We start from the raw sequence: 55358 nt of genomic DNA, 5'->3' as shown, positions 1-55358 counted from the left end.
GTCGGTCTGGAGGGACAACTCAATCCGCGACTCAATCTTTGGGGTAATATTGGCGTTCAGGTGGGTGATGAGGGGTATAATGATGCCGCCGCGCTAATCGGGTTGAAATATAATTTCTAAACGTAGGTAAAAAGGTATTTCACCTTATTTTGGCCGATTAAAAATTAATCGGCCTTTCATTTTTCTGTTTACCGTTTTTTGTATTCAGTGCGCGTCCGTTCAGAGACCACCGCATCAATCCTTCTGTACAGTCATCTCTCCGCGCCAGATGCCCGCCTGCACTTCCTCACGATCTTCACGGGCGATAAAGCGATAGCAGCCTGCCGCCAGACCGGCACCAATAAACCAGCTGAAGTTCGCCACCTGATGCAGGGAAGGGATAAAGCTAATCACCAGACAAATCGCCACCGATGGCAGCAGTGCGCCAATCGCTTTAGGGTTAAAGCCACCGCGATACCAGTAACGGCCTGCTGGCGTATCGTTAAACAGATCGTCGACCGAGATACGTCCACGTTTAATCAGATAGAAATCGGTCAGCAGAATCCCGAACAGCGGCCCGATAAACGATCCCAGCACATCCAGCGTGTAGTGAATCAGCTCAGGAGACTGGAACAGATTCCACGGCGTTAACAGCACCGACCCCACCGCGGCGATCATCCCGCCAGTTCGGAAACTGATTTTCTGCGGTGAACAGTTGGAGAAGTCAAAAGCGGGTGAGACGAAGTTCGCCACGATATTGATGCCGATGGTGGCGGTAATCATGGTCAGCAATCCAATCGCGACCGCCAGATCGTTGCCGACCATGCTCACGGTTTCGATGGGATCGGTAATCATTTTGCCAAACAGCGACTGGGTGCCCGACACAATCACTACCGTCACCACGGAGAACAGCAGAAAGTTAAACGGCAGTCCCCAGCGGTTGCCGCGACGGATCTCTGACATGCTCTTGCCGTAGCGTGAAAAGTCACCGAAGTTCAGCAGCGGCCCGGAGAAGTAAGAGACCACCAGCGCCGTTGCCGTAATCATCTGCCACGTCTGCTCGCCTGCGGTCAGCGATTTGCTGGCGAGGGTAAAGGAAATCCCGTCAAAGCCGGTCTTGTATACAATCCAGCCCGCCAGCGCCACCATCACCACATAGACCGCCGGTCCGGCGACATCAATAAACCGTTTGATGGCGTTCATGCCATGCCAGAACACCATTGCCTGCAGTAACCACATAATGCCGAAGCAGCACCAGCCCAGCAGCGACAGACCAAGCCAGTGCGGCACGGTCATCGACGTCAGCGACGGCGCGAACTTCAGCAGCACCAGCATCAGCGCATTCGCCGCGAGATAGGTCTGGATGCCATACCAGGCGAACGCGATCAGGCCGCGTATCACCGCCGGGATATTGGCACCAAACACCCCAAATGCCTGACGGCAGATCACCGCATAAGGCACGCCCGCCATCTGGCTCGGTTTCGCCACCAGATTCGCACAGATCTGCACGATGCAGATCCCCGCCAGCAGGCAGAGCAGCACCTGCCAGCTGGCTAATCCCAGCGTGAAGAAGCTGGCGGCCACCACATAACCGCCCATGCTGTGCACATCTGACATCCAGAAAGAAAAAATGTTGTACCACGACCAGTTCTGATCGCGAGTCGGTGCCAGGTCGTCGTTACAGAGCCGTGGGCTGTAACGGGCGTTGGCTTCAGAGGCCGTGCTGGCCACCGTTGATTGATTTGGCATGAAACCTGCTCCTCTACCCGAGAGTGAAATGAATAATCTGGTAAGACGGTATTGCAGGATTCAGGCCAGATCTGTTTTCTTGTATACAATATTTACTTTTCACGTATACGATGTGTGGCGTACAGCAAGCGACCGGAGCAGGTAATGACGAGTAAAACAGGCCAGCGAGACGCCATCCCTCTGCAGGATAAAGATGAAGGGATTTACCAGGCGTTAATGAACGCCATTGTTGAGCATCAGCTGCCGCCGGGCAGTAAATTGCCGGAAGAGGCGCTTTCCGGGGTCTTCGGTGTGAGCCGCACCGGCATCCGCAAAGTGCTGCAACGCCTCGCAGCGGTGCAGATGGTCACCCTGACGCCCAAACGTGGTGCGCAGGTCTCCACACCCGGCGTTGAAGAGGCGCGGGATATCTTCTCAACCCGCAGTTTAATGGAGTGCGCTAATCTGCCAGCGGTACTGGCCCATCTGCAGCCCCCGCATCTGGTGGCGCTGGAGCAGCTCATCGCGCAGGAGAATCAGGCGCACGCCGCTCATGATGGCCCGGCAGCCATCCGGCTCTCAGCGGCGTTTCATATTCAGTTGCAGGCGATCTCCGGGAATCAGGTGCTCACCGGCATGGTGACCAGCCTGACGCAGCGTTCGTCGCTGGTGATCGCCGCCTATGGCGCACCCTGGCAGCGTGGCTGCCGCTGTGACGATCATACGAATCTGCTTCAGTTACTACGCGCGCGTGCGCTGCAGCCGCTGACGCAGGCACTGCAGCATCACTTTGAGCACATTGTCTCCAGCCTGCACTTCGAACGCAGCGGGGAAACGCTGCCCGATTTTTCCCGACTGTTTGCCACAGGCTCTGGAGCTGCCTTATGAGCCTGATTCAGGTTATCAACCCCAACACCAGCCTGGCGATGACCGAAACCATCGGTCAGGCCGCGCGCGCGGTCGCTGCGCCAGGTACAGACATTCTGGCTGTTTCGCCGTCGCAGGGCGTTCCCTCCATTGAAGGGCACTTTGATGAGGCGATCGCCGCCATCGGCGTACTTGAGCAGATAAAACTGGGCAAAGAGCAGGGCGTTAGCGGCCATGTCATCGCCTGTTTTGGCGATCCGGGTTTACTGGCGGCACGCGAGCTGGCCAGCGGACCGGTGATCGGCATTGCGGAAGCCGCGATGCATACCGCTACGCTGCTGGCGACGCGTTTCTCCATTGTCACCACGCTGCCGCGTACCCTGGTGATTGCGCGTCATCTGCTGCAGCAGTATGGCTTTACCCATCACTGTGCCGCGCTGCATGCCATCGATCTGCCGGTACTGGCGCTGGAGGATGGCAGCGGCCTGGCGCAGGAAAAAGTGCGGCAGCGCTGTATACAGGCGAAACGGGAAGATGGCAGCGGGGCGATTGTGCTGGGCTGTGGCGGGATGGCGACGCTGGCTGGAGAGCTGACCCGGGAGCTGGGTCTGCCGGTGATCGATGGTGTCAGCGCGGCGGTAAAAATGGTCGAGTCGCTGGTGGCGCTTGGCTTTGGCACCAGCAAACATGGTGATCTGGCCTGGCCTTTGCAGAAACCTCTCTCAGGTGCGTTTCAGCATCTAAACTAACGGAACGTTCCCGACTCAAGACAGGAAGCGAGTGATGACTGACGCTGCAGAGAAGAAAGAGTACAGCTTTAACAAAAACTATCCGCGCGATTTAATCGGTTATGGCGCTCATCCGCCGCACGCCGCCTGGCCCAACAACGCCCGTGTGGCGGTCCAGTTTGTTCTGAACTATGAAGAGGGCGCAGAAAACAGCGTGCTGCACGGCGATACCGGCTCAGAGCAGTTCCTCTCCGACATCATCGGGGCAGCCAGTTATCCCGATCGCCACATGTCAATGGAGTCGCTGTATGAGTACGGCTCACGCGCCGGTTTCTGGCGTATCCACAATGAATTCCAGAAACGCGGTCTGCCGTTAACGGTTTTCGGCGTGGCGATGGCGCTGGCGCGTCATCCGGAAGTCGTCGAGGCGATTAAACAGGCTGACTACGATGTGGTCAGTCACGGCTGGCGCTGGATCCACTATCAGGGCATGGATGCAAAAACCGAACGCCAGCATATGCAGCAGGCGGTCGATGTGCTGGTCGATCTGTTTGGTAAAGCGCCGACCGGCTGGTACACCGGCCGTGACAGCCCGAATACCCGTCGGCTGGTGGTGGAGCAGGGCGGTTTCAGCTATGACAGTGACTACTACGGCGACGATCTGCCTTTCTGGACCCAGGTCACCTGTCAGGATGGAACGGTTAAACCGCACCTGATTATCCCCTACACCCTGGAGTGCAATGACATGCGCTTTGCCTCGCCGCAGGGATTCAACACCGCCGAACAGTTCTTTACCTATCTGCGCGACAGCTTCGATGTGCTGTATGAAGAGGGCGAAACCGCACCGAAGATGATGTCGATCGGTATGCATTGCCGCCTGCTGGGTCGTCCTGGCAAATTCCGCGCGCTGCAGAATTTTCTCGATCACCTCCAGCAACATGAGGATGTCTGGATCTGTACCCGTCAGCAGATCGCTGACCACTGGATCAACACGCACCCGGCACCTTAAGCCGGTTCCGGCGCTCGCCCCGCGTTGATCGGGCGAAGCGCCGGACGATGTCAGCTCATCAGGCTGACCTGCGCCGCCACGATACACCAGCCGTGGGGCATGCGTACCCAGGTCTGCTGCTGGCGGCCAGTTTTATCGCTGCCGGTGCGGGTAAATTCGGTGCTGCAGACCGCATAATCCTCGCCAAAGGTGGTGATCACGGTGTTTCGCAGCGTCCGGTTCAGCCCGGCTGAAGGACGCGCGGCGCGAAAGGCCCGAATCTCATCAATGCCATACAGATTCTCACCCGCGCCGAGACGCACGGTTCGCGGGTCGTGCCAGAACAACGCATCCAGTTCGGCCACGTCATTGCTGACCAGCGCCTGCTCGTAGCGGTAAAACTGCGCCGTCACCTCGGTGACCACCTGCGGTAAATTAATCTCTCTGTTCATCAGGCTCCAGCCATATTGATTTGCGGTATCGTCATGCCGCGTTGTTCCAGTGCCCAGGCGGCACGTAACACCGCCTCTTCATTAAACGGACGGGCGATAAGCTGTAATCCAATCGGCAGACCGCTTCGGGTCGCCAGCGGCACGGTACAGACCGGCAATCCCAGGAAGGAGATCGGCTGCGTCAGCATACCCATGCTCGCCTTAGCCGGCAGCGATTCCCCCTGAATCGACAGGGTCTGCTGACCGATAGTGATCGCGCTGCAGGGTGTCGCCGGCGCTATCAGCACATCAAACCGATCAAACAGCGGCAACACCTGCTGCTGGAAATGGCGGCGGAAACGCTGCGCCTGCACGTACCAGGCACCTGGCATCATGGCACCGGCCAGCAGACGCTCGCGTGAGTTAGGCTCAAACTGCTCAGGCATCTGGCGCAGGGCGGGCAGATAGTGATTGCCGCCCTCTGCCGCAGTCATGATAAACGCCGCCGAGCGTGCCAGCTCAGCGTCCGGCATCAGCACCTCTTCCTGTGCATCAAGTGCAGCCGCGACCACCGCGACGGCAGCGCGGGCATCCTCATCGCACCAGCGGGCAAAAAAACCACCCAGTACGCCGCAGCGCAAGCCTTCGCTGCCCTGTGACAGCCCTGGTAGCGTCGCGGCCAGCGGGTGAGCGGCCTGAAACGCATCGGTAGGGTCTGCGCCCTGCAACAGATCATAGACCAGCGACAGGTCTTCAACCCGTCGCGCCAGAGGACCGATGTGATCGAGGCTGGCGACAAACGGATGGCTGCCGCTGCGTGATAACCGGCCAAAGGTCGGCTTAAGACCAAAAATACCGCACAGCGACGCGGGCACCCGAATCGAGCCGTTGGTGTCGGTGCCCAGCGAAAAGTGGACCAGACCGGCGGCCACGGCAGCCGCCGAACCGCCTGACGAGCCGCCAGCCACGCGGCTGAGATCGCGCGGATTGTGCGTCGCGCCGTAGTGGCTGTTTTCGGTGGTAAAACCGTAGGCGTAGGCATCCATGTTCAGCATGCCCGACAGCAGCGCACCAGAGCGACGCAGTTTATCGACGGCAAACGCATCTGCACGTGCCGCCGGCCGGTCGCTGAACAGGCTGGCACCGGCCAGGGTAGTGTGCCCCGCCACATCAAACAGGTTTTTTACCGCATACGGGATGCCCGCCAGCGGTGGCAGGGTTTCGCCGCGCTGCCGCTGCGCATCAATCGCACTGGCTTCTTTTAACATGCGCGGCCCGGTCATTTCCGTCCAGGCATTCAACGCCGGATTGTGCTGCTCAACCGCCTGCAGCGTGCGCTTTGCCACTTCCAGCGCACTGATTTCACCCTGCTGAATCGCCCGCTGCAGGGTCTGAATCGAAACGTCACCTAATCTCATGCCTGGTATACTCCTGCCACTTCAAGCCGGTCATCCAGCGGAAACGCCATTAGCGGCGCGGCCATCTCCGCGATACGCGACAGCTGGATCAGCAGTTCAGCGCGGCGGGCGTCATCCAGTTCCAGTTGCAGTATCTGCTCCATATGGCCGATGTAGCTGGCCCAGTCGTGTTGATTCATGATTCGCTCCTGTTAAAAACCGGCGGCGCTGCCGTTACTGCGTGGATCGCTTGCGCCCTCAAACATGCCGTTGCTGTGGCGCACAATGGCGCCCGCATGGCCCACGGATTCGCTGAAGTCCGGCAGCAGCTCCACCTCATGTCCCCACAGACGCAGCATCAATACCGTTTCGTCGTCAAAACGACCTTCCAGTTTCAGCGAGTCTGATGATTGCCCCCAGGTCCGGCCCAGCAGCCAGCGCGGCGCACTGACCGCCTGTTGTAACGGCAAGCCCTGAATCACATGACGGGTAAAAATCGCCGCCTGAGTCTGCGGCTGACCATCCCCACCCATCGCGCCATACACCAGCGTCCGGCCATCTTTCAGCCGTGCGGCGGCAGGATTCAGGGTATGAAACGGCTGCTTACCGGGTGCCAGGGCCAGCAGATGGTCAGGATCGAGGCTGAAAGCGGCGCCACGGTTCTGCCAGGTAATACCCGTGCCGGGCAGCACCACACCGCTGCCAAATTCGTGATAAATGCTCTGAATAAAGGAGACGGCCAGACCGCTGCTGTCCATCACGCCCATCCACACCGTATCGCCCGGCCCGCGTCCGTTACCCCATGCCGCGGCCTCACCATCGGTGATCTGGCTGGCGAGCGTGGCAAGGTGATCGCTGTCCAGCAGCGCCTGCAAATCTTCCGTGACGTGACGCGGATCGGTGATGTGTTTGTCGCGCAGCGCAAACGCTTTTTTGGTGGCTTCCACGATACGGTGCACCGTCTGCGCATCGTCAGCCTCCGCCATCTCCAGCCGATCGGTGATGCCCAGGATCGCCAGCGACACCATGCCCTGCGTTGGCGGGGTGATATTCCAGATATCACCTTCGCTGTGGGAGAGATGCAGCGGCGTCGTGCGGCGGGCGCGATGCTGCTGCAGATCGGCCAGCGTCACCGGCATGCCCAGCGTAGCCATCTCATCGGCCATATGGTGAGCCAGCGGGCCGCGATAAAAGCTGTCGAGCCCCTCTTCAGTAAGCTGGCTCAGGGTGTTCGCCAGGGCGGGCTGGGTAAAACGGCTGCCTGGCTGCGGCACGTTGCCGTCAGGCATAAAGGTGGCGCTGAAGCCGGGCTGATGCTGCAATTCACTGCGGAACGTCGCGGTGGCGGCGCTCTGTGAGGCGGTCACCGGAATACCGTCGGCGGCGTAGCGAATCGCATCGCGCAGCAGACGTGCCAGCGGCAGCGGCGGGGTGCCCATCTCAGCCGAGAGATTCAGTGCCTCCTGCCAGCCGCTGACCGTACCGGCCACGGTCAGTGCCGCTTTCGGCCCGCGATGCGGAATCTTAGGGTGATCGGCGTAGAAATCGTGATGGGCCAGCGAACCGGCTGCGCCGCTGGCGTCGATAGCGACAGGATCGCCGCCAGGCGGCAGAATCAGCCAGAAGCCATCGCCGCCCAGTCCATTCATATGCGGGTAGACCACGGCGATGGTCGCGGCAGCGGCTACCATCGCTTCAATGGCATTACCGCCATCACGCAGTACCGCGAGTGCGCTTTCACTCGCCAGATGGTGTGGCGTCACCGCCATCCCCTGCGGGGCCATATTGCTTTGAATCATCTTTTTCTCGTTCTTCGGGTAACAGAACCCATATCAAAGCAAGAGCTGTTCCAGTTTTCACCCTGAGCTGACAATGCGCCGGTTAACCTGGCGTAAATTGTGCTAGCTTCTGCTGCAACAAAAGTTACAGGACGGGTTATGAAACAGCTTGATGAACGGCTCAGAAGTCACTATCCCCAGCTCTCTCCGCAGGAGCAGCGCATTGCCGACTTCGTGTTTGACCACTTCGATGACCTGATCAGCTACAACAGTGCTGAGCTGGCGCGGCTCAGTGGCGTGTCGAAAGCCACGGTCAGCCGGCTGTTTAAGCGTCTGGGCTATGAAAAGTACAAGGATATGCGTGATGAGTTACGCATCCTGCGCCAGAGCGGCATGCCACTGACCGATAATCGTGATGCGGTGCAGGGCAATACGCTGCTGGCGCGACACTACAAGCAGGAGATGGCTAACCTGACGCAGTGGGTGAACAGTCTGGATGCCCGGCACTTTAATGAGGTTATCCAGCAGCTGGCGCAGGCAAAACGCGTCTTTATCATCGGCATGCGCAACGCCTATCCGGTGGCACTGCATCTGCGACAGCAACTGGTGCAGGCGCGTTCGCAGGTACATATCCTGCCGCAGCCGGGCCAGACGCTGGCTGAGGAGCTGGTGGATATTACGCCGGAGGATATGGTGGTCGTGATGGCCTTCCGTCGTCGTCCCCGCATCATTCGCCCGCTGATGCAGCAGTTGCAGGCTGCCGGTATCCCGCTGCTGGCGCTATGTGAGCCGCAGGCGCAGACGGTGATTGCGCTGGCGCGCTGGCAGCTCTGTACGCCGCTGGACAGCGTTTCTGCCTTTGACAGTTATGGCTCAGCCATGAGCCTGGTTAACCTGATTGCCAATGCACTGCTGCATGAAATGCTGGCGCAGGGACGCCAGCGCATTCATCAGATCGCCGACCTTTACCAGCAGTTTGAAGAGCTGGAGCACCGCTAACAGGCACCGTTTTGGTGCTTTGCCCCATTTCAGAACAGACCTTCCCCTGGCGTAGTCGTCCCGATTACGCCAGATGTCAGCTGAACCCTCTGCCGCTTAACCCTTTTTCTATTGCCACCCGGATTGGCACATTAGTTGCAGATTACATGTCAAAGAATCTTTTGTTTCACGTTAATCTCACCGGGGTGCATAATGAAAAAAGTTTTAATGGCGGTTGCGACAGCGGCATTACTGATGGCACAAGCGGGAAGCGCGCTGGCCGATCAACTGCAGGACATCCAGAAACGCGGCGTCATTCGCATCGCCGTGCCGCAGGATTTCCCGCCGTTTGGCTCGGTCGGCACCGATCTGCAGCCGCAGGGATATGACATCGACACGGCAAAATACCTGGCAAAGCAAATGAAACTTAAGTTGCAGCTGGTGCCGGTCAGCAGTGCCAACCGCGTGCCTTATCTGCAAACTGACAAGGTCGACCTGGTGATCTCCAGCATGGGTAAAAATGCCGAGCGGGAAAAAGTGATCGACTTCACCCGCGCCTATGCACCGTTCTTCCTGGGCGTATTCGGGCCGAAAGGCGATGAAATCAAAGCGGCGTCTTCCCTGAGCGGCAAATCGATTGGCGTGACGCGCGGTGCGGTAGAGGACATGGTGCTCAGTGACGTTGCGCCGAAAGACGCACAGGTGAAACGTTACGAAGATAACAATACTACCTTGTCTGCGTATCTCTCCGGTCAGGTGCAGTATGTGGCGACCGGCAACCTGGTGGTCGCTGCCATTGCCCGCCAGAATCCGGCCAAAGCGCCGGTGGCGCAGTTTATGCTGAAAGATTCTCCCTGCTATATCGGCCTGAAGAAAGATCAGCCGGCACTGAAAGCGAAAGTGAATGCGCTGATTGAGCAGGGCATCAAAGATGGCACCCTGAATAAACTGTCAGAAGAGTGGCTGAAAGCGCCGCTGCCCGCCAGCATCGGCGCCTGAGGAAAGATTCATGACCGGGCAACTTAACTTTCCCGCCCTGTGGCCCTACTGGCCGGAGCTGCTCTCCGGTCTGTGGGTCACCATCCAGCTGACGGTGCTCGCGACCACCGGTGGCGTGGCGCTCGGCATTGCGGGCGCGGCGCTGCGCAGTGGCAGACCCAGCTGGATGAGCCGCCTGTGGGGCATCTATGTCGAGCTGATCCGCAATACGCCGTTTGTGGTGCAACTGTTCTTTATTGTGTTTGGTCTGCCTGCGCTGGGGCTGAAACTCACTGCTGGCGAGGCGGCGCTGCTGGCGATGCTGATCAACCTTGGTGCTTATAGCACCGAGATCATTCGTGCCGGGATTCAGGTGACACCCAAAGGGCAGTGGGAAGCGGGACGGGTGCTGGGGTTAACCCGCAGCCAGACATTTCTGCGGGTGGTCTTACCGCCCGCGCTGCAGCGCATTTACCCGGCGCTGGTGAGTCAGTGCATCATCGTGATGCTGGGGTCGTCGGTGGTGTCGCAGGTCTCCTATGAGGAGCTGACCTTCGCCGCCAACCTGATCCAGTCGCGCACCTTCTTAAGTTTTGAGGTCTATCTGGTGACCACGCTGATCTACCTGGCGTTGTCGATTGCGATGCGCCATCTGCTGCTGGCGATTGGCCGTAAATGGTTTGGAGTGCAGCCATCATGATGACGACCTTTACCGACTGGGACATCCTGCGCAATCTGCTGCTGGCGGCACGCTGGACTCTGTTGCTGTCGCTGGTGGCCTTTGTCGGCGGCACGCTGGTGACGCTGCCGCTGCTGTTTATGCGCCTGCTGCAACGCAAATGGTTAACGCGCCTGGTACGCGGTTACACCGCACTGTTTCAGGGCACGCCGCTGCTGATGCAGCTGTTCCTGGCGTTTTTCGGCGTCGGCCTGTTCGGCATTGATGTTGCGCCGTGGACGGCGGCCTCGCTGGCGCTGACCTTCTACACCAGCGCTTTTCTGGTCGATATCTGGTACGGCAGCATCCGTGCCCTGCCAAAAGGCCAGTGGGAAGCGTCGCGCTGCCTCGGCCTGACCTTTGGTCAGACGCTGTGGCGGGTGGTTGCGCCGCAGGCGATCCGCATCGGTATCGCGCCGACGGTGGGCTTTGCGGTCCAGGTGATCAAGGGCACCGCGCTGGCGTCAATTATCGGTTTTATTGAGCTGACTAAAGCGGGCACCATTCTGAACAACGTGACTTATCAGCCGTTTAAAGTCTTTGGGCTGGTGGCGCTGGGCTACTTCCTGATGTGTTATCCGCTGTCTCGCTACAGCCAGTATCTGGAGAAAAAATTCAATGCCGCTCATCACCATTAATCAGGTGCAAAAATATTACGGCGACAACCATGTGTTGAAAGGCGTGGATCTGGATATCGACATGGGCGAGGTGATCTCCATCATCGGTCGCAGCGGATCGGGCAAAAGCACGCTGTTGCGCTGCATGAACGGGCTGGAAGGCTATCAGGAGGGCAGCATCAAGCTCGGCGGTATGACGATTACCGATCGCGACTCGCAGGCGCGGGAAATCAGCCGCTCGGTCGGGATGGTGTTTCAGAGCTTCAACCTGTTCCCGCACATGACGGCACTGGAGAACGTGATGCTGGCACCGCGCCGGGTGCTGAAAAAAAGCGAGGCCGAGTGCCGGGCGCTGGCGGCGCAGATGCTGGAGAAGGTCGGGCTGGGCGAGCGTCTCAACTACTATCCTGCCAGCCTCTCCGGCGGTCAGCAGCAGCGCGTGGCGATCGCCCGTGCACTGGCGATGACGCCGAAAGTTTTACTCTGTGATGAGATCACCTCCGCGCTCGATCCCGAGCTGGTGGGCGAAGTGCTTAAAGTTCTGGAGCAGCTGGCGTCAGAAGGGATGACGCTGATCCTCGTCACGCATGAAATGAGCTTCGCCCGCGACGTGGGCGATCGTGTGGTCTTTATGCATCAGGGGCGCGTCTGGGAGCAGGGCAACAGTAAGACGCTGTTCGCTCAGCCGCAGTCACCGGAGCTGAAGCAGTTTATCTCTTCGGTTCGCCTCTGATTCTGAAAAAGGAAATTACGATGGATATCAATCACTACCCGCAACTCAATCCGCCACAGCGTCTGCTGATGGGACCGGGACCGATCAACGCCGATCCACGCGTGCTACGCGCCATGTCGAGTCAGCTGCTGGGTCAGTACGATCCCGCGATGACCCATTACATGAACGAAGTGATGGCGCTCTATCGCGGTGTATTCCGCACAGAGAACCGCTGGACGCTGCTGATTGACGGCACCTCCCGCGCCGGTATCGAATCGATTCTGCTGTCATCGATCCGGCCTGGCGACAAAGTGCTGGTGCCGGTGTTTGGCCGTTTCGGGCATCTGCTGTGCGAAATTGCCCGCCGCTGTCGTGCGGAAGTGCACACCATTGAAGTGCCGTGGGGCGAAGTCTTTACCCCCGACCAGATTGAAGATGCAATCAAAAAAGTGCGGCCGCGCCTGCTGCTGACCGTGCAGGGCGATACCTCAACCACCATGCTGCAGCCGCTTGAGCAGCTGGGTGCGATCTGCAAACAGTATGGCGTGCTGTTCTACACCGATGCCACTGCGTCGCTGGCGGGTAACGCGCTGGAAACGGATGCCTGGGGGCTCGATGCCGTATCTGCGGGGATGCAGAAATGCCTGGGCGGTCCATCGGGCACCTCGCCGATCACGCTGAGTGCAGAGATGGAAGCGGTGATCCGCAAACGCAAATGCGTAGAGCAGGGGATCCGTACCGAGGCGCATCAGGATGGCGAAGAGGAGATGATCTACTCTAACTATTTTGATCTCGGCATGATCATGGATTACTGGGGGCCGGAGCGGCTCAACCACCATACCGAAGCGACCAGCGCGCTGTTTGGCGCGCGCGAGTGCGCCCGTCTGATCCTGCAGGAGGGGCTGGACAACGGCATCGCCCGTCACAAACTGCATGGTGAAGCATTGCTGAAAGGCATTCAGGGGATGGGGCTGGAGACCTTCGGCGACCTCAAACACAAAATGAACAATGTGCTGGGCGTGATGATCCCGTCCGGCGTAAACGGCGATCAGGTGCGCAAACTGATGCTGGAAGATTTCGGCATTGAGATTGGCACCTCGTTTGGCCCGCTGCATGGCAAGGTGTGGCGCATCGGCACCATGGGTTATAACGCGCGCAAAGATTGCGTGATGCAGACGCTCTCCGCGCTGGAAACGGTACTGACCTATGTCGGCTATCGCACGCCGCAGGGTGCCGCCGCGCAGGCCGCCTGGGATCACTACGGGAGCCACGCATGATGATGAGCGCCAGCGAAGCCCAGGCCGCAGCACAGCGCGTTATGGCGCGCTGCGATACGCTGGCAGCGATCAGCGAAACGGCCGAGGGGCTGACCCGCGTTTACCTCTCACCCGAACATCTGCGCGCCAACGCCTGTGTCGGTGAGTGGATGCAGGCGGCGGGGATGCAGGTGTGGCAGGATGAGGTCGGCAATATCTGTGGGCGCTACGAGGCGGCAGAAGCGGGAGCACCCGCGTTACTGCTTGGCTCGCATCTCGACACGGTGCGCAACGCCGGTCGCTACGACGGCATGCTGGGCGTGCTCAGCGCCATTGAAACCGTACAGTGGCTTAACGAACATCAGCGCCGCCTGCCGCTGGCAATTGAGGTGATTGGTTTTGGCGACGAAGAGGGCACCCGTTTTGGCATTACGCTGCTCGGCAGTCGTGGCATTACCGGCAGCTGGCCGCAAAGCTGGGTGACGCATCCCGATGGCAACGGCATCACCGTGGCGCAGGCGATGGCCGATGTCGGACTCGACAGCGACAAGATCGCATCTGCGGCGCGGCGGGTTGAGGATATCGTTGGTTATCTTGAGCTGCACATCGAGCAGGGCCCCTGCCTGGAGCAGGAGGATCTGGCGCTGGGCGTAGTCACGGCGATCAACGGTGCACGCCGCCTCAACTGCCGTTTCACCGGAGAAGCGGGCCACGCGGGCACGGTGCCGATGACCCACCGCAAAGATGCGCTGGCTGCCGCTGCCGAGTGGATGGTGTTTATCGAGCAGACCACCCGTGAGCAGGACCCGCAACTGGTCGCCACCGTTGGTACGATTAACTGCGCGCCGGGGGCGGTCAATGTAATCCCTGGCGAGGTATCGCTGTCGCTTGACGTGCGCGGTCCGCTGGACAATCCGCTGGAGACACTGCTCTCCAGCCTGTTAACCCAGGCGGAGGCGATTGCGCTGCGGCGCGGTCTTCGATTCGAGTCGAACGAATATTATCGCATCGGTGCCACCGCCTGTGACTCCGCGCTGCAACAGGCGCTGAGTCATGCGGTGGAAACGGTGCAGGGTCGCAGCCTGTCACTGCCGAGTGGCGCGGGGCACGACGCCATCGCTATCGCTGAACGCTGGCCGGTCGGCATGTTATTTGTGCGTAACCATCGCGGTATCAGCCACCATCCGGCGGAGTCCGTGGCGGTAGCTGATGTGGCGCCCGCACTGCAGGCATATTTACAGGCGGTCTCGCTGATTGCTGAACGGAGCTGAATATGGAATTAGCCGCATTTAATCAGCTGCCTGCTGACGAGGCGCAGGCGGCCATCCGGCATTGTGTCGCCATCCCGCACTGGCAGCAGTCGCTGGTAGCGGCCCGGCCTTTTGACACCCTGGATGCGCTACGGGCAACCGCCGATGCACTGGCCCGCCAGTGGCAGCAGCCTGAGCTGGAGGCAGCACTGTCGGCGCATCCGCGCATTGGCGAACGCGCGAACGGCGCGGATAAAGAAGCGGCACTTTCACGCGGAGAACAGTCTGCGATGCAGCAGGCCGATAGCGCTTTGCAGCAGGCGATGCAGCAGGGGAATCAGGCTTATGAAACGCGTTTTGGCCGGGTGTTTCTGATTCGCGCTAAAGGGCGCAGTGGCGAGGAGATGCTGGCAGAGTTGCAGCGTCGGTTGCAGAATAACGATCTGACCGAGCAGCAGGAGGCGCTGGATCAGCTGCGTGAAATTACCCTGTTACGCCTGAAGGAGACGATTCAATGAGTACTGTTACCACCCATATTCTGGACACGGCGCTGGGCAAACCGGCCAGCGGTGTAGCGATTTCACTTGAGCAGAACAGCCCGGAAGGGTGGTTTCCGATTTCACAGGGTGAAACCGACAGCGACGGGCGTCTGAAAGATCTGACGCCCGAGCCGCTGACGCCGGGCCACTACCGTTTAACGGCAGAAATCGGCGACTATTTTGCCGCCGCTGGTCGGGATGCACTCTACGTCAGCGCGCAGATCGATTTTATGATTGCCGAAGCGGGCAGCCATTTTCATCTGCCGTTTCTGATTTCGCCCTGGTCGTGGTCAACCTATCGCGGCAGTTAATGGGCTGACTGCCCGCCCGTCATTCACAGCGAAAAGCGATCCGCATCCTGCCAGGCCGGGAAGCGCTCGCGATAAGCATTCAGGGCGTCCAGCGACAGCTCTGCGTCCAGCCTGGCGCGCTGGTGCGGCTCAGCCGCGCTGAGGATCTCACCCTGCGGTGAAATAATCTGGCTGTCGCCGCTGTATTCATGCTGATTACCGTCACTGCCGACGCGGTTACAGCCTGCCACATAAGCCTGATTTTCAATTGCCCGCGCCAGCAGCAGTGCCTGCCAGTGCAGGGCACGCGGTGCAGGCCAGTTGGCGACATAGAGCGCCAGATCGTAATCGTTGCGGTTGCGCGAGAAGACCGGGAAACGCAGGTCGTAACAGATTTGCGGCAGGATGCGCCAGCTGCGCCACTCAAACACCTGACGCTGTTCGCCAGGCAGATAGTGGTGATGCTCGTCCGCCATGCGGAACAGGTGGCGCTTGTCATACTGATGCAGCGTGCCGTCCGGCTCCACCAGCAGGAAGCGGTTTACCGCGCCGTGTTCGGTCTGAATCGCCGCACTGCCGCCGACCAGGGCATCGTTGCGACGGGCATGCTGATGCAGCCACTCCACCACCTGTGCCTGTGGCAGCGAGCTTTTCGCTGCTTCCATTGCAAAGCCGGTGGTAAACATCTCTGGCAGTAAAATCAGATCGCGCCCGGTGAGTCCATCCAGTTGCTCATCAAAATGGCGCAGGTTGGCCTCGCCATCCATCCAGCTCAGCGTCTCCTGCAGTAACGTGATTTTTAAAGCTGACATAAGCGCTCCGCGGCGGCATCTAATGTCGCCGGCTGTTTGGCAAAACAGAGGCGGATCAGTTTATGAGGAAAGGGATCGGCGCAGAACACCGACAGAGGAATCGCGGCAACGCCCACTTCGCGGGTCAGCCACTGGCAGAAACTGACATCATCCAGATCGGAGAGGGCGCTGTAATCGACCAGCAAAAAGTAGGTACCTTCGCAGGGAAGCACCTTAAAGCGGCTGCTGCTTAGCGCCGTTGCGAGCCGATCGCGGCGGTCGCGATAAAACGCCGGCAGCTCAAGATAGTGCTCCGGATGCTCACGCAGCATATCGGCAATCGCCAGCTGCGCCGGCGTATTCACGGAGAAGGTCAGATACTGATGCACCTTGCGCAGTTCCGCGCTGATCGCGGCAGGGGCAATGCAGTAGCCCACTTTCCAGCCGGTCATATGGAAGGTCTTACCAAACGATGACACCGCGATAGCACGCTGGCGCAGTTCGGGATGTGCCAGCACGCTGGCGTGGCCCGCCTCATCGAAGCAAATGTGCTCATAGACTTCGTCGCTCAGCACATAGACCGGCCGCGCAGCAATCGCCTGCCACAGCGCGGCGAAATCCTGCTGCTGCCAGACGGTGGCGGAAGGATTGTGCGGCGTATTCAGGATTACCAGCCGGGTTTTATCACTCAGCAGCTCAGCAAACGCCTGCCAGTCCACCCGGAAAGCGGGCGGCTGCAGCGTAACGCGTTTCATCACGCCGCCCGACAACTCTACCGCTGGCGCATAGCTGTCGTAGCTGGGATCAAAGCAGATCACTTCATCGCCCGGCCGCACCAGCGCGGTAATCGCCGCATAAAGCGCTTCGGTTGCGCCCGCCGTCACCGTAATCTCCGATTCGACATCAGGACGATAGTCATAAAGCCGCGCGGTTTTCTCTGCTATCGCCTCACGTAACGGCAGCGCACCGGTCATCGGCGCGTACTGGTTCGCGCCCTGGCTGACGTGATACGCCAGCCGCTGCTGCAGATAGTCCGGGCCGCTAAAATCGGGAAAGCCCTGAGAGAGATTGATGGCGTTATGCTGCTGCGCCAGCGCACTCATCTGGCTGAAAATGGTGGTGCCGAGCAAAGGGAGTTTACTCTCGGGGATCAGGTTGTGCTGCGTCATGATGTCAGGCCTTAAGCGCGAAGATTGATGCGGTGTCACCCGGTGTTTGTGCCACTATAAACAGGATGGTAGTATTTGGCAATCAAGACGCTTAGATGGCTAAATGCGTCATGCTCCACACCTCAGCTTCGTTTGCTGACCCCGGTCACTGACAAGTGTCAGCTCCCGGGAATGCGCGCACTTGCTGACTGTTTAAGACTTTCAACCTGTTGTAATTTTATAGCCATTACCGTTATCTGAGCCACCCGGAATCCTATTTCACCGTAAGGAACTTTTATGTCGCAGAGTCTTCCATTAGATCAGCTGGTCGCCGCCTGTCACTGGATTGGCGCGAAAGGCTGGGCTCCGGCCACCGGCGGGAATATGTCGGTGCGCCGCGATGAACATGTCTGCCTGCTGAGTGAATCGGGCAAAGATAAAGGCACGCTGACGCGGGATGACTTTATCGAGGTCGATATTGCCACCAGCCAGTCGCTTTCTGGCCGTAAGCCGTCGGCAGAAACCGGGCTGCACACGATGATCTATCGCCTCTTTCCAGAAGCGGGCGCGGTACTGCATACCCACACCGTGAATGCGACGGTGCTGTCGCGGGTGGAGCAGGGGGCGGCGCTGCTGCTGCACGGCTATGAGATGCAAAAATCGTTAAGTGGTCAGCACACCCATCTGGATACGCTGGCCATTCCTGTGTTCGACAACAGCCAGGACATTGCGGCGCTGGCGTCAGAAATTGAAGATTACGCCGCCCGCTTTCCGCTGCGTTACGGCTTTCTGCTGCGCGGTCACGGCTTAACCTGCTGGGGCCGGGATGTCAGCGAAGCACGCCGTCATCTGGAAGGTCTGGAATTTTTATTTGAATGTGAACGTCAACGTCGCCTGCTGGAGAGAGCATGATTCGCGCCATTGTTACGGATATCGAAGGCACCACCAGCGATATCCGTTTTGTACATAACATCCTGTTTCCCTACGCCCGCCAGCATCTGGCGAGCTTCCTGCGTGAAAATGCGCATCAGCCTGACGTCGCCGCAGCCCTGCAGTCGGTGCGTGAGGAAGCTGGTCAGCCACAGGCTGATCTGGCCGCGGTAACGGACATTCTGCTGGGTTTTATGGATCAGGATCGTAAATCAACCGGCCTGAAAGCGCTGCAGGGCATGATCTGGCGCGATGGCTATGTTAACGGCAGTTTTACCGGTCATCTCTATCCCGACGTCCTGCCCGCACTGAACCGCTGGAAAGCGCAGGGCATTGAACTGTATGTATATTCCTCCGGCTCGGTTGCGGCGCAGAAATTGTTATTTGGCTACAGCGACGAAGGTGATATTACTGACCTCTTCAGCGGCTATTTTGATACGCACGTGGGTGCCAAACGCGAAGTCGCAGCCTATCGCGCTATCGCCGCTGAAATTGGTCAGCCAGCGGAGCAGCTGCTGTTTCTCTCCGATATTCATCAGGAGCTGGATGCCGCCGCTGAGGCGGGCTGGCAGACGCTGCAATTACTGCGTGGCGATGCGGACGGCGAGAGCCGCCATCGTCAGGTGACAGATTTTTCCCAGATTAACCCGGAGTCGATTTAGGATGAGCGCACTGACTATTTTTACCGACCGCGAAGCCAGCCAGCCGGTGTGGCACAGCACCGACGAGGAAGAAATTCGTGAACGCCTGAGCGCCAAAGGTGTCCGTTTTGAGCGCTGGGAAGCCGATCGCGATCTGGGTGAAAATCCGGATCCCGAAACGGTAATCAAGGCCTATCAGCATGCGATCGATCGGCTGGTGGCGGAAAAAGGCTATCAGAGCTGGGACGTGATCAGCATGCGCGCCGATAATCCGCAGAAAACCGTGCTGCGCGAGAAGTTCCTCTCGGAACATACGCACGGTGAAGATGAGGTGCGTTTCTTTGTTGAGGGTGCCGGACTTTTCTGTCTGCACCTGGATGGCGAGATCCTGCAGATCCTCTGCGAAAAAAACGATCTGATCTCGGTACCTGCGGGAACACCACACTGGTTTGATATGGGATCGTCACCGCACTTCACGGCGATCCGCATTTTCGATAATCAGGAAGGCTGGGTAGCGAACTTTACCGGCGATAAGATTGCGGATGCTTATCCGCGTCTGGCGTAATACGTCAGCCGATGGGGTGAGGCGTTTGCTATGAGCGGCAAACGCCTTGCAGGCCGCTATTTTGGCTGGAAAATGCCATCCTGCACCTGGTCAGGCGTGACGACGCCGGTGTCCAGTACCCAGCCGCTGATCAGGGGGGCGGGCGTGACATCAAACGCCGGGTTATAGACCTTCGCCGCTTCCGGCGCCCACTGCACGCTGCCAAAACTGCCGGCAACGCCTGTTACTTCACTGGCGGCGCGCTGCTCAATAGGAATCGCTGCGCCGTCCGGACAGCTGCGATCCAGCGTGGTATGCGGGGCGGCCACGTAAAACGGAATCTGATGATAATGGGCCAGCACCGCCAGGCTGTAGGTGCCGATTTTATTGGCCACATCGCCGTTGGCGGCAATGCGGTCAGCGCCGACCCACACGGCGTCGACCTCTCCACGGGCCATCAGACTGGCGGCCATGGAATCGGTAATCAGGGTGTAAGGAATCGCCAGCTCGCCCAGCTCCCAGGCGGTTAACCGGCCGCCCTGTAACAGCGGACGGGTTTCATCAACCCAGACATTCTTAATCAGCCCCTGCTGATGGGCACGGGCAATCACGCCAAGGGCGGTGCCCACACCGGCGGTGGCCAGTCCGCCGGTATTACAGTGGGTCAGCAGCTGGCTGCCGGGTTTCACCCGCATACAACCCGCGTCAGCGATGGCGTCACACAGCTGCTTATCTTCCTGCACCAGCCGCCAGGCTTCCTCTGCCAGCACGGGGGCAAAGTCCGGCTGCGCCAGCGCCAGTTTCATCCGGTCCAGATTGTTCATCAGATTGACAGCGGTAGGGCGCGCAGCGCGCAGGGTCTCCAGCGCCTGCGCCAGTTCAGCGCGCGTCTGCCCCTGTTCTGCCAGCAACGCCAGCAGCAGCGAGGCGGAAAGGCCGATCAGCGGCGCACCGCGAACCCGCAGCGCATGAATATGTTCAATCAGCTGGGGCACGCTGTGCGCGGGCAGCCAGTTCTTTTGCTGCGGCAGTGCCTGCTGATCCAGAATCCAGAGCTGACTGTCACGAACCTGTAAGCTGGTGGTTTGAAGTGTCTGCATTGTGGGTGAAATCCATGTTGCGTTAATGACACCTATTGTGCCAACATGCTGAACGGATGTATAGACGTCTGAACGGCTTATTACACCCAGGTTATCCCCCTTCGATTGATGAGGAACAGGCAATGTCGCAATACCGTACCTTTACTGCTGCTGATGCTGTGGAATATGCCCGACAATTTGGCGGCGTGGACAATCCTGCCGCGCTGAGCAGCGCAGAAGAGATTGGTGATGGCAACCTCAACCTGGTATTTAAAATTTATGACGATCAGGGTAACAGTCGGGTAGTGGTCAAGCAGGCGCTGCCCTATGTGCGCTGTGTGGGTGAGTCCTGGCCGCTGACGCTGGATCGGGCGCGGCTGGAAGCGCAGACCCTGGTCGAACATTACAAATATTGTCCGCAGCACACGGTGAAGATCACCCATTACGATGCGGAGCTGGCGGTGATGGTAATGGAAGATCTCTCCAGCCATCGCATCTGGCGCGGCGAGCTGGTGAAGGGGGCTTATTACCCGGAAGCGGCTCAGCAGTTAGGCGACTATCTGGCACAAACCCTGTTTCATACCTCCGATTTCATCCTGCATCCGCACCAGAAAAAAGCGGAAGTGGCGCGTTTCATTAATCCGGAAATGTGTGAAATCACCGAAGATCTTTTCTTTAACGATCCCTATACCGACCATGAGCGCAATAGCTATCCCGAAGCGCTTGAACCGCTGGTCGCCAGCCTGCGTAATGACGATGCACTGCGCATTGCGGTGGGCGGTCTCAAGCATCGTTTCTTTGCCCATGCCGAAGCGCTGCTGCATGGTGATATTCACAGCGGATCGATTTTCGTTGCTGATGGCAGCCTGAAAGCGATTGATGCGGAGTTTGGCTATTTTGGCCCTATCGGTTTTGATGTCGGCACCGCCATCGGCAACCTGCTGATTAACTACTGCGGCCTGCCGGGTCTGCTGCCACCGCGTGAGGCCGCCGATGCACGCGAGCAGCGCCTCAGCGATGTGCATACGCTCTGGACCACCTTTGCCGCGGGCTTTCTGGCACTGGCGGCAGAGAAAACCCGCGATGAGGCACTGGCTTATCCAGGCTATGCCGAGGCGTTTCTGCGTAAAGTTTGGGCCGATACCATTGGTTACTGCGGCACCGAACTGATTCGCCGCACGGTGGGGATGTCACACGTGGCGGATATGAAGCTGATTGCCGATCCGGCAATGCGTACCGACTGCATCCGTAATGCAATTAATCTGGGACGCACGCTGATTCTGGCGGCCGGTCACGTAGAAGACGCGGATGCGCTGATTGCCCGCATCCGTCAGGCAGGATAAAAAAGGCCGACATGATGTCGGCTTTCAGGTAAAGCAAAGGCCAGCTGTGAGGGCGTGCCCGCGCCGGAAACAGGGTCAGCTCGGAAAGTCGCTAAAGCCATCCCTGGCTCGCTCGGCCCGCGTCGTCCTGACGCGGGATGCTTTCCTCTTCTGACCCTGTTCCCTGCGCCTTAAGCTAATCGATTGTGGTCAGATTCACCTGGATTTGTCATTGTCAGCTCTTTTGGCCGACGAGGCGTGACCTCTGAAAACAGTGCTGACCCCCATCGCTTTAAGTTCAGTACTCTGTGCCGACATCACATCGGCCCTGAACCTTATGCCGCCTCACTCGCCCGTGACGCAGGCTGAGGGGCTTTCTCTGGCACCGGCACTGCCAGCGCATCCGCCTCAAACTCATCGACGTTAATCGAACGCAGACGACTGGTCTCTGCACGCTGCAACACTTCAGCCTCTTTAGCATCAATCCAGCCCTGTTCCAGCGCGCGCTTCGCCAGCGCATCCAGCCGGGTAAAGGAGAGGTGCTGCTTCGTCTGTTTGCACAGTCTGTCATGGATCACTTCTGCCGCCATCACATCCTGCAACGCCTGTTCCAGCTGACCGGCAGGGTTGTGCTCGCTGGGCGTCAGGTACATGCCACGGCCCAGACGACTGCGGGTAGCTGACGGCTGTTGCAGCAGTTTTGCCAGCTGATGGTCCAGACGATCAGACGGAGCAGGGCAGTGATGACCGCCTGCAAAAATAGTCATCCGCAATGCGCCCGCGACCAGACGGTTCGGGAAGTTACGCAGCAGATCGTCCATCGCGACTTCCGCCTGATGTAACGCATCCTGCACGCCCCAGTGAACCAGCGGCAGATCGGCTTCGTTGCGGCCTTCATCGTCGTAGCGTTTCAGCGTCGCCGAGGCAAGATAGAGCTGGCTCAGCACATCGCCCAGACGCGCCGAGATACGCTCACGACGTTTCAGGCTGCCCCCCAGCACCGCCATCGACACATCAGAGAGCAACGCCAGGTTGGCACTGATGCGGTTCAGATGCTGATAGTAACGGCGGGTGCCATCGCGGGTCGGAGTGGCGCTGGTACGTCCGGCCGTTAAGCCCAGCCACAGGCTGCGCAGGGTGCTGCTGCCGACATAACCAATATGGCTGAACAGCGCCTGATCAAATGCGTTAACATCGTTGCTGGCTGCCGCCGCCATTTCCTGCAGTACATAAGGATGGCAGCGAATCGCACCCTGTCCGAAGATAATCATGCTGCGGGTCAGAATATTAGCGCCCTCTACTGTGATAGCGATGGGCGCACCCTGATAGGCGCGGGCCAGGAAGTTGCTGTTACCCAGCATAATGCCTTTGCCGCCGGCAATATCCATGGCGTCGATAATGGCGCGCTGACCGCGATGGGTGCAGTGATATTTCACAATCGCCGACAGCACGGCCGGTTTTTCACCCTGCATAATACCGGCCGTAATCAGTGTGGCCGCCGCATCCATCACATATGCGTTACCGGCAATGCGCGCCAGCGGCTCTTCAATTCCTTCCATCTTACCGATTGAGACGCGGAACTGACGACGGATATGGGCATAGGCGCCTGTCGCCAGCGCCACACTTTTCAGGCTGCCGGTTGAGTTCGATGGCAGCGTAATGCCGCGACCTACAGACAGACACTCCACCAGCATCCGCCAGCCCTGACCGGCCATTTGTGGGCCGCCGATAATATAGTCAATCGGCACAAAGATATTATTGCCGCGTGTCGGCCCGTTCTGGAACGGCACGTTAAGCGGGAAGTGGCGATGACCAATCTCCACGCCGGGCGTGTTGGTCGGGATCAGCGCACAGGTAATGCCAGGATTCTCGTTATCGCTGAGCAGATGATCCGGGTCGGAGAGTTTAAATGCCAGGCCCAGCACGGTGGCGATCGGTGCCAGCGTGATGTAGCGCTTGTTCCAGGTCAGCCGCATGCCCAGCACCTGCTGACCCTGCCATTCGCCCATGCAGACCACGCCGGTATCGGGGATGGCTCCGGCATCTGAGCCCGCTTCCGGGCTGGTCAGCGCAAAGCAGGGGATCTCATCGCCGCGTGCCAGCCGGGGTAAATAGTGATTTTTCTGCTCTTCAGTACCGTAGTGTTGCAGCAGTTCGCCCGGACCTAATGAGTTAGGCACGCCCACGGTAATCGCCAGAATCCCGGAGACACCCGACAGTTTTTGCAGCACGCAGGCCTGCGCATAGGCGGAGAAATCGAGTCCGCCATACTCTTTTTTAATAATCATCGCGAAGAAACGATGCTCTTTCAGATAGGCCCACATTTCCGGAGGCATATCCGCCAGCTCATGGGTGATCTGGAAATCGTTGGCCATGCGGCACGCTTCTTCAACCGGACCATTGAGAAAAGCCTGCTCATCGGCGGTCAGGCGCGGCTGCGGATAGTTGTGCAGCTTCTGCCAGTCTGGTTTGCCCTGAAACAGATCGCCTTCCCACCAGGTGGTGCCCGCATCGATCGCTTCTTTCTCGGTGCGCGACATCGGCGGCATCACCTGCTGGAAGCGCTGAAAAATCGGCTTTGAAAACAGGCTGCGGCGCAGTGACGGCAGGTTGAACGGCAGCAGGATGATCGCCAGCGGCAATAGTAACCATGGCGTCCAGAGGTGAGCAACAGCCATCGCGGCAGTCCACAGCAGCAGAATCGCACTGCTGAGCCGCAACGACAGGCGGTGATAGAACAGGGCGCCAATCAGCGCCACCGTGGCAAGTATCGAGACAACCATCATAATGAACCGCTCCAAGTAGTAAGAGGTCTGACCTGTTATGTAGAGAGGTTTAGAGCAGTTGGGTTGATTTATCAATTTGTTTACATCGCAATTACAACCTGCCTCACAAAAACCGATTTCTGTCCATTTCTGCATCACCTGCTGCAGCGATAATCGCCGCCACTGCCTGGCCAGCCGTGGCATGACGCTTTGCGCTGACCGGCCATTCCGTTAAACTTGCTGCGATTAACCTCTTCTAAAAAAGGACATCCCTATGTACCAGGACATTATCCGCTCTGAGCTTAATGAAGCTGCTGATACGCTGAATAAATTCCTCAGCGACGAGGCCAATATCCATGCGATCCAGCGTGCTGCGGTGCTGCTGGCTGACAGCTTTAAGGCGGGCGGCAAGGTGCTTTCCTGCGGTAACGGCGGTTCACATTGCGATGCGATGCATTTCGCTGAAGAGCTGACCGGTCGCTACCGCGAAAATCGTCCTGGCTATCCGGCGATTGCCATCTCTGATGTCAGCCATCTCTCCTGCGTCAGTAATGATTTTGGTTATGACTATGTCTTTTCACGCTATGTGGAAGCGGTAGGGCGTCCGGGCGATGTGCTGCTGGGCCTCTCAACTTCCGGTAACTCTGCCAATATCATTAAAGCGATTGACGCTGCCCGTGCGCAGGGGATGAAAGTCATCACCCTCACCGGTAAAGATGGCGGTAAGATGGCAGGCAGTGCCGACATTGAAATCCGGGTGCCACACTTTGGTTATGCCGATCGCATCCAGGAGATCCACATTAAAGTGATCCACATTCTGATGCTGCTGATCGAAAAAGAGATGGTGAAGTAACTGTGCTGGCCTCCCGCCTGACGGGAGGTCGCTTACTCTAAGGCGGTGGCTATGTGCGAATTGCTCGGGATGAGCGCCAATGTTCCCACGGATATCTGTTTCAGCTTTACCGGTCTGGTTCAGCGTGGCGGAGGAACCGGGCCTCACAAAGATGGCTGGGGCATTACCTTCTACGAAGATAAAGGCTGTCGTACGTTTAAAGACCCGCTGCCGAGCTTTAACTCGCCGATTGCGCGTCTGGTGCAGGAGTATCCGATCAAATCGCATTCGGTGGTGGCGCACATCCGCCAGGCGAATCGCGGTCAGGTATCGCTGGAAAATACCCACCCGTTTACCCGCGAGCTGTGGGGCCGCAACTGGACCTATGCGCACAACGGGCAGCTCAGGGGCTATCGGCAACTGGAGACCGGCACATTCCGGCCGGTGGGCGAAACGGACAGCGAGAAGGCGTTCTGCTGGATCCTGCATCAGCTGGCAACGCGCTATCCGCGCACGCCAGGCAACTGGCCTGCGGTATTCCGGTTTATCGGGGAGCTTGCCGGCACATTGCGGCAGAAGGGCGTGTTTAACATGCTGCTGTCAGATGGTCGTTATCTGATGGCCTTTTGCTCCACCAATCTTTACTGGATCACCCGCCGCGCACCGTTTGGGCGGGCGCAGTTACTGGATCAGGATGTGGAGGTTGATTTTCAGCAGCACACCACGCCGCATGACGTGGTGACGGTGATTGCGACGCAGCCACTGACGGCCAATGAAACCTGGCAGCGGATCGTGCCAGGTGAATGGGCGTTATTCTGCCTTGGAGAGCGCCAGGAATGAACGTGAAGCGGCTTCGGGACTGGCTAAAACCGGTGCCGGGCTGCTGTTCATCACATATTTACCGCTGGCGACATTGACCATCGGCGGCTGGTGATATTTAGCAAAGTAAGCGTATCCCGGCTGCAGCTGCTGCCAGAAACTGGCATAGGTGGAGTAGCGGTGACGCTGCATATTGCTGTCGGTCATGCGGAATGGATAGATGCTGATGCTGATATCCTGCTGGCCGTTACGCAGCGCGGCATTCACATAGGTAAAAATCTCATCCATATAGGCGTTAGTCATGGCATAGCAGCCAATCGACTTACAGTCGCCATGAATCATCAGGTAATTGCCGCTGTAGCCCTGATTACGATCGTACTGATTCGGAAAGCCGATGTTGATCGCGCGATAAAACCGGCTATCCGGCTTCAGCTGATTCAGCTTCACGTTGTAAAAACCTTCCGGGCTTTTGAAATCGCCTTCACGGCGTTTCGGGCCGAGGCCGCCAGAAAAGTTACAGATGCGGTAGGTGTCCAGCAGGCGGTATTCGTTACCGATTTTGCCGTAGAGTTCGAGCGTGCGTTCTTCCTTGAAGATCTGGATATAGACCGGGGTGCCGAGTAACTGCTTCTTTAATTCTTTGCTGACCGGTGCCGTTGAGACGGGTTCGGGTGTCATTGCCATGCTGAGGGCTGGCAGTAAAATCATCGCAAACAGGAGTGCGATTTTGCCCATGCTGTGTGTACCTTGAGGTGAAGAGAACATGACGCAAAATGTGCGTCTCTGTTTGCATTATCGGAACTGTCCGCTACCGCAGCGCAACATTAAACATTGTCTGTTTTTTTAGCAAGACGGCGTCAGCCAAATTCGCGATTTACTGAAAGATATTCGGCCAGAAATTTGTAAACTTTAATCGTCAACGCGACAAATATTGCAGTTACCCCTGCCAACTGTATACTTATCCAGTGCCGGAGGGGGTATGCGTAAAATCATTCATGTCGATATGGACTGCTTCTATGCCGCGGTGGAGATGCGTGATAATCCCCAGCTGCGCGACATCCCGATCGCCATTGGTGGCAGCCGCGAGCGTCGCGGCGTGATCAGCACCGCCAACTATCCGGCGCGCAAATTTGGCGTGCGCAGTGCGATGCCCACCGGCATGGCCCTCAAGTTATGTCCGCATCTGCGTCTGCTGCCAGGACGCTTCGACGCCTATAAAGAAGCCTCCGCGCAGATCCGCGACATCTTTACCCGCTATACACCGCTGATTGAACCGCTCTCCCTCGATGAAGCTTATCTGGATGTTACCGACAGCCCGCACTGTCACGGCTCTGCCACGCTGATGGCGCAGGCGATCCGCGCCACCATCTACCGTGAAACCGGGCTTACCGCCTCCGCGGGCATCGCCCCGATTAAATTTCTGGCGAAGATCGCCTCTGACCTGAATAAGCCGGACGGGCAGTTCGTGATTACCCCGCCGGAGATGTCCGGTTTTCTGCTAACCCTGCCGCTGGCGAAGATCCCTGGCGTTGGCAAAGTCTCGGCCAAAAAACTGGAAGAGATGGGGCTGGTAACCTGTGGCGACGTGCAGAAGGCAGACTTAGCGCTGCTGTTAAAGCGCTTTGGCAAGTTTGGCCGGGTGCTGTGGGAGCGCAGCAATGGCATTGATGACCGCAGCGTGATCGTTGAGCGCGAGCGTAAATCGCTGGGGGTTGAACGGACGCTGGCGGAAGATATCAGCGACTGGGATGCCTGCCTGGAAATTATCGATTTTCTCTACGCCGAACTGGATCGCCGGCTGACGCAGATCCGACCTGACAAGCAGGTGGCGCGTCAGGGCGTCAAACTGAAGTTCAGTGATTTTCAGCAGACGACCCAGGAGCATATCTGGCCAGTGCTGAACAAAGAGGACATGATTGCCATCGCCCGTAAAACCTGGGATGAACGTCGTGCCGGGCGCGGCGTGCGGCTGGTAGGATTACATGTGACTATGGTTGATCCCCAGCTGGAGCGTCAGCTACTGCTGGGTCTGTAACCGTCAGCCTCACCGACCGGCAAGGCTGACATTCGATTACTTCTTATATTTCGCCGCCAGAGTCGCAAACCACGGAGCGACAAAATCCTCATTGCTGCCCCAGCCCGGAATAATCTTGTTCAGCGACGCGACGTTCACGGCGCCAGGCTGGCTGTTAAGCTGCTGCTGAGAGATTGATGCCGCTTTAAACTGGTAAGTCGCGGGCGTCTCTTCACCGGCAATTTTCTTCGCCACCAGACGCATATTCACCGCGCCAATGGTTTTAGGATCGACCGCCACCGTCTGTACCCACGGGCTGTTTTTCTCGCGCATCAGCTGCAAATCCTGGTTCGAGACATCAATACTGTAGAGCTTGATCTCGGTACGGCCATTTTCCTGCAGCGCTTTGTAAGCGCCCTGGCTGAAGGCATCCCAGGCACCCCAGATGGCGTCGATTTTGCCTTTAGGGTATTTCGCCAGAATCGCGCCAATTTTATTGGCGGTGTCGCCCTGAACGTCAGTTGAAACCGCACCAATCGACTCAAGCTGATGAATGCCCGGATTCTCTTTCAGCAGTTTTTCATACACTACCTGACGGCGTTCCATCGGCGGGAAACCGGCAACCCATAGCTTGACGATGTTCGCTTTGCCATTGAAATCATGGATGAGCTGGCCCAGCGACAACTGCGCCAGTGAAGCGTCATCCTGCGCGGTGACGGTGACGCCCGGAATCGGGCTATCCACCGGCGTATCAAACACCGACAGCTTAATGCCTGCATCGGCAATGCGCTTCACCAGTCCGCTGGCGTAGGGCGCTTTACCGTGCGACAGCACGATGCCGTCATATTTCTGGCTGATCGCCTGATTCACGAAATCCTGGAAGCGCGCATCGTCGCCGTTGCTGAGGAAGGTGCTGACCTTAAAGCCCAGCTGACGACCCTGCTGAATGGCACCGGCAACAAACTGGGTGGTGTTGTCATCGGAGCCGAGATTGCGGATCACCGCAATACGGATCGGCCCGTCATGACTGGCGATAGCCGCAGGCACCGGCGTGACGGTATCCGCGAAGGCGGCGCTGGCGTTCAGCAGGCTCAGGGCCAGCAGCGAGAGTGTTATTTTTTGCATTGTTATCAACTCCGGTAAAAGCGCCTCAGCGGCGCTGGATATAGGTGATCGCCAGTGCTAAAGCCAGCACCAGCCCTTTAATAATGTCCATGGCGTAATAGGGAACAGAGAGCATCACCAGACCGTTCTGCAGCACGCCGAGGATCACCGCGCCGACCAGCGTGCCCAGCGCGTTCGGCTTGCCGGAACCCGCCAGTGAGAAGCCAATCCACGCCGCCGCGACGGCGTCCATCAGGTAGCCGCTTCCGGCGTTGACCTGAGATGAGCCGATACGCGAGGCGAGCAGAATGCCACCCAGGCCGGCCAGCAGTGAGGCAATTACATAAGCCAGCACCCGGTAGCGGGTAGTGCGGATGCCGGAGAGGCGGGCCGCTTCCGGATTGCCGCCCAGCGCATACATCCGGCGACCATGTTTGGTCAGCGACAACGCCAGCTGCGCGGCGACGGTGACGACCAGCATGATAATCACGATGGTCGGCACCTGGCCGAGCAGGCCAAACGCCGCCGGAATAGTGCCTTCCGCCATATCACCGCTCGGCAGCACCATATTCTCGGTGATCGATCCACCAAAGCTGTAGGTCATCGCCACACCCTGAATCACAAACAGTGTCGCCAGCGTTGCCAGCATGTCGGGGATGCGCAGGATCACAATCAGAAAGGCGTTAAACAGCCCGACCAGGGTGCAGAGGGCCAGGGTGAGCAGGATCGCGGTGGTAGTGCCGAAGCCGTACCAGACAAACAGCGAAATCACCAGCGCATTGGCCAGCGAGGCGGTCGATCCGACCGACAGATCAAAGCCGCCAACGGTCAGCGAGATCGAGACGCCGATCGCAATCACCGTGACAATGGCAATGGAGCGCAGAATATTGATGATGTTGTTGGGTTCAAGGAAGCTGTCGGAGGCGAGACCAAAGGCGGCGATCAGGATCACCACCGTGAGCAACATGCCCCATTTATAGAGAAAGTCGAACAACTGGTGACGCCACGGCGAGGCTGTCAGTTTCAGGCTGGTTTCTTTGCTGCTCACGCAGGGGTTCCTCCGGTGGAATAGAGCAAAAGCGTCTCTTCGGTGACGTCGCGTGCAGCCAGCTCGGCCACAATGCGTCCATCCCAGAGCACGCAAATCCGGTCGCATAAACCGACCAGTTCAGAAAACTCTCCTGACGCGTAAATAATGCCTTTCCCCTCGCGCGCCAGATTATCGATCAGGGTGAAGAGTTCGGTTTTGGCTTTGATATCGACACCTTTCGTCGGCTCATCGAAAATCAGCACGTCGGCGTTGTTGCGCAGCCATTTGCCTATCGCTACTTTCTGCTGATTGCCGCCGGAGAGACGGCGCAGCGTCTGTGCCGGACCGGTGGTGCGCACCTGCAACTGCTGGATAACCTGCTCCGCCCAGCGCCACGCCTGGCGATGACCAAACAGACTCCAGCGCGAAAAGCTATCGTCTGCGCTGACGCTGAGGTTCATTGCCACCGACTCATCAATAAAGATCCCCTCTTTGCGCCGCTCCTCCGGCACCAGCGCCATGCGGCGACTGACGGAGTCATGCGGCGAACGGGGCTGCCACGGCTGGCCATGCAGTTCACCGCCACTGACGCGGCTTTTGCTGGCACCAAACAGCGCTTTACAGAGTTCGGTTTTACCGGCGCCGGCCAGGCCTGCAATGCCCAGAATTTCCCCTTTATGCAATCGTAGCGAGATATCCTGCAGCAGTTGCTCATCATGAAGACCGTCAATCGCCAGCAGCAGCGGCTGAGTCTGCTGCGCGCGACGGGCCGGGAAGATATCGGTGAGCTGATGCCCCAGCATCTTCTCCACGATCTGCTCGCCGCTCAGTGCCGCCATTGGGCCGGTTTCAATCAGGCGGCCATCACGCAGTACCGTCAGCTGGTCGCAGATGGCTTTCAGTTCATGAATACGGTGAGAGATAAACACCACGCCGATGCCGCTGGCCTGCAGGCGACGCACCACAGCAAACAGCCGCTGACTTTCATGCTGATCAAGCGGGGCAGTGGGTTCATCCAGAATCAGGAAGCGGCAGTGGTGCGACAGCGCCCGCGCCAGCAGAATTTGCTGCTTTTCAGCCAGGGTGCAGCGCTCCACCAGCCGGTTGACGTCCAGCGCCACGTCGAGCTGAGCCAGCAGCGCTCGCGCCTGACGCCGAACCTCGCCCCAGCGATAGCGGTGGCCAGGCTCTGCCAGCCGATCCAGCAGAATGTTTTCCGCGACGCTGAGCTGCGGCACCAGCGCCACGTCCACTTCCTGCTGAACCAGATGGATACCCAGCCGTTTCGCATCACGCGGCGTACGGATGGAGACCGGCTCACCATCCAGCAGGATCTCGCCGCTGTAGTGGCTGTGCGCACCGGAAAGGATTGCCATCAGCGTTGACTTGCCCGCGCCGTTAGCGCCGGTCAGTGCATGTACTGAATGGCCGTCACTGCGGAAATCCACCGACGATAGCGCGGCAAACCCGCCAAAAGCGATGGAGATGTTACGCATCTCAAGGCAGTTTAACCCTGGCATGTCATTACTCTCCTGAAGAATCACTGGCCGCATTTTTTCCTGAACCTTCAGGCGCGGCAACAGCCGAAAGCGCATAAGCTAGCACGAAATCTTATTAGCCATCCAGACATCTGGACATAATGGCGGCTACAACCAGCGAAGCGCGGGAACGTGGCGGAATAGCGGGGTAAAGGGCGGAAAAGGCAGCGAATTATGCTGGTGAAAAAGTTAAGGCTATAAAACCAGGTCAGAGCCGGGTATGGGTGACTTAAGAGTCTGGTGCCAGCTAAGCGTCTATCCCGGAGCCTGCGATGGCAACGGGGATTTGAGAGATGACGAAAGGGAAATCACGGATATCGGGCGGCTGCATAAGCCTTTAACACGCCGGCGCTGGAAGTGTATTGGCTAAAAACAGTCGCCTCAACATAATGTGAGGTTGAAGCAGGAATGCTTATATCGCTTTTCGGCTATTTTTTACTGCCAGAAGCCGGGAAAGGGGGATGTGGTATTTTTCCTTAATATTGTTGCTTTCTGTCAGCCACCAGTTGATCTTTCCGTGATCGGTTAAAGGAAAGCTTTTTACTAAAACAGCGCTGAAGCCACGATGACCTTTATGAATAGCAATGATCTCAACCGGACGTGAGGTTAACCAAAAAAATAGCCTGCCATCAATACCCCTGCAACAGCAAGCACCAGGATCGCCTTTTTAATCATGCCTTCAATTATAGCCTCCGGTGATCTTAAGACTCTTTGCTGTATTGTTCATAACTATTTCAAAGTCAAAGTGATCGCTGGCTACTGGCCGATGTAACGGCTGTCCGATATCCTGTCAGGACATTGACTTACCTTTATTGCTTTATTATTTTACCGTCATCTTCCATGCGGTATTCTCCATCATCAACAGTATATGTAATGCCACTGTTTTTGCTGTAACTGATTATAAAAATCCTGTCTTTTTCGATGCAATTCATGGGTGGTTTCATGTCAGTAAAACAGAGTCGGTCATATTGATCATCTTCTTTGTAGCCTTCTCCGAACAACCAGATACTTACCGTATAATTACCGTAAGATGCCGGTTTAGGAATGTCATATTGTCGTTTCAGGGCGTCTTTGTTTTTTAACCACCAGTCAATTTTCCCACGATCTGTAATCGGAAAGTTTTTTACTAAAACAGAACTCCAGTTTGCGGTGTTATGAACGGCAACAATCTTTACAGGACGGAGCGAAAGCCAGAGTAAGTAGGCAAGTAACATAAAAATGAAAAGAAACAGTGCCAGAAGGGTTTTTTTTAGACTATTTTTCATTGGACTCTCCGCGGATTTCTACGGTTGCTTCCATATCGGTCATGAAGGGCTTAAAACCAAATTGATTGTATCTCTGAAGAACAAACCAGATGCGAAAAAAATGAAACTGGCTAAAATTTTTCTTTAATATATCAGCACTGTCGAGACCAAAGTGATCCTGTATTTTGTAATGTACCGTTGCCCGATAGTTGTTATTATCAATATGCAGTGATTTTATGGTTATATGCGCTGCCCAAATATCATGAACGGAAATCCCCATGCCGTTATAATTATCCTGTAATCTGTCAAATTTCGGGATTTTTCCAAATGTTAGTGCATTGTACAACTCATCTTTATTGTTTTTGGGGAAATGTTTTTTTACCCAGTCGATATTAGTTTTTACTGTTTTTTGTAGTATCAGGCGTGTACTATTTTCTTCAGAGTTGTCCCTGAGAATGTGTTCTCTCAAAGCCCTATCCAACGCCATATCACGGAAGGTCTTACCGCTATTATTCTGCATATGCGTGATCATCTTTTCGATCAGGTGACTATATGGCCCGCTCAGGGAAAATTTACGGGACAACGATCGAAATTCATCAAATAGCATTTCAGCACACTGCTGGCGGGAAATCGTTCGACCCTGGCCACGCCGATTACAGCAGAACATGGATTGAGGACGATCCAGTGAGGAACGCAGAGTCAGGGTCCAGGGATCAACCCGATCAGAAATGTAATCCAGCCGGTATTGGGATTTTAACTCTGCTTCAGTCAGATCGCCGCAGCGCATATCATCAGCACTGTAGTCGTTCATCGCCTTACGGGTGGTAAATATAGTGGAGGGAAACTGTAATGCGCCCATTATGATACACTCCTTGTATTATGGTCCGTTCAGCTTTTCACGAAAAATATACCATTCTGGTAATAGGGTGGGATGCGCCGCATATCACATTATCGTAATTATTTGTCGGGTTGCCCGTAATGATCTGTTCTCAAAGAGTGTGTCTGTAAACTGGATGCACAGGATAATACAGAAAGCATCAAAGATGTTAAAGATTTATGAATTAAAATGAGTTAATTTAAATGTTATTCAACTTTTTATTTTTGTTATAATTTATACTTTTGTTGGGCTGGAAAAATGCGAGATTTTATTACTGTCGCTGCAGCAGAAGCGCAGATTTAATCACTTTTAAGCTTTCTTATTTTACCTTCTTTAAAATTCCCATCCTCATGAGCGCTGGTAAATTCAGCAGGATGAAGGGATAACCATAGAAAGTAACCAGGCAGAATGCAACCAGCAGCGGGTAGCAGAGTATAAGGTTTCTTTCTGTTTTTTATAGTACCTTCCGATAGTTTTTATCGTGGTTTTTTTGTTATTCATAAATGGTTTAAACCAAAGTGATGATATCGCCGTGCGTATATCCCTGGTTATGTCGTCGTCCATCGGCAGCCGGGTTCCCGCTATTTTTCACAGAAACTTCCTTCCGGTCATTATTATACCTTTCTTGTATTATTGTCCGTTTGAATTTTCACAGAGAATATTACAGGGAAGTCGTCAGGAGAGTAAATGCCGTAAGTCATACGGCCTTAATGATTTAAAGATTTCGGGCGGGGTAACTTACGAAATGACTAAAAAGGCTGTGGCAGAAGAGGACAGTGGCGGGGCGGGCTGAACAGGTCAACATCACCGGTCAGGAAAAGTGCCGGTCACTTAGATGACCGGCATCAGGCCGGAGCCTGGTTTACTTTTTTTGTGACAGAATTACTTTTCTGGCACCACATTCAACAGGGTGGTCAGCAGTTTCCAGTAAAGGCCAACGCTTTCGATGTGAACCTGCTCATCCGGCGAGTGCGGCCCGGTGATGGTCGGCCCAATCGACACCATGTCCATCTCCGGATACGGCTTTTTGAACAGACCACACTCCAGACCGGCGTGGATCACCTGAATGTTCGGGGTCTTATCAAACAGCGCGATATAGGTCTGACGGGTCAGCGCCATAATGGCGGAGTCCGCATCAGGCTGCCAGCCTGGGTAGCCGCCTTTCGCTTTGGTCTGTGCGCCTGCCAGCTGGCCCAGTGAGGTCAGCATCTGCACCACATAATCGCGGCCGGTGTCGATCAGCGAACGGATCAGGCAGTTGATCTCTGCGTGATCGGCTTCCATGGTCACCACACCGATATTCAGTGAGGTTTCTACCACGCCTTTCGCCACGTCGGAGTTGCGGATCACGCCGTTTGGCATGCTGTTAAGCAGGTTCAGGAAGCGATCGCGGCTGTCAGCATTCAGGGCATCACCCTGATGCGCCAGCGGCTCAGTGACCAGTGCAATATTCGGCTCTTTGATGCCATGCTCATTTTTGATGGCGCTCAGGAAGTGCGCCGCCGCTGATTTCAGCGCATCCGCTTTGTGGCTTTCGACCGCGACGGTAGCGAAAGCTTCACGCGGGATCGCGTTGCGCAGCGTACCGCCGCTGAAGGCCAGCAGACGCAGATCCAGTTCAGCAGCGTGTGCCGCCAGGAAGCGCGCCAGCAGTTTGTTGGCGTTGCCGAGGCCCATATGAATATCGGCACCGGAGTGACCGCCACGCAATCCTTTCAACGTCAGCTTCAGGGTCTTGAAGTCAGCAGGCACCGCTTCACGGCTCAGCGGCAGGGTGGTGACAAAGTCGATACCGCCCGCGCAGCCCATGTAGATTTCACCTTCTTCTTCTGAGTCGGTGTTGATCAGGATTTCTGCCTGCAGCCAGTTGGGTTGCAGACCGAATGCGCCATCCATACCGGTCTCTTCGGTCATGGTCAGCAGCACTTCCAGCGGGCCATGCGTCAGGCTGCTGTCAGCCAGAACTGCCAGCGCAGAAGCCATACCGATGCCGTTGTCCGCGCCCAGCGTGGTGCCGCGCGCTTTCACCCATTCACCGTCAACCCAGGGCTGAATCGGATCTTTAGTAAAGTCATGGACGGTGTCGTTGTTTTTCTGCGGCACCATATCCAGATGCGCCTGCAGCGCGACCGGGGTACGGTTTTCCATGCCTGCGGTGGCGGGCTTACGAATCAGGATGTTGCCGACCTGATCGCGCTCACACCAGAAGCCTTGCTCTTTGGCCCAGCCGACGATGTAGCTCGCCAGCGCTTCTTCATGAAAAGAGGGATGGGGAATCGAGCAGATCTTAGCGAAAATATCCCACAGCGGCTGTGGAGAGAGTTGAGACAATTCAGACACGACAGGTCTCCTGTGTCAGTGTACCGGCGAGGCCGGACATCGCGAGTTTCCAGTGAAAAATCGCCGTCAGAGAATCTGACGAGCCAGGCCCGAGAATATCACTGTTTTCTACCGTGTGCGCTCTCAGACGCGCTAAAAAGCCGCAACCAGCGCGTGGGTGCTGGTTTTTAGTGCGTCAACTCCTTATAATCTCGCGCAACCTTTTCCCCGTTGCACATTTTTACGCCACCTCGGTTGGCTGGGATTTCTATTCTATGAGCGAAAAATACGTCGTTACCTGGGACATGCTTCAGATCCATGCCCGTAAACTGGCCCAGCGCCTGCTTCCTGTTGAACAGTGGAAAGGCATTATCGCGGTGAGCCGCGGCGGTCTGGTACCGGCTTCGCTGCTGGCACGTGAACTGGGTATCCGCTACGTCGATACCGTCTGCATCTCCAGCTATGACCACGATCATCAGCGCGAAATGAAAGTTCTGAAGCGCGCAGAAGGCGACGGTGAAGGCTTTATCGTGATCGATGACCTGGTGGATACCGGCGGCACTGCCCAGGCGATTCGCGAGATGTATCCGAAAGCGCGTTTCTGCACCATTTTCGCTAAACCAGCCGGTCGCTCACTGGTTGATGAATATATCGTCGATATTCCGCAGGATACCTGGATCGAGCAGCCGTGGGATATGGGTGTGGTCTACATCCCGCCGATTGTTAAAAACTGATTGATACACATCAGACAACGCCCGGTTATCCGGGCGTTGTGCTTTCTGAGCCTCGCACCCCGAATTGCCGTACAGTACACTTAGCCATCGCCGTTTCTGTTGCAGGAGAAGTGAGTATGTCGAGCAAAAATCTCAGTGAGGAGTTGTTCAAACCACGTTTTAAACATCCTGAAACCTCATCCCTGGTTCGCCGCCAGCATCATGCTACCCAGAATGTCCACTCTGCCCTGGACGGTGACAGCCAGCGTGGCTGGTATCGCATGCTGAATAAGCTGATGTGGACATGGCGGGGCCTGACGCCGCAGGAGATCAGCGAAGTGCTGTCGCGTATCGCGATCAGCAACGTTGAACATACCGATGAGACGCTGCTTGACACAGTCATCGGTTTTCGCGGCGGCAACTGGCATTTCGAATGGTGTAAACAGGCGGGTATCTGGCAGCAAAAAGCGCTGGAGGCCACCAACGACAGCGAGGCGGGCGACTACTGGTTGCACGCGGCGCATCTCTATAGCGTTGCGGCCTATCCCTATATAAAAGGGGATGAGCTGGCCGACCAGGCACAGACGCTGGCGAACCGCGCTTATGAAGAGGCGACTCAACGCCTGCCGGGCGAGCTGAAACCGCTGACGTTCGCCATTCCAGGTGGCAGCCCGGTTAACGGCTTTCTGCACATGCCGCCTGACGTTGAAGCACCTTATCCCACCGTGCTGTTCTGTGGCGCGCTCGACTCATTACAGAGCGATCACTATCGCCTGTTCCATGATTACCTTGCACCGCGTGGCATCGCCATGCTGACCATTGATGTGCCGTCGGTAGGCAACTCGGTGAAATGGACGCTGAATCAGGACACCAGCTTTCTGCATCAGCAGGTGCTGCGCGATCTGAAAAACGTGCCCTGGATCGACCATACCCGCGTGGCGGCGTTTGGTTATCGCTTTGGCGCTAACGTGGCCGTGCGGCTGGCCTATCTGGAATCGCAGCGACTGCGTGGTGTCGCCTGTCTTGGGCCGATTGTACATGCCCTGCTGACGCAGAAGGCATTGCAGGATGAGATTCCGGATATGTACATGGATATGCTGGCGAGCCGCCTGGGCATGGCAACGGCCTCTGACAGTGCGCTGCGTACCGAACTCAATCGATATTCGCTGAAAACCCAGGGATTACTGGGCCGCCGGACGCCGACACCGATGTTGTCGGGCTACTGGCAAAATGATCTTTTCAGCCCGGAAGAGGAGAGCAAGCTGATCGCTAACTCCTCGGCAGAGGGCAAAGCGTTGCTGATTCCGGTGAAACCGATGATGGCCAGTTTCGATAAGGCACTGAATGAAATTTGCGACTGGCTGGAGAAGCGTTTAAAAAGGTAACTGGCAAAATTTACAGTATTTGCTACAACTAGTAGCGGAATTCTTCCGGACTGCCGTTAAGCGAAACATGACATCACCTGGCCGTCCGGAAAATCAAGGCTGTATAGCGGTCAACATCTATGGAGATTCAGCATGACGTTACCAAGTGGTCATCCCCGCAGTCGCCTGCTTAAGCGCTTTACGGAGCTTGGGCCTTATATTCGCGATGGGAAATGTGGCGAAACCCGATTCTTCTTCGACTGCCTGGCTGCCTGCATTAATGTGAAACCGGCACCGGAACTGCGTGAGTTCTGGGGCTGGTGGATGGAGCTGGAAGCGCAGGCTGACCACTTTACCTATGTCTACCATATCGGTCTGTTCGATAAAGAGGGTGACTGGTCGGTGGCAACCATCAAAGGCAAAGAGAATACGGCGCGCGTGGAAGAGACCTTACGGAATTTCCATACCCGTCTTAAAGCGATGCTGAAAGAGTTCGAGCTGGATCTGATTCCGGCCAGCGATTTCGATGAGAAACCGGTGAAGCTGAGCGCCTGATTGGGTAGTGCAGTGAAATAAAGACGAAAAAAAGGGCGCGTTGAAAAACGCGCCCTTTTTTATGCTCACACATTCTGTAGCTTATGCTGTGCGGCATTAGCCTGAAATCAGAACTGGTAAGTCACACCCATCGCGACCACGTCATCGTTGTTAATCGACAGCGCGTTGTCATCATCCAGCTGGTTGATTTTGTAATCAACGAAGGCGGACATATTTTTGTTGAAGTAGTAGGTCGCGCCCACGTCGATATATTTCACCAAATCCGCATCGCCGATACCGTTTTCGATATCTTTGCCCTTGGTCTGTACATAGCCGATAGACGGACGCAGGCCGAAATCAAACTGATACTGCGCCACCAGTTCGATGTTCTGCGCTTTGTTGGCTGCGCCCGCGACGGCAGCACCGGTGTTACGGTTGGTGCCGCTGATAGGTGTCATGTTCCGGGTATCGGTATAGATCGCCGCCAGGTAGACGCTGTTGGCATCATACTTCACGCCTGCGCCCCAGGAATCCGCACGGTCACCGCCGCCATAGGCGCGTGCCTGCTGCTGGTTGGTACGGTCAGATGAGGTGATGGCACTCATCAGGCTCACACCGGAATCACCCAGGGCATAGCCCAGTGAAGCACCGTAGCCGTCGCCATTCTGACGGTTAATGTCGGTGCGGGTGTTAGCGCTGGTGGCGTCGTTTTTACCCTGATACTGCAACGCAAACTTCAGCCCATCGACCAGACCAAAGAAGTTATTGTTGCGGTAAGTCGCCACACCGGTGGCGCGCTGGGTCATAAAGTTATCGGAACGGGCTGTACCGTCACCGCCGAATTCCGGGAACACGTCGGTCCAGGCCTCAACGTCATACAGCACGCCGTAGTTACGACCATAATCGACCGAACCATACTGCGAGAATTTCAGACCGGCAAACCCAAGGCGAGTTTTGTTGCCATTATTGGCGTCGCTGCCTTCGGAGTTATTGACGTTATACTGATATTCCCACTGACCATAACCGGTCATCAGGTCGTTAATCTGTGTCTGACCCTTAAAGCCGATACGGGTATAGGACTTGTCTCCATCCTGGCTGGCATTATCGCTGATGTAGTGCTCAGCTTTAACTTTGCCGTATAAGTCCAGTTTGTTGCCATCTTTGTTATAGATTTCGGCAGCCTGCGCGGCAGATGCCAGCGTCAGCGTGGAGAGGATCATGGCCAGTGTGCTTTTCTTCATTTGCTATCAATCCCAATGTGAACGCCGTAAAAAAATGAAAGTTTTTGTAAAACACGGACTTTTTACCCGTCGGCGATGAAGTTTTTATGACACTTTTCATGATTTCTTGTTAACCCTGAACTTTTGGTCTACGTCCTTGTCCGCGTAAATTCGTGCTTTTCCCCCGCTGGCTGTTGGCTTCCTTATCGACTCCTGTTAAAACGTCCTTTCGTAAAAATTTTTCACTACGGCAGGAAATATGAGTGGCAGTCAGACCTTAGTGGTCAAATTGGGTACCAGCGTTCTCACCGGCGGCTCCCGCCGGCTGAATCGGGCGCACATGGTGGAACTGGTTCGTCAGTGTGCGCAGCAGCACGCGGCGGGCCACCGCATTGTGATTGTGACCTCTGGCGCAATGGCCGCCGGACGTGAACATCTGGGTTACCCCGAACTGCCACCCACCATCGCCTCAAAGCAGCTGCTGGCTGCGGTGGGGCAGAGCCGTCTGATTCAGCTGTGGGAACAGTTGTTCTCAATCTACGGTATCCATATTGGTCAGATGCTGCTGACCCGTGCCGACATGGAAGATCGCGAGCGCTTCCTGAATGCCCGGGACACGCTGCGTGCGCTGCTGGATAACCACATTGTGCCGGTGATCAATGAGAACGATGCCGTCGCCACCGCTGAAATCAAAGTAGGTGACAACGACAATCTCTCGGCGCTGGCGGCGATGCTCGGTGGTGCCGACAAGCTGCTGCTGCTGACCGACCAGCAGGGACTGTTCACCGCCGATCCGCGTAACAATCCTGAGGCTGAGCTGATCAGTGATGTCCATGTGATCGATGATGCGTTGCGTGCCCTGGCGGGCGACAGCGTATCGGGTCTCGGCACTGGCGGCATGTCGACCAAGCTTCAGGCGGCGGATGTCGCCTGCCGCGCCGGTATCGATGTCATCATCGCCTCGGGCAGTCGCAGCGGCGTGATCGGCGATGTGATTGACGGTAAGCCGGTCGGTACGCGCTTTCATGCGCAGCAATCACCGCTGGAAAATCGTAAACGCTGGATTTTCGGTGCGCCTCCGGCCGGTGAACTCACCGTCGATGATGGTGCGCTGGCGGCAATTATTGAACGCGGCAGTTCGCTGCTGCCGAAAGGGATCCGTGCTATCCAGGGGAATTTCTCGCGCGGTGAAGTGATCCGTATCCGCAGTTTGCAGGGTCGTGATATCGCCCATGGTGTTTCACGCTACAACAGCGACGCGATGCGGATGATTGCCGGTCATCACAGCCAGCAGATCAGCGAAATCCTGGGCTATGAATATGGCCCGGTGGCGGTTCACCGCGACGACATGATCGTCAGTTAAGGAGCGGACAATGCTTGAAGAGATGGGAAAAGCGGCCCGCGCCGCAGCTTACACCGTGGCCGATCTGTCGACTGCAGAGAAAAATCAGGTTCTGATGACCATTGCCGACCGTCTGGAGGCGGAAAGCGCAGACATTCTGGCGGCCAATGAGCTGGATTTAGCCGATGCGCGTCAGAACGGCATGAGTGCCGCGCTGTTAGACCGGCTGACACTCAATCCGCAACGGCTCGGCAGCATCGCCAGCGATGTGCGCCAGGTCTGCCAGCTGGCCGATCCGGTGGGGCAGTTAATCGATGGCGGTCAGCTCGACAGCGGCTTGCGCATTGAACGTCGTCGCGTACCGCTGGGCGTGGTGGCCGTGATCTATGAGGCGCGTCCCAATGTCACGGTGGACGTTGCCACTCTGTGCCTGAAAACCGGCAACGCCGCTATTTTGCGCGGTGGTAAAGAAACCTGGCGCACCAATGCGGCCACGGTACGGGTGATCCAGAACGCGCTGCAGCAGCACGGTTTACCGGCGGCTATCGTTCAGGCGATCGAAAACCCGGATCGCGAGCTGGTGAATCAGTTGCTAAAGCTGGATCGCTACGTCGATATGCTGATCCCGCGCGGCGGCGCCGGGCTGCACAAGCTCTGCCGGGAAAATTCTACTATTCCGGTGATCACCGGCGGCATCGGCGTCTGTCACATTTACATTGATGAGACGATGGAGACTGAACCGGCACTTGATCTGATCGTCAATGCCAAAAAACAACGTCCCAGCGCCTGTAACTCCCTGGAGACGCTGCTGGTGGATCAGGCGATTGCCGATCGTTTCCTGCCCGCCTTCAGCGCGCGTATGGCGCAGGAAGCAATCGCGCTGCATGCTGACAGCAACGTGCTGGCGCAGTTGCAGCAAGGCCCGGCACCGGTCACGCAGGTGAATCCGCAGCAGTACAACGATGAGTGGCTGTCGCTGGATCTTAACGTCAAATTGGTGGCGGATATGGATGAGGCAATCGATCACATTCGTACGCACGGCACCCAGCACTCTGATGCCATCCTGACCCGCAACACCCGCAACGCCGCGCGTTTTGTCCGTCAGGTCGACTCCTCAGCGGTCTATGTCAACGCCAGCACCCGCTTTACCGATGGCGGACAGTTTGGTCTTGGCGCTGAAGTGGCGGTCAGTACCCAGAAACTGCATGCTCGTGGGCCGATGGGATTAGAGGCGCTGACCACCTATAAATGGATAGCCTGGGGCGACGATACGCTCCGGCCATAACTGCCATAATTTTTAACAAAACGGGAGTCTTTCAGAGACTCCCGTTTTTTTTTGCTCGTTTTTTCGGGCCAGTGAAAGATAGAGTTTTCTGTGCATCAGCTTAATTTTCATTCCGGTCTCGTCACTGCTGGCCATTATGCTGTCTGATATTCACGCAAATTCTTACGGAACATTCCTGAAAGCCGGGGCTGTACGCGGCCTGAGGCAATATTTTTTGTTCAGAGGCGGGCTGAAGCGGATAATGATTATCAGCAATGCTTGATAAAGCGGTTAGGTAGTAAACGAGCGGTAATATAAAATGAACTGGTAGCAATAATGAAAATAACATCCAGTATCTCTTCTATGGCTGATTATTAACTAATGGTTAAAAAAGAAAGTACAAGACAAGCTTTCACCGCCAGGCTGATAGCGGCCTGTGAGAGTGCCGGCATTGCCGGACATGGACGAAACAAACAGGTTGCCAGGGCCCTGCAGCAGCAAGGCTGTAAGATTTCAACGCCGGGAGTGTGGAAGTGGTTTAACGCGCAGTCAGTGCCGGATGGGGGCAACTTACTGGCACTCAGCCAGCTGCTGGGTGTCAGGGTAGAGTGGCTGCAGTACGGTATGGAGCAACCTGCTGAGCCGGTGACGTTAAGTGCGCTCACCGGTCAGAAGAATGTGTTTCGGATTGATAGCCTCGACATTGGTCAGCGAAGTGCTGCGGGCCTGCCCGCGCGTGATGAGTTTGTCGAGACGATACAGGCGATCGAATATGGTCTGGATGAGGCGCGGGTGCTGTTCAACGGTCGCCCGGCGGAAAACATCCGGTTAATCGCTATCAACAGTGACTCTATGGCTGACACCTTTGCGCCGCGCGATCAGCTGTTTGTGGATATCAGCGTGCGGATGTTCGACGGCGACGGCATCTATATTTTTACCCTCGATGAGCAACTCTATCTCAAGCGCCTGCAGCTACAGCACAAGAAAATTGCTGTAATATCAGACAATAAACGCTATGAAACCTGGTATCTTAATCATGATGACGTCACCAGCCTGAAGGTGCTGGCAAAAGTGATCATGAGCCAGGCGCGGCACTATCAAATCCTCGGTTAAGGCCGTTTCTGGCGTTTTTTTCGGGAGGCCTGCAAAAAAATAATCGGCATAAATTCATAAATTTAACCAGCGGTAAATAAAAAATTAACCAACAGTGTTTGATAAAGCATAAGAACCTGTTAATAATTTGGATATGGATGAACGAAGCAGTTCTTTCAGGGATGAGCCGCTCTTAAACAATTGAGGCGCTGCACAAGCGCGAATCATACCACCCAAAAGTCAGTGAACTTTGGGATGGGGTGGATGCGCAAAATGCAGCGTCGTCAGATGCCGTTTATTTCCCCTCGCTTACTTTCCACCTGGCTGCTGATGCAGCCGGGCGGCGAGCGTGCGACCGTAATACACGACATTCGGGCCCGTTCGGTTCGCCGAAAGCTCGCGCCTGCCACCCCATCGCCAAAGACTCATTCACAGGAGGAGTTATGGCGATAATTCACTATGGCAAAAGCGTTTTTATGGGCAACGCACGTACTCGTCGCCATCGGCGGCGCCAACCTCTCAGCAGCCTGACACAGAGCATCGACCAGGCCCTGAACTTCCCAACTGAAACACCCACCCTGAGACGTGCAGAGCAAATCTGCCAGCGTCAGGTCGCCCCGCGCGTTGACCGCGCAATTACCGCACCCCGCGTCACCAGTCAGGAAACACCCAGTTTCGACAATTGCTGTCTTCCGCATGTTCACCTCTACGCCGTGAGCTGAAACGCGAAGAAAACGCCTTTTCCGCTCCGGCAAACACTTCGCAACCTCCAGATATCACTGGTCGCAACCTGGTGAATTACTGTTCAGTTTTGCTGCAGGTTCAGCAGGGCATTCTGCTGCCCTGCGCAGGGTAATGATCAGCAGGCGTTATGTATTTCGTTTCACAAGGCTGAGTTGCCTTAATCCGTCATTGAGGAGTCGTTATGAGCCAGATAATCGCAGTACTGAATTTTGAAGAGGGGTATGTCGACACGCCCTATCTCGACACGCTGGGCTTTCCCACGGTGGCCGGCGGCATCCGCATTGGACCCAAGGGGGCGTCACTGAGTAATTACGCTTTCCGCGTGCCACGGCGCGTCGGTGATGTCTGGAAGCAGTGCATCCTTGAAAACAAAATTCAGGAGATGCAGGGCAGAGAGTTGCTGCGTAATGCGCTGGCGAAGTGCAATGACGCCCGCACCGACGTGCTGCTGAGCATGGCTTATCAGCTGGGCGTCGAGGGCGTCCTGCAGTTCAAAAACATGCTCAGCGCCATCGTCGCTGAACAGTTTAATGAGGCGGCTGACGCGATGATGAACAGCCTCTGGGCCCGTCAGACGCCGGGCCGCGCCAGACGTCACGCGGAGATGATGCGCAGCGGGACCTATGCGGTTTACAGGGGGTTGCTATGAGATGGCTCATGTTTCTCACCGCCGTGCTGACGGCAATCATCATTCTGCTGCTGCTGCAGCGCTTTACCACCCTCCAGTTTGTTTCTCATGCCCGTCTGCTTTTCAAAACCTGGTCTGTCTGGCTCGCGTCGCTGGGTTCCATGCTCAGCGCCTGGGCGCAGTCATTTCCTTCTGCTGCTGTCGATGCCTGGAGCGCACTGCCCGAAGACGTTAAAGCGATTCTGCCGCACAACTATCTCGGGCTGGTGGGCGCCTTCATGGTGGCGATGGGGGTGATTGCACAATTTGTTCGTCAGAAAAACCTGCTCACTGCGAAGGAGCAGGCTGAAGGAGCGAAGCCATGACTCTGATAACCACCTTACTGGGCGGCAGCTGGCACTGGCTTGCCGCGCTGGTTGCCGTCATCGCGGCGCTGGGTGCCAGTTATTTCGGCGGCAAGAAAATCGGCAAAGTGCAGCAAAAAGCGCGATCTGACGTCGATAACGCGCAACAGGAGGCGTCCCGCATCACCGCGGTCGCGCAACAACAACAACACAACCGCGAGGAGGCTAACCGTGTGGCGACTGACAACCATAGCCTTGATGACGCTGCTGCTCGCGACAAGCTGCAGCAGTCGAAATACCACAAACCCTGAGCCGATGGCGATCACCGACTCTGCCTGCATACTTTTTTCCCCTCTTTATACCTACGGCGATGACGCGCAAAAAATGGACGTTCGTACGGTGCGCGCCATCAACACCCACAACGACATGTGGGACTCTCTTTGCGGCCATCCGGCTGCGGCTAAGTAGTGCGCTGATTTCAGCGCGATATCTCTATGATCCTGAGGAGGATTCTATGATCGAAGTTAACTCTTTTGCTGAGCTGCGTACCACTGTTCCACCAAAATCAGGTGAAGTCGCGAGCCTTAAACGCTATTACGATAAGGACTCCAGCTTCCGTGGTGGTGCTGACTTTGTTGGTTTCCTCAGCACCACACCGCTGAAGGATGATGGCGGTACAGTGGCGGTGGGCAACGGTTTCTACTGGAAGCGCACTATCAACGATCCTGCCGAAGTGAATATTCTGCACTTTGGCGCGAAAGGGGATGGCGTTACCGACGATACTGATGCCTTCAGGCGGATGCTGGCATGGACGCAGACTTACAACACCTATGCTAAAGCGATTCCAGTGCGTTTTCCCGGAGGCCGCTTCCTGATTTCTCCCATCGATCTCACCAATACGGAATTGCCATTTTTTGGTCTGATAGGGGATGACATTGAACAGGGATCGTCACCCCGTACCACCATTGTTTCTGACAAAAGCGCTAATCCGGTGTTTAAGGTCATGGCGCGCAAAATCGCCATCAAAGGCATTTGCTGGCACGGACAGGCTAACGCCGGGACTGTCGACACTACTCTTAAAGTCACCGTCACGCCTGAACAGTGCAGTAACGTTCAGCCGTTCTTCGAAAATACAATTGTCGGAGGCCAGATCGTCAATATCTTCTGCTTCAAGGCGCAAAGTACCGGGGGAACCGTCTTTAAGCTGCAGGATACGCTCGACAGTAAATTCGATCAGATCTACAGCTCCAGTACCTATTCACGCGTGTTTGATATCGGCTGGTCAAATACGCCGAAGGGGAACTGGGATCACTCAACCGCGATTGAACTGTGTAATGCCAACTTCCAGTCGGGCTATGGCGATGCCACGCTCTATATGCCGCGCGTCACACAGGGGGTCATGCGCAACGTCTGGATTGAACACACGACTAACCCGGGGGATCTCTCTGACGGCGGCTGGAACATTGAAACGCTCAACATTGAAGATTGCGCCACGCCGCTCAATCTCAACAATGCCCGCGTGGTCATGCGTCATATTAACCTGCAGGCGGGGGCGAAAATCACCAATGATGTGGCCGGAAACAAATGGTTATCGACCTTTGAATATGGCTATCGTCGGGATGAGAACTACGGCACGTTCATGACCGGTTCGCTGCGTGCTGGCTATTACAGTGGCTATAAAGTGGTGAACAACACCGATACCGATAACTGGTATCGGCTGGGGCAGCTCTATTTCCCGGCGCCTAACCAGCAATGGGTGATGGAGCTGATAGGGAAAGCGGATGCCACCACGCCGTCCGGCACCGCCGGTTCGCCGGTAAATGTGGTGGGCACCGGTAAGACCCTGATCAACCTGCAGCGACTGGAGACGGTCTGGGCCGATGCTTACCATATGGGACAGCCTTCCGTGCTGGACATTCGTTATGGCCGGGTAGGGACCACCTACGCCGTAATCTGGGTCAAGCTGAGAGCTAACAGCGGCGAGACCATGTTCAACCTGAAGACCACCGGTCCGACCCGCTTCGATACCGGTTCCTGTTCGCTGTTCCAGTCGGATATGTCGGTGGTTACGGACATCACCAAAATCAGCAACCTGAAACCCGCTGCACGTTTTGGTATGCACAACGGGCTGGCGGGCATCGGGGCCAACGAAAAAGGGGTGGTTACGCTGGCTACTGCTGCGGGTACGCCGACCAATAAGACCGCTCCGACCGGTTTTGTGCTGATCAATATCAACGGCGTGGACCGTAAGGTTCCTTACTACGATTGATGATCGGCATGTTTTGGGCGAGGCTCCGGCCTCGCCCTTTTTTGATCTGAGTTTATCTCCGCTTCTTTTTACGTCGCCAGAAAGGTCGCAGTTGCACTACGAAGCCAGACAGTCTCCCTGACACTGCCTTTCGCCTTCATTCTCATCGGCGGGCTGATTGCGATTAATTTGAATTACGGCTTGCGTCATCTTGAGAAGTGTGGCCTAATGAATCGTCGGTTTGATTAACAGACACTATCAAAGTAAGTAACCAAAGCAGTTCTCATCTCTAAGTTTGTCGCGAGACATCCCTTCTTTTTGAGTCTTCTCTTACGTTCTGATTAAAATCTGTTCTCAGGCCATTATGTATGCCGGAAGGCTCGATATATTAAGGATTTAAGCATGTCTAACAAAATTCGCGGTACCGTTAAATGGTTTAACGCAGAGAAAGGCTTCGGTTTCATTTCTCCTGCAGACGGCAGCAAAGATGTATTCGTACATTTCTCTGCAATCCAGGGCACCGATTTCCGTTCATTAGATGAAGGTCAGCAAGTTGAATTCACAGTAGAAAATGGCGCCAAAGGCCCAGCTGCTGCGAACGTTGTTGGTCTCTAAGGACTGAAAATTACTTTTAAATGTCCTCACTGTAGTGGCTCACAGTTTCGTACATCACATTTTGATGTTACAAGAGCCAACCCGCATGGAGCGAAATGCATTTTCTGCAAATCTGTCGTGGTTCAGGTGAACATGGCAAGGATTGCAATTCAGAGCCAGCTTCGCGCTCTCTGATTAAGGCTAGTGAGCTTTATAGCGTTGTTGCATTTACAGTAATAAAAGGCTGCCTCTGGCAGCCTTTTTTGTTTCTGCGTTTCCTCCTTCTCAACCCTCACGCTTTTTCCTCGTAACCTGCCTGTACCTGCACTTCCCCTGTTTAACTTTACCGCTGACCGCTTATCGCTTATCGCTTATCGCTTAAATGCCTGTAACCTATCCGCTCTTATCATCAGCATTCTAAAACTGGCCCGCCTAAGCAGGCCATTGAGAGGGATTAACGCAGTACGGGTTGCAGAGAGAGCTTGCCGGTATTAAAGACGCTCATCGCCTGTGCCATACGCTCTGCCTGATCCTGCAGCGCTTGTGAGGCGGCGGATGCTTCCTGTACCAGCGCGGCGTTCTGCTGCGTCACCGCTTCCATCTGGGTAATCGCCTGATTGATTTCATTGATGCCGCTGCTCTGCTCGCTGCTGGCAATGGTGATTTCGCTCATGATGTTTGCCACGCTCTGCACGCTGTTCACCACTTCACCGATAGTCGAACCGGCGTGCGTCACCAGCTTGCTGCCTTCATCAACTTTAGCGACGGAATCTTCAATCAGTACCTTAATCTCTTTGGCCGCTGAGGCTGAGCGCTGTGCCAGATTACGCACTTCACTCGCCACGACCGCAAAGCCACGACCCTGCTCACCCGCGCGAGCCGCTTCAACCGCTGCGTTCAGGGAGAGAATATTGGTCTGGAAGGCGATGGAGTCGATAACGCTGATGATATCGACAATTTTTCGTGAGGAGAGGGCGATCGCTTCCATCTTCTCAATGACCTGCTCCATCACGACACCACCTTCACGCGCCACGCTGGACGTGGTGGAAACCAGGTGATTGGCTTCTCGCGCGTTGTCGGCATTGTGTTTCACGGTCGATGTCATCTGCTCCATGGCAGAGGCGGTTTCTTCCAGTGAACTGGCCTGTTGTTCAGTGCGGGTCGAAAGATCAAGGTTCCCGCTGGAGATCTGATTAGAGGCTACCGCGATGGTGTCGGAGCCGGTACGTACTTCCGTCACAATCGACAGCAGGTTATCGTTCATCCGTTGCAGCGCCTGCATCAGGACGCCGGTTTCATCGCGTGAGGTCACCTGCATCTGTGAACTCAGATCGCCTGCGGCAACGCGTTCAGCCACATCAACCGCGGCAATCAGCGGACGCACAATAGAGCGGGTCAGGAAGTAGCCCAGCAAAATGGACGCCAGAATTGCCAGTGCCGAGAAAATCAGCGTAATGAAGATAGCCGACTGACCATTTTCCACAATACCCTGACCTTCACTGCGCAGTTGTGCGTCCTGAGAGTTGGCAAAATTCACGGCATCCTGAAGGAATTTATTCTGGGTGGCGGTCATCGATTTCAGGACATAGGTGCTGGCAGCCTCAAAATCGCCCGCTTTAATCAGGGTAATCAGCTCTGCTTTAACTTTCTCAAAAGCCTGGGAAGAGGCCAGCAGACCGGCGATCTTTTTCTTGCCGACCGGCGTGACCTGAATATCTTCGATCTTTTTCATCGCGAGGTTGGTGCGCTGCGTGGCTTCATCCAGCTGACCATAACGCTTCACATTCATTTCCGGACGTGACGTGTCGATCACCATGCCGCGCAGATATTTGATCTGATCGTTGACGCCATCGCGCACATCAAATGCAAGCCGTACTTTCACATAGCGATCATCAACGATCGAGGCGATCGCCGTGTTAATACTGTTAATTCTGGTTATGGATGTCACGCCAATCACTATCAGTAACGTCACAATAATACCGAAGGCTGCTGCGAGCCGCATTCCAACCTTCATATTCTTGATACTGAACATGTTCTCTTCCCCGTTTTATTATTAATCAATTTGTTAGCAACATTCAGATTCCCTGCTGTTGTGCGCAGTGCCTTGCTGATGTCTGTGGTCACCGCCGCAGGCAAAAAGGTGATCTCGCGCATACTGTTATCGGAGCACGATGTTGTAGCTTTAATAATTTTTAAGTAATAACGCAGAGTGAATAAATAATCAGTAAAAAGCATCAGGCAGGGTTAAGTAATGACCGCAGTAAATTCAGACAAAAAAAGGGCTGTCAGCAGTGATGCTGACAGCCCGATCCAGACAAGGATGAATGGATTCAGAAAACTAAGAAGTAGAGGCCTGTCCAGAACGCGACGCTTAATGTGACGGCGCTAATCCAGGCCAGCTGGCGTAAACGGCCACGCAGCACCTTTTGACGGGAAGGCGAAGCAGGTGCAGGCGTAACGGGTACAGTTTCAATGTGCATAATCAGTTCCTGGTCAGGTCAGCGATTCCGCTGGCTAAAAAGTAAAAGCGTGCCGGGCATTCTTCGCGGCCCGCATTCGCTTAGCGGGCAGTATCGAGAACGTTGAAAATCACGTCTGACAGCTCATTCAACTCAAACTTCGCTACATAGCCGTCGGCACCCACTTTGCGCACGTGATCTTCGTTGGCGCTGCCAGAGAGTGAGGAGTGAATCACGACCGGCAGCGCCTTGAGGATCGGGTCACGCTTGATGTTGCGGGTCAGCGTAAAACCATCCATCTCTGGCATTTCAAGATCGGTCAGCACCAGGGCGATTTTGTCGTGAATCGATTCGCCGGCAGCCTGCGCTTCCTGGCTCATCAATTTAATTTTTTCCCAGGCATCGAGACCGGTGTTAAACATCAGCGCCGGAATGCCCATACTCTTCAGGCCCTGCTCAAGCAACTGACGCGCGACTTTGGAATCTTCTGCCACAATCGCCACTGCACCAGGGCGGTAGTTGAAGGCACGCGGTCTGGCCGCTTCCGGTTCGACGCCGCGCACCGATGGGATGATGTCATACAGGATCTGCTCAACGTCCAGCACCATCGCCAGCTCGTTGCTCTGCTTGTCACTGTCCAGACAGGCGATGCTGGTAATGTTGCGGCCGCCGATACCGGCTTCGGCGGTATGCACCTGGCTCCAGTCGAGACGCACAATGTTTTCGACTGACTCCACGGCAAACGCCTGGGTGTTACGGGCATACTCGGTGACCAGCAGCAGGTTAAGACCGGTTTCCGGCACACACCCCGCCACGGCCGGCAGGTCGATGACCGGGATGAACTGACCACGAATACTTGCCATACCCAGCAGCGGCGAACGCATGCCCGCGGCTTTGGTGATAGTGGGCATCGGCACAATTTCACGCAGCTTGAAGACGTTAATGCCAAACAGTTCAGACTTGCCTTTCAGCTGATCGGAACCTAAGCGAAACAGCAGCAGCTCAAACTTGTTCGATAACGCGAGGTTCGCTCTCTCATCGATCTCTTTCTGAAAATTATCCATGGTTGCCTCTGCATTAACGCAGCTGGTGAAATTGGTTGTGAAGAGGTTATCGGCAGGAAATGGAAAAAGGTGAGAAGAGAAGGGTGAAATAAAACGGACGCCAATTAATGTGCCAGGATTAACTCTGAAGGTTCAACATGGACACCTTTCCAATTAAGGAGTGTGAAATGAAAAAAGTGATTCTGGCGTCGTTGCTGGTGATGATGAGTGCGGGTGTTTCGGCCGAAGAGGGCGGATACAAAGCAGGCGATACGCCGCCACCGCAACACAAGCAGGATGCCGGCTATAAAGGTTCAGAAGATACCGGTCAGACGCATATTGATCAGATCCGCGATTTCCGTCAGGGCGGATATGTGACGCTGGAAGGTTACATCCTGAAGAAAGAGCAGGGCGAGCGGTATCAGTTCCGCGATAACACCGGCACCTTACCGATTATCGCGCCGAAGAAGACCTTTGATGGTAAAACCTACACGGCGGAAGACAAAGTACGCGTCAGTGGGAAGGTACAGGGCAAAGGGGACAAAACCACGCTGCATGTGACACAAATCGAAGAGCCGTAACAAACCGGGCGAGGTAACCCCCTCGCCCGTTTTATTTAGTCCTTCAGCAGAATCGCCCGGCAGGTTTTGCCTTTGATTTTGCCCTGCTTGAGTTTCACCAGCGCATTTTTGGCCTGGTTCGCCTCAATCGCCACGTAGGCGTGGGTCGGGGTCAGGACAATTTTGCCGATCTGCTCGGCGCGATAACCCGCCTCACCCGTCAGTGCGCCCAGAATATCCCCCGGTCGTATCTTGGCTTTACGTCCACCATCAATGCACAAGGTCATCATAGCTGCAGGCAGCGGCTTGCTACTGCCCTTTTTCAGCGTGCTGGCAGAGACCCACGGCAGCTTCTGCTGCAGAAAATCTTCCAGCGCATGCGCGCGCCCCATCTCATCGGCAGCGACCAGGCTGACTGCGACACCCTGTTCACCCGCGCGCGCCGTACGACCAATGCGGTGCAGGTGAATCTCAGGATCCCATGCAAGCTGATAGTTAACCACCATCGCCAGCGATTTGATGTCGAGTCCGCGCGCAGCGACATCGGTGGCGACCAGCACGCGACCACTGCCGTTAGCGAAGCGGATCAGCACCCGTTCGCGATCGCGCTGCTCCAGATCGCCATGCAAGGGCAGTGCGCTGATATCACGCGCGTTAAGTGCCGCGGCGACATCATCACATTCACGTTTGGTGTTGCAGAAGACCACACAGGATGAGGGCTGACGATCGCTGAGCAGGGCTATCAGCAGACCCAGTTTTTCATTGTGGCTGGCTTCGAAAAACTGCTGATCGATTGAAGGCAGTTCGCTGACATCTTCAGTCACCACACTCAGGGCATCACGCTGAAAGCGGGTGCTGATGGCCGTAATGCCGTCTGGCCAGGTGGCAGAAAAGAGCAGCGTCTGGCGCGAGGCGGGCGTTGCTTCAATGATCGTTTCCATATCATTCAGGAAACCCATCTCCAGCATCCGATCGGCTTCATCCAGAACCAGCGTGCTGAGCTGGTCCAGCTTGAGGTTGTCGCGGTTAATGTGGTCGAGGATACGACCCGGCGTGCCGACCACAATATGGGGTGGATGCACCAGCGAATCACGCTGTGCGCTCATCGGTTGCCCGCCACACAGCGTGAGAACTTTGATATTGCGGGTGAAGCGCGCCAGCTGGCGCAGCACATTGCCCACCTGATCCGCCAGTTCACGGGTCGGACAGAGAATCAATGCCTGAGTCTGAAAGCGGGTACTGTCGATATGGTGCAGTAAACCAATACCAAAGGCAGCCGTTTTACCGCTGCCGGTTTTCGCCTGCGCGCGCACGTCGCGTCCCTGCAGAATGGCGGGCAGCGTGGCGGCCTGTACGGGCGTCATGCTGGTATAGCCCATCTCGCGCAGGTTTTCGAGCTGGCTGTCGGGAAGCGAATTGAGGGTAGAAAAAGCGGTCACGGGCGCGGCCTCTGAGGCTGAAAGTGTAGGGCATTATTGCGGGGCAAGTCTGGCAGAAAGCACGCCTGACAGCAACGGGAACCTCGATGGTTAGCAGTATGAAACAATATCTGTCAGAGGGCTTAGGAATAGACTGAAGTTGACGGGGAAAAGGTGGTTTATTTTTATAGATTAACCCCGACTCAATGTGATTGTTCCAGGATGACGATCTATTAAGGCCAGTGATTATTTTATAAGTGACCGTTTTTAAAAATTTATTTCATTGTTAATCAGATAAATCCTTAACTGCTACTCCAGTAATAGAATTAATCATTAAAAAATATCACCACTGGTGCCGATAAAAATCCTGAGCTAATTGCTTTATATTTAGCGCGCCATATTCCTGGTACAACGACCGGTAGAGGGTATTTGCATTGAGTAATCGCATCCAGGGACCACATGAAAATGTGCTTAAAATAGTAGGCCGCGCCGTACTGACACTGCATGTGCACGGAGAGAGCTTATCGGCTGATAAGATCGCTTCGATGATTGCGTGTTATGCGGAAGATGAGCCCTGTGATCAGGAAGATCGTCGCTTATACGCGCTGGCAATGGAACTTATGTCGAATAATAAATGGGCCAAAAGCGCGTAACCCGCACTCCGCTCAGGTAAATGCAGAGCCTCCCTTGTGGAGGCTCTGTTGTTTTTGGGGAGTGGGTTTGCGTTGTGGGGCAGATACTGGCTCCCATCGCTTTACGTGAGGTGGCCGTCTGTAACCGGGCCGGAGCCGGCTTTCCAGCAGTGGAACAGGTAGCAGTCCTGCTGGTTCAGGCTGAGGCCAGCGCAAACACCGGTTTACCGCGCAAGAAGGTCGCGACGACCGGCGAAATCCGCGCCACGGCTTCGGCGGAACAGCTCGCCGCGACCAGCATCATGCTCGCTTCATCGCCCGTTGCTGGCCACTGGCGTTCACCCTGGGCTGTCAGCGGCAGCCGATCGTCTGTGGCGATTGCCAGCGCCCGCGACAGCGAGAACTCATCCGATCCCCGATAGAGCTGCGCATAGAGGTTCGCTTTTTCCAGCATGCTGCCAGTGCCAAACGGTGACCAGTGATCGATAACGCTGTCGGTGCCTGTCATCACCTTTATGCCTGCCGCCTGTAGCTGCGGAATCGGCATGGTCAGCTTGCCGATCGGCAGCGTAGAGGCGACGCTGAACTGCTGCTCCGCCAGCTCTTCGATCATCTTATCCAGTGCACTGCCGGACAGGGTCGCCAGCGCAAAACCGTGGCTCAGCGTCACTTTGCCTTTCAGCGCCGGATTCCTGGCCACGGTGTCAATCATGTACTGAATCGCCGCCACGCCAGCAGGTGAGGTTTCATGCAGATGTATATCCACACCGCGCTGGTAGTCGAGCGCAATCTGGAACATCGCATCCAGTGACTTCTCCATGGAACCATCGACATTGGTGGGGTCCAGGCCGCCGACATACTCAACGCCGTGCTGCATCGCCTCGCGCATCAGCCCATCGACCTGCGAGTGCAGCAGGCCGTGCTGTGG

58 protein-coding genes (2 of these 58 running past the window's edge) are annotated in these 55358 nt (G+C 56.1%); 35 read left to right on the top strand and 23 right to left on the bottom strand.

Features of this window, described 5'->3' with window-relative positions:
* Window positions 1–120 carry the final stretch of an autotransporter outer membrane beta-barrel domain-containing protein gene (locus tag AC0T7J_RS20330; RefSeq protein ID WP_473796455.1) on the top strand. Its footprint begins 2871 nt before the window's first position, so only the last 120 of its 2991 coding nucleotides appear in the window; its start codon lies beyond the left edge, outside the window; it ends in the stop codon at window positions 118–120.
* Between the two features lie 114 nt (window positions 121–234).
* Here AC0T7J_RS20330 and AC0T7J_RS20325 read toward each other — a convergent pair whose 3' ends face one another.
* Window positions 235–1728, bottom strand: a complete 1494-nt coding sequence (locus tag AC0T7J_RS20325; RefSeq protein ID WP_473796453.1) for an NCS1 family nucleobase:cation symporter-1 — start codon at window positions 1726–1728, stop codon at window positions 235–237.
* Between the two features lie 144 nt (window positions 1729–1872).
* On the opposite strand from AC0T7J_RS20325, the gene AC0T7J_RS20320 reads away from it, so the two are divergent.
* The 3 genes from AC0T7J_RS20320 to puuE are packed head-to-tail and all read left to right on the top strand — an operon-like array spanning window position 1873 to window position 4311.
* Window positions 1873–2595 (top strand): GntR family transcriptional regulator, encoded by a 723-nt coding sequence (locus AC0T7J_RS20320; RefSeq protein ID WP_473796450.1) that lies wholly within the window; start codon window positions 1873–1875, stop codon window positions 2593–2595.
* Window positions 2592–3323, top strand: coding sequence for an allantoin racemase (hpxA, locus tag AC0T7J_RS20315; RefSeq protein WP_473796447.1), 732 nt, complete (start codon window positions 2592–2594; stop codon window positions 3321–3323). Before AC0T7J_RS20320 ends, hpxA begins: the two co-directional genes overlap by 4 nt.
* A 34-nt stretch (window positions 3324–3357) precedes the next feature.
* Window positions 3358–4311, top strand: a complete 954-nt coding sequence (gene puuE, locus AC0T7J_RS20310; RefSeq protein WP_163841887.1) for an allantoinase PuuE — start codon at window positions 3358–3360, stop codon at window positions 4309–4311.
* A gap of 50 nt (window positions 4312–4361) precedes the next feature.
* On the opposite strand, the gene hpxZ is transcribed toward puuE, so the two are convergent.
* The 4 genes from hpxZ to AC0T7J_RS20290 are packed head-to-tail and all read right to left on the bottom strand — an operon-like array spanning window position 4362 to window position 7917.
* Window positions 4362–4742: an oxalurate catabolism protein HpxZ gene (gene hpxZ, locus AC0T7J_RS20305; protein WP_473796444.1), complete on the bottom strand. Its 381-nt coding sequence runs from the start codon at window positions 4740–4742 to the stop codon at window positions 4362–4364.
* Complete coding sequence (locus AC0T7J_RS20300; RefSeq protein WP_473796441.1) at window positions 4742–6139, bottom strand: AtzE family amidohydrolase; 1398 nt, start codon at window positions 6137–6139, stop codon at window positions 4742–4744. Before AC0T7J_RS20300 ends, hpxZ begins: the two co-directional genes overlap by 1 nt.
* The gene (hpxX, locus tag AC0T7J_RS20295) at window positions 6136–6318 is read right to left on the bottom strand and encodes an oxalurate catabolism protein HpxX (protein ID WP_003852562.1); all 183 of its coding nucleotides are present in this window, start codon (window positions 6316–6318) and stop codon (window positions 6136–6138) included. The genes AC0T7J_RS20300 and hpxX overlap by 4 nt, the downstream gene beginning before the upstream one ends.
* Before the next feature lie 12 nt (window positions 6319–6330).
* A complete protein-coding gene (locus AC0T7J_RS20290) occupies window positions 6331–7917 on the bottom strand; it encodes a gamma-glutamyltransferase family protein (protein ID WP_033766591.1) in 1587 nt (528 codons plus the stop codon).
* Between the two features lie 138 nt (window positions 7918–8055).
* Here AC0T7J_RS20290 and hpxU point away from each other — a divergent pair, with 138 nt between their 5' ends.
* The 9 genes from hpxU (at window position 8056) to uraH (ending at window position 15255) form a co-directional block, all read left to right on the top strand.
* Window positions 8056–8895 (top strand): MurR/RpiR family transcriptional regulator HpxU, encoded by an 840-nt coding sequence (hpxU, locus tag AC0T7J_RS20285; protein ID WP_157351585.1) that lies wholly within the window; start codon window positions 8056–8058, stop codon window positions 8893–8895.
* Between the two features lie 192 nt (window positions 8896–9087).
* The gene (locus tag AC0T7J_RS20280; RefSeq protein WP_473796436.1) at window positions 9088–9873 is read left to right on the top strand and encodes a transporter substrate-binding domain-containing protein; all 786 of its coding nucleotides are present in this window, start codon (window positions 9088–9090) and stop codon (window positions 9871–9873) included.
* 10 nt (window positions 9874–9883) lie between these two features.
* On the top strand, window positions 9884–10552 hold the full coding sequence (locus AC0T7J_RS20275; RefSeq protein ID WP_010255155.1) for an amino acid ABC transporter permease: 669 nt from the start codon (window positions 9884–9886) through the stop codon (window positions 10550–10552).
* On the top strand, window positions 10552–11208 hold the full coding sequence (locus AC0T7J_RS20270) for an amino acid ABC transporter permease (RefSeq protein WP_031590401.1): 657 nt from the start codon (window positions 10552–10554) through the stop codon (window positions 11206–11208). The genes AC0T7J_RS20275 and AC0T7J_RS20270 overlap by 1 nt, the downstream gene beginning before the upstream one ends.
* The gene (locus AC0T7J_RS20265; RefSeq protein WP_473796432.1) at window positions 11189–11920 is read left to right on the top strand and encodes an amino acid ABC transporter ATP-binding protein; all 732 of its coding nucleotides are present in this window, start codon (window positions 11189–11191) and stop codon (window positions 11918–11920) included. Before AC0T7J_RS20270 ends, AC0T7J_RS20265 begins: the two co-directional genes overlap by 20 nt.
* 20 nt (window positions 11921–11940) lie before the next feature.
* Window positions 11941–13176, top strand: coding sequence for a pyridoxal-phosphate-dependent aminotransferase family protein (locus tag AC0T7J_RS20260; protein ID WP_010671148.1), 1236 nt, complete (start codon window positions 11941–11943; stop codon window positions 13174–13176).
* Window positions 13173–14426 carry an allantoate amidohydrolase gene (hpxK, locus tag AC0T7J_RS20255; protein WP_473796429.1) on the top strand — a complete coding sequence of 418 codons (1254 nt, stop codon included), beginning with the start codon at window positions 13173–13175 and terminating at the stop codon, window positions 14424–14426. The genes AC0T7J_RS20260 and hpxK overlap by 4 nt, the downstream gene beginning before the upstream one ends.
* A gap of 2 nt (window positions 14427–14428) precedes the next feature.
* Window positions 14429–14923, top strand: coding sequence for a 2-oxo-4-hydroxy-4-carboxy-5-ureidoimidazoline decarboxylase (uraD, locus tag AC0T7J_RS20250; RefSeq protein ID WP_473796426.1), 495 nt, complete (start codon window positions 14429–14431; stop codon window positions 14921–14923).
* Window positions 14920–15255: a hydroxyisourate hydrolase gene (uraH, locus tag AC0T7J_RS20245; RefSeq protein ID WP_010671151.1), complete on the top strand. Its 336-nt coding sequence runs from the start codon at window positions 14920–14922 to the stop codon at window positions 15253–15255. Before uraD ends, uraH begins: the two co-directional genes overlap by 4 nt.
* A gap of 23 nt (window positions 15256–15278) precedes the next feature.
* Here the strand turns inward: uraH and AC0T7J_RS20240 are convergent, their stop codons facing one another.
* Entirely contained in the window at window positions 15279–16046 is a 768-nt protein-coding gene (locus AC0T7J_RS20240) for an amidohydrolase (protein ID WP_208443784.1), read from the bottom strand.
* Window positions 16034–17194, bottom strand: coding sequence for a pyridoxal phosphate-dependent aminotransferase (locus AC0T7J_RS20235; protein WP_473796422.1), 1161 nt, complete (start codon window positions 17192–17194; stop codon window positions 16034–16036). Before AC0T7J_RS20235 ends, AC0T7J_RS20240 begins: the two co-directional genes overlap by 13 nt.
* Before the next feature lie 276 nt (window positions 17195–17470).
* On the opposite strand from AC0T7J_RS20235, the gene AC0T7J_RS20230 reads away from it, so the two are divergent.
* Genes AC0T7J_RS20230 through AC0T7J_RS20220 form a run of 3 tightly spaced genes read left to right on the top strand, consistent with a single transcriptional unit; the run spans window position 17471 to window position 19309 of the window.
* The gene (locus tag AC0T7J_RS20230; protein WP_010255165.1) at window positions 17471–18085 is read left to right on the top strand and encodes a methylthioribulose 1-phosphate dehydratase; all 615 of its coding nucleotides are present in this window, start codon (window positions 17471–17473) and stop codon (window positions 18083–18085) included.
* The gene (mtnC, locus tag AC0T7J_RS20225; RefSeq protein ID WP_473796419.1) at window positions 18082–18765 is read left to right on the top strand and encodes an acireductone synthase; all 684 of its coding nucleotides are present in this window, start codon (window positions 18082–18084) and stop codon (window positions 18763–18765) included. The genes AC0T7J_RS20230 and mtnC overlap by 4 nt, the downstream gene beginning before the upstream one ends.
* A 1-nt stretch (window position 18766) precedes the next feature.
* Complete coding sequence (locus tag AC0T7J_RS20220; RefSeq protein ID WP_473796416.1) at window positions 18767–19309, top strand: 1,2-dihydroxy-3-keto-5-methylthiopentene dioxygenase; 543 nt, start codon at window positions 18767–18769, stop codon at window positions 19307–19309.
* 56 nt (window positions 19310–19365) lie between these two features.
* Here AC0T7J_RS20220 and mtnA read toward each other — a convergent pair whose 3' ends face one another.
* Complete coding sequence (gene mtnA, locus AC0T7J_RS20215; RefSeq protein ID WP_473796413.1) at window positions 19366–20388, bottom strand: S-methyl-5-thioribose-1-phosphate isomerase; 1023 nt, start codon at window positions 20386–20388, stop codon at window positions 19366–19368.
* Between the two features lie 122 nt (window positions 20389–20510).
* Between mtnA and mtnK the strand changes: the two genes are divergently transcribed.
* Window positions 20511–21710 carry an S-methyl-5-thioribose kinase gene (gene mtnK / locus AC0T7J_RS20210; protein ID WP_473796410.1) on the top strand — a complete coding sequence of 400 codons (1200 nt, stop codon included), beginning with the start codon at window positions 20511–20513 and terminating at the stop codon, window positions 21708–21710.
* A gap of 314 nt (window positions 21711–22024) precedes the next feature.
* Here the strand turns inward: mtnK and fadE are convergent, their stop codons facing one another.
* Window positions 22025–24475 carry an acyl-CoA dehydrogenase FadE gene (gene fadE, locus AC0T7J_RS20205; protein ID WP_473796408.1) on the bottom strand — a complete coding sequence of 817 codons (2451 nt, stop codon included), beginning with the start codon at window positions 24473–24475 and terminating at the stop codon, window positions 22025–22027.
* A 253-nt stretch (window positions 24476–24728) separates the two neighbouring features.
* On the opposite strand from fadE, the gene lpcA reads away from it, so the two are divergent.
* On the top strand, window positions 24729–25307 hold the full coding sequence (gene lpcA / locus AC0T7J_RS20200; RefSeq protein WP_473796405.1) for a D-sedoheptulose 7-phosphate isomerase: 579 nt from the start codon (window positions 24729–24731) through the stop codon (window positions 25305–25307).
* A gap of 51 nt (window positions 25308–25358) precedes the next feature.
* On the top strand, window positions 25359–26126 hold the full coding sequence (locus tag AC0T7J_RS20195; protein WP_010255181.1) for a class II glutamine amidotransferase: 768 nt from the start codon (window positions 25359–25361) through the stop codon (window positions 26124–26126).
* Here AC0T7J_RS20195 and dpaA read toward each other — a convergent pair.
* Window positions 26097–26840 (bottom strand): peptidoglycan meso-diaminopimelic acid protein amidase, encoded by a 744-nt coding sequence (dpaA, locus tag AC0T7J_RS20190; RefSeq protein WP_010255183.1) that lies wholly within the window; start codon window positions 26838–26840, stop codon window positions 26097–26099. The genes AC0T7J_RS20195 and dpaA overlap by 30 nt on opposite strands.
* A 244-nt stretch (window positions 26841–27084) precedes the next feature.
* Here dpaA and dinB point away from each other — a divergent pair, with 244 nt between their 5' ends.
* Complete coding sequence (dinB, locus tag AC0T7J_RS20185) at window positions 27085–28140, top strand: DNA polymerase IV (protein WP_031590388.1); 1056 nt, start codon at window positions 27085–27087, stop codon at window positions 28138–28140.
* A gap of 36 nt (window positions 28141–28176) precedes the next feature.
* Here dinB and AC0T7J_RS20180 read toward each other — a convergent pair whose 3' ends face one another.
* The 7 genes from AC0T7J_RS20180 to pepD form a co-directional block, all read right to left on the bottom strand.
* Window positions 28177–29244, bottom strand: a complete 1068-nt coding sequence (locus tag AC0T7J_RS20180; protein WP_010255186.1) for a sugar ABC transporter substrate-binding protein — start codon at window positions 29242–29244, stop codon at window positions 28177–28179.
* A gap of 25 nt (window positions 29245–29269) precedes the next feature.
* Complete coding sequence (locus AC0T7J_RS20175) at window positions 29270–30271, bottom strand: ABC transporter permease (RefSeq protein ID WP_473796400.1); 1002 nt, start codon at window positions 30269–30271, stop codon at window positions 29270–29272.
* A complete protein-coding gene (locus AC0T7J_RS20170) occupies window positions 30268–31773 on the bottom strand; it encodes a sugar ABC transporter ATP-binding protein (RefSeq protein WP_473796397.1) in 1506 nt (501 codons plus the stop codon). Before AC0T7J_RS20170 ends, AC0T7J_RS20175 begins: the two co-directional genes overlap by 4 nt.
* A 430-nt stretch (window positions 31774–32203) precedes the next feature.
* Window positions 32204–32425 carry a DUF943 family protein gene (locus AC0T7J_RS20165; RefSeq protein ID WP_473796537.1) on the bottom strand — a complete coding sequence of 74 codons (222 nt, stop codon included), beginning with the start codon at window positions 32423–32425 and terminating at the stop codon, window positions 32204–32206.
* Window positions 32426–32600: 175 nt separating this feature from the next.
* Complete coding sequence (locus AC0T7J_RS20160) at window positions 32601–33056, bottom strand: DUF943 family protein (protein ID WP_473796394.1); 456 nt, start codon at window positions 33054–33056, stop codon at window positions 32601–32603.
* Window positions 33046–33894 carry a YPO3983 family protein gene (locus AC0T7J_RS20155; RefSeq protein WP_473796391.1) on the bottom strand — a complete coding sequence of 283 codons (849 nt, stop codon included), beginning with the start codon at window positions 33892–33894 and terminating at the stop codon, window positions 33046–33048. The genes AC0T7J_RS20160 and AC0T7J_RS20155 overlap by 11 nt, the downstream gene beginning before the upstream one ends.
* Window positions 33895–34794: 900 nt before the next feature.
* Window positions 34795–36252, bottom strand: coding sequence for a beta-Ala-His dipeptidase (gene pepD, locus AC0T7J_RS20150; protein ID WP_473796388.1), 1458 nt, complete (start codon window positions 36250–36252; stop codon window positions 34795–34797).
* Window positions 36253–36506: 254 nt separating this feature from the next.
* On the opposite strand from pepD, the gene gpt reads away from it, so the two are divergent.
* From gpt to crl, 3 genes are all read left to right on the top strand, one after another.
* Window positions 36507–36965 (top strand): xanthine phosphoribosyltransferase, encoded by a 459-nt coding sequence (gpt, locus tag AC0T7J_RS20145; protein ID WP_473796385.1) that lies wholly within the window; start codon window positions 36507–36509, stop codon window positions 36963–36965.
* A gap of 116 nt (window positions 36966–37081) precedes the next feature.
* Window positions 37082–38329, top strand: coding sequence for an esterase FrsA (gene frsA, locus AC0T7J_RS20140; RefSeq protein ID WP_473796382.1), 1248 nt, complete (start codon window positions 37082–37084; stop codon window positions 38327–38329).
* 132 nt (window positions 38330–38461) lie between these two features.
* Window positions 38462–38863, top strand: a complete 402-nt coding sequence (gene crl / locus AC0T7J_RS20135; protein WP_473796379.1) for a sigma factor-binding protein Crl — start codon at window positions 38462–38464, stop codon at window positions 38861–38863.
* A gap of 107 nt (window positions 38864–38970) precedes the next feature.
* Here the strand turns inward: crl and ompC are convergent, their stop codons facing one another.
* Window positions 38971–40083 carry a porin OmpC gene (gene ompC / locus AC0T7J_RS20130; protein WP_346557740.1) on the bottom strand — a complete coding sequence of 371 codons (1113 nt, stop codon included), beginning with the start codon at window positions 40081–40083 and terminating at the stop codon, window positions 38971–38973.
* Window positions 40084–40321: 238 nt separating this feature from the next.
* On the opposite strand from ompC, the gene proB reads away from it, so the two are divergent.
* From proB to ymcF, 11 genes are all read left to right on the top strand, one after another.
* Window positions 40322–41425, top strand: coding sequence for a glutamate 5-kinase (gene proB, locus AC0T7J_RS20125; protein ID WP_473796376.1), 1104 nt, complete (start codon window positions 40322–40324; stop codon window positions 41423–41425).
* Between the two features lie 10 nt (window positions 41426–41435).
* Window positions 41436–42689: a glutamate-5-semialdehyde dehydrogenase gene (gene proA / locus AC0T7J_RS20120; RefSeq protein ID WP_473796373.1), complete on the top strand. Its 1254-nt coding sequence runs from the start codon at window positions 41436–41438 to the stop codon at window positions 42687–42689.
* Window positions 42690–43049: 360 nt separating this feature from the next.
* Window positions 43050–43781 carry a S24 family peptidase gene (locus AC0T7J_RS20115; RefSeq protein WP_010255201.1) on the top strand — a complete coding sequence of 244 codons (732 nt, stop codon included), beginning with the start codon at window positions 43050–43052 and terminating at the stop codon, window positions 43779–43781.
* Between the two features lie 422 nt (window positions 43782–44203).
* Window positions 44204–44482: a transcriptional antitermination N peptide gene (locus AC0T7J_RS20110; RefSeq protein WP_473796370.1), complete on the top strand. Its 279-nt coding sequence runs from the start codon at window positions 44204–44206 to the stop codon at window positions 44480–44482.
* 203 nt (window positions 44483–44685) lie between these two features.
* Complete coding sequence (locus AC0T7J_RS20105) at window positions 44686–45153, top strand: glycoside hydrolase family protein (protein ID WP_473796367.1); 468 nt, start codon at window positions 44686–44688, stop codon at window positions 45151–45153.
* Window positions 45150–45497 (top strand): DUF7940 domain-containing protein, encoded by a 348-nt coding sequence (locus AC0T7J_RS20100; RefSeq protein ID WP_473796364.1) that lies wholly within the window; start codon window positions 45150–45152, stop codon window positions 45495–45497. The genes AC0T7J_RS20105 and AC0T7J_RS20100 overlap by 4 nt, the downstream gene beginning before the upstream one ends.
* Entirely contained in the window at window positions 45494–45787 is a 294-nt protein-coding gene (locus tag AC0T7J_RS20095; RefSeq protein ID WP_473796361.1) for a hypothetical protein, read from the top strand. Before AC0T7J_RS20100 ends, AC0T7J_RS20095 begins: the two co-directional genes overlap by 4 nt.
* A 4-nt stretch (window positions 45788–45791) precedes the next feature.
* Complete coding sequence (locus AC0T7J_RS20090) at window positions 45792–45944, top strand: hypothetical protein (RefSeq protein WP_473796357.1); 153 nt, start codon at window positions 45792–45794, stop codon at window positions 45942–45944.
* Between the two features lie 46 nt (window positions 45945–45990).
* Complete coding sequence (locus AC0T7J_RS20085; protein WP_473796354.1) at window positions 45991–47745, top strand: glycosyl hydrolase family 28-related protein; 1755 nt, start codon at window positions 45991–45993, stop codon at window positions 47743–47745.
* Between the two features lie 381 nt (window positions 47746–48126).
* Window positions 48127–48339, top strand: coding sequence for a transcription antiterminator/RNA stability regulator CspE (gene cspE / locus AC0T7J_RS20080; RefSeq protein ID WP_003854408.1), 213 nt, complete (start codon window positions 48127–48129; stop codon window positions 48337–48339).
* A 3-nt stretch (window positions 48340–48342) separates the two neighbouring features.
* Complete coding sequence (gene ymcF, locus AC0T7J_RS20075) at window positions 48343–48513, top strand: cold shock small protein YmcF (RefSeq protein WP_109654107.1); 171 nt, start codon at window positions 48343–48345, stop codon at window positions 48511–48513.
* A 259-nt stretch (window positions 48514–48772) separates the two neighbouring features.
* On the opposite strand, the gene AC0T7J_RS20070 is transcribed toward ymcF, so the two are convergent.
* The 3 genes from AC0T7J_RS20070 to AC0T7J_RS20060 all read right to left on the bottom strand — a co-directional run bounded on the left by AC0T7J_RS20070 (window position 48773) and on the right by AC0T7J_RS20060 (window position 51841).
* The gene (locus AC0T7J_RS20070; protein ID WP_473796351.1) at window positions 48773–50350 is read right to left on the bottom strand and encodes a methyl-accepting chemotaxis protein; all 1578 of its coding nucleotides are present in this window, start codon (window positions 50348–50350) and stop codon (window positions 48773–48775) included.
* A gap of 298 nt (window positions 50351–50648) precedes the next feature.
* The gene (locus tag AC0T7J_RS20065) at window positions 50649–50798 is read right to left on the bottom strand and encodes a hypothetical protein (protein WP_473796348.1); all 150 of its coding nucleotides are present in this window, start codon (window positions 50796–50798) and stop codon (window positions 50649–50651) included.
* Between the two features lie 80 nt (window positions 50799–50878).
* Entirely contained in the window at window positions 50879–51841 is a 963-nt protein-coding gene (locus AC0T7J_RS20060; protein WP_010255217.1) for a chemotaxis protein, read from the bottom strand.
* 167 nt (window positions 51842–52008) lie between these two features.
* Between AC0T7J_RS20060 and AC0T7J_RS20055 the strand changes: the two genes are divergently transcribed.
* Window positions 52009–52401, top strand: a complete 393-nt coding sequence (locus AC0T7J_RS20055; RefSeq protein ID WP_033785405.1) for a YgiW/YdeI family stress tolerance OB fold protein — start codon at window positions 52009–52011, stop codon at window positions 52399–52401.
* Window positions 52402–52436: 35 nt separating this feature from the next.
* Here the strand turns inward: AC0T7J_RS20055 and dbpA are convergent, their stop codons facing one another.
* Window positions 52437–53819 carry an ATP-dependent RNA helicase DbpA gene (dbpA, locus tag AC0T7J_RS20050; RefSeq protein WP_473796344.1) on the bottom strand — a complete coding sequence of 461 codons (1383 nt, stop codon included), beginning with the start codon at window positions 53817–53819 and terminating at the stop codon, window positions 52437–52439.
* 807 nt (window positions 53820–54626) lie between these two features.
* Window positions 54627–55358 carry the 3' portion of an amidohydrolase gene (locus AC0T7J_RS20045; protein WP_473796342.1) on the bottom strand. It continues 657 nt past the right edge of the window, so only the last 732 of its 1389 coding nucleotides appear in the window; the start codon falls outside the window, past its right edge; its stop codon occupies window positions 54627–54629.

This window comes from Pantoea sp. E956-1, assembly GCF_982223955.1.
Note: the sequence above shows the minus strand (reverse complement) of the source record. Positions and strands in the feature narration are given on the sequence as shown.

What these genes read in the sequence shown, in the direction of transcription:
- AC0T7J_RS20170 (WP_473796397.1), bottom strand. Translation starts at nt 31,773, where the DNA reads ATGCCAGGGTTAAACTGCCTTGAGATGCGTAACATCTCCATCGCTTTT.
- AC0T7J_RS20220 (WP_473796416.1), top strand. Translation starts at nt 18,767, where the DNA reads ATGAGCGCACTGACTATTTTTACCGACCGCGAAGCCAGCCAGCCGGTG.
- AC0T7J_RS20230 (WP_010255165.1), top strand. Translation starts at nt 17,471, where the DNA reads ATGTCGCAGAGTCTTCCATTAGATCAGCTGGTCGCCGCCTGTCACTGG.
- AC0T7J_RS20160 (WP_473796394.1), bottom strand. Translation starts at nt 33,056, where the DNA reads ATGAAAAATAGTCTAAAAAAAACCCTTCTGGCACTGTTTCTTTTCATT.
- AC0T7J_RS20320 (WP_473796450.1), top strand. Translation starts at nt 1,873, where the DNA reads ATGACGAGTAAAACAGGCCAGCGAGACGCCATCCCTCTGCAGGATAAA.
- dpaA (WP_010255183.1), bottom strand. Translation starts at nt 26,840, where the DNA reads ATGGGCAAAATCGCACTCCTGTTTGCGATGATTTTACTGCCAGCCCTC.
- proA (WP_473796373.1), top strand. Translation starts at nt 41,436, where the DNA reads ATGCTTGAAGAGATGGGAAAAGCGGCCCGCGCCGCAGCTTACACCGTG.
- puuE (WP_163841887.1), top strand. Translation starts at nt 3,358, where the DNA reads ATGACTGACGCTGCAGAGAAGAAAGAGTACAGCTTTAACAAAAACTAT.
- uraH (WP_010671151.1), top strand. Translation starts at nt 14,920, where the DNA reads ATGAGTACTGTTACCACCCATATTCTGGACACGGCGCTGGGCAAACCG.
- AC0T7J_RS20055 (WP_033785405.1), top strand. Translation starts at nt 52,009, where the DNA reads ATGAAAAAAGTGATTCTGGCGTCGTTGCTGGTGATGATGAGTGCGGGT.
- hpxA (WP_473796447.1), top strand. Translation starts at nt 2,592, where the DNA reads ATGAGCCTGATTCAGGTTATCAACCCCAACACCAGCCTGGCGATGACC.
- AC0T7J_RS20070 (WP_473796351.1), bottom strand. Translation starts at nt 50,350, where the DNA reads ATGTTCAGTATCAAGAATATGAAGGTTGGAATGCGGCTCGCAGCAGCC.
- proB (WP_473796376.1), top strand. Translation starts at nt 40,322, where the DNA reads ATGAGTGGCAGTCAGACCTTAGTGGTCAAATTGGGTACCAGCGTTCTC.
- AC0T7J_RS20325 (WP_473796453.1), bottom strand. Translation starts at nt 1,728, where the DNA reads ATGCCAAATCAATCAACGGTGGCCAGCACGGCCTCTGAAGCCAACGCC.
- AC0T7J_RS20260 (WP_010671148.1), top strand. Translation starts at nt 11,941, where the DNA reads ATGGATATCAATCACTACCCGCAACTCAATCCGCCACAGCGTCTGCTG.
- AC0T7J_RS20065 (WP_473796348.1), bottom strand. Translation starts at nt 50,798, where the DNA reads ATGCACATTGAAACTGTACCCGTTACGCCTGCACCTGCTTCGCCTTCC.
- AC0T7J_RS20060 (WP_010255217.1), bottom strand. Translation starts at nt 51,841, where the DNA reads ATGGATAATTTTCAGAAAGAGATCGATGAGAGAGCGAACCTCGCGTTA.
- AC0T7J_RS20090 (WP_473796357.1), top strand. Translation starts at nt 45,792, where the DNA reads ATGGCGATCACCGACTCTGCCTGCATACTTTTTTCCCCTCTTTATACC.
- AC0T7J_RS20300 (WP_473796441.1), bottom strand. Translation starts at nt 6,139, where the DNA reads ATGAGATTAGGTGACGTTTCGATTCAGACCCTGCAGCGGGCGATTCAG.
- uraD (WP_473796426.1), top strand. Translation starts at nt 14,429, where the DNA reads ATGGAATTAGCCGCATTTAATCAGCTGCCTGCTGACGAGGCGCAGGCG.
- AC0T7J_RS20115 (WP_010255201.1), top strand. Translation starts at nt 43,050, where the DNA reads ATGGTTAAAAAAGAAAGTACAAGACAAGCTTTCACCGCCAGGCTGATA.
- AC0T7J_RS20180 (WP_010255186.1), bottom strand. Translation starts at nt 29,244, where the DNA reads ATGCAAAAAATAACACTCTCGCTGCTGGCCCTGAGCCTGCTGAACGCC.
- AC0T7J_RS20240 (WP_208443784.1), bottom strand. Translation starts at nt 16,046, where the DNA reads ATGTCAGCTTTAAAAATCACGTTACTGCAGGAGACGCTGAGCTGGATG.
- AC0T7J_RS20275 (WP_010255155.1), top strand. Translation starts at nt 9,884, where the DNA reads ATGACCGGGCAACTTAACTTTCCCGCCCTGTGGCCCTACTGGCCGGAG.
- fadE (WP_473796408.1), bottom strand. Translation starts at nt 24,475, where the DNA reads ATGATGGTTGTCTCGATACTTGCCACGGTGGCGCTGATTGGCGCCCTG.
- AC0T7J_RS20105 (WP_473796367.1), top strand. Translation starts at nt 44,686, where the DNA reads ATGAGCCAGATAATCGCAGTACTGAATTTTGAAGAGGGGTATGTCGAC.
- mtnA (WP_473796413.1), bottom strand. Translation starts at nt 20,388, where the DNA reads ATGCAGACACTTCAAACCACCAGCTTACAGGTTCGTGACAGTCAGCTC.
- dinB (WP_031590388.1), top strand. Translation starts at nt 27,085, where the DNA reads ATGCGTAAAATCATTCATGTCGATATGGACTGCTTCTATGCCGCGGTG.
- cspE (WP_003854408.1), top strand. Translation starts at nt 48,127, where the DNA reads ATGTCTAACAAAATTCGCGGTACCGTTAAATGGTTTAACGCAGAGAAA.
- crl (WP_473796379.1), top strand. Translation starts at nt 38,462, where the DNA reads ATGACGTTACCAAGTGGTCATCCCCGCAGTCGCCTGCTTAAGCGCTTT.
- gpt (WP_473796385.1), top strand. Translation starts at nt 36,507, where the DNA reads ATGAGCGAAAAATACGTCGTTACCTGGGACATGCTTCAGATCCATGCC.
- frsA (WP_473796382.1), top strand. Translation starts at nt 37,082, where the DNA reads ATGTCGAGCAAAAATCTCAGTGAGGAGTTGTTCAAACCACGTTTTAAA.
- AC0T7J_RS20235 (WP_473796422.1), bottom strand. Translation starts at nt 17,194, where the DNA reads ATGACGCAGCACAACCTGATCCCCGAGAGTAAACTCCCTTTGCTCGGC.
- AC0T7J_RS20270 (WP_031590401.1), top strand. Translation starts at nt 10,552, where the DNA reads ATGACGACCTTTACCGACTGGGACATCCTGCGCAATCTGCTGCTGGCG.
- AC0T7J_RS20195 (WP_010255181.1), top strand. Translation starts at nt 25,359, where the DNA reads ATGTGCGAATTGCTCGGGATGAGCGCCAATGTTCCCACGGATATCTGT.
- AC0T7J_RS20290 (WP_033766591.1), bottom strand. Translation starts at nt 7,917, where the DNA reads ATGATTCAAAGCAATATGGCCCCGCAGGGGATGGCGGTGACGCCACAC.
- AC0T7J_RS20095 (WP_473796361.1), top strand. Translation starts at nt 45,494, where the DNA reads ATGACTCTGATAACCACCTTACTGGGCGGCAGCTGGCACTGGCTTGCC.
- hpxZ (WP_473796444.1), bottom strand. Translation starts at nt 4,742, where the DNA reads ATGAACAGAGAGATTAATTTACCGCAGGTGGTCACCGAGGTGACGGCG.
- AC0T7J_RS20100 (WP_473796364.1), top strand. Translation starts at nt 45,150, where the DNA reads ATGAGATGGCTCATGTTTCTCACCGCCGTGCTGACGGCAATCATCATT.
- hpxK (WP_473796429.1), top strand. Translation starts at nt 13,173, where the DNA reads ATGATGATGAGCGCCAGCGAAGCCCAGGCCGCAGCACAGCGCGTTATG.
- AC0T7J_RS20085 (WP_473796354.1), top strand. Translation starts at nt 45,991, where the DNA reads ATGATCGAAGTTAACTCTTTTGCTGAGCTGCGTACCACTGTTCCACCA.
- hpxU (WP_157351585.1), top strand. Translation starts at nt 8,056, where the DNA reads ATGAAACAGCTTGATGAACGGCTCAGAAGTCACTATCCCCAGCTCTCT.
- AC0T7J_RS20265 (WP_473796432.1), top strand. Translation starts at nt 11,189, where the DNA reads ATGCCGCTCATCACCATTAATCAGGTGCAAAAATATTACGGCGACAAC.
- AC0T7J_RS20110 (WP_473796370.1), top strand. Translation starts at nt 44,204, where the DNA reads ATGGCGATAATTCACTATGGCAAAAGCGTTTTTATGGGCAACGCACGT.
- AC0T7J_RS20155 (WP_473796391.1), bottom strand. Translation starts at nt 33,894, where the DNA reads ATGGGCGCATTACAGTTTCCCTCCACTATATTTACCACCCGTAAGGCG.
- mtnK (WP_473796410.1), top strand. Translation starts at nt 20,511, where the DNA reads ATGTCGCAATACCGTACCTTTACTGCTGCTGATGCTGTGGAATATGCC.
- hpxX (WP_003852562.1), bottom strand. Translation starts at nt 6,318, where the DNA reads ATGAATCAACACGACTGGGCCAGCTACATCGGCCATATGGAGCAGATA.
- mtnC (WP_473796419.1), top strand. Translation starts at nt 18,082, where the DNA reads ATGATTCGCGCCATTGTTACGGATATCGAAGGCACCACCAGCGATATC.
- ompC (WP_346557740.1), bottom strand. Translation starts at nt 40,083, where the DNA reads ATGAAGAAAAGCACACTGGCCATGATCCTCTCCACGCTGACGCTGGCA.
- lpcA (WP_473796405.1), top strand. Translation starts at nt 24,729, where the DNA reads ATGTACCAGGACATTATCCGCTCTGAGCTTAATGAAGCTGCTGATACG.
- AC0T7J_RS20280 (WP_473796436.1), top strand. Translation starts at nt 9,088, where the DNA reads ATGAAAAAAGTTTTAATGGCGGTTGCGACAGCGGCATTACTGATGGCA.